The organism is Streptomyces zhaozhouensis (assembly GCF_900230195.1).
Classification (GTDB): domain Bacteria; phylum Actinomycetota; class Actinomycetes; order Streptomycetales; family Streptomycetaceae; genus Streptomyces; species Streptomyces zhaozhouensis.
Genome location: NZ_OCNE01000003.1, coordinates 1 through 55,844, shown reverse-complemented (window position 1 = coordinate 55,844; position 55,844 = coordinate 1). Strand labels below are relative to the sequence as shown.

Genomic DNA, 55,844 nt, shown 5'->3' with positions numbered 1-55,844 from the left:
TGCTGCCCGGCCTCGACGTGGTGCTGGAGCGGAACGCGGAGCGCAGCGGCACCCGGCGGCTCTCCGACGAGGAGGTCGCCACGATCCACGGCCGGATGGCCGGTTGGTACGGCTCGGGGCTGCCCATCATCGACAACTCACGCCACGACGTGGCGACCACCGCCCGCATGTTGGACGAGGCGGTCACCCGCAGCCTGCACAGCCCGCCGCAGTGGTGAACGCGCGCCGCTGAGCCCGGGCGCGCGCCAGGCGCGACGCGACCCGCCGCGGTGGTGGACGCCGCGCCGGCGACCTTCCGGGGCGCCGCGGCGCGGTCGCCGCTCGTTAGGACCTCTCCAGGCGGCCGGCCGGCCGTCCGCTGCGTAGGCTCGACCCATGTCCGAGGTTCACGCGGCTCGACGATCCTGGCTGCGCGCCCGCTGTTCCCCGAGGAACGGCGCCGCCGTCGTCGCCGGGCCGGCCAACGTCCGTTATCTGGTCGGGCCCGCCCCTTCGGGCGCCGCGCTGCTGGTGCGCCGCTCCGGCGGCGACGTGCTGCTCGGCCACTGGGACCCGGCGGAGAGTCCTGGCGGCCCGCTGGGGGAGTTGGGCGGGCCGCGCGTGGTGGCGCTGGACGGCGAGGCCGATCCGGTGGAGGCCGCCGTCGCGCTGGCGGTCGAGGAGGGCGCGGGCGAGATCGCGGTCGAGGAGCACCAGCTGACGGTGGCCCGGCACCGCGCGGTGCTGGCCGGCGTCCCCGGGGCGCGGCTGACGGACCTGGGGCGCGCGGTCGAGGGGCGCCGGGTGGTCAAGGACGAGGACGAGATCGCCGCGCTGCGGGCGGCGGCCGAGATCACCGACCGCGCGCTGGGCGAGCTGCTGGAGTCGATCCTGGTGGGCCGCACCGAGCGGCATCTGGCGCTGGAGCTGGAGCGGCGGCTGGTCGACCACGGCGCGGACGGGCCGGCCTTCCCCACCTCGGTCGCCACCGGCAGCCACTCGGGGCTGGCGGGGCACCGGCCGACGGACCGCAGGGTCGAGGAGGGCGACTTCCTGACGGTCCGGCTGGGCGCGCGCTTCCGCGGCTACCGCTGCCGGATCGGGCGGACGTTCGTGATCGGCACCAGCCCGGCGGACTGGCAGATCGAGCTCTACGACGTGGTCTTCGCCGCCCAGCGGGCCGCGCGGGAGGCGCTGGCCCCGGACGTGGAGTACCGGGCGGTGGACCGCGCGGCCCGCGAGGTGCTGACCGCGGCGGGCCACGGCAAGGCCCTGGGGCCGGTCACCGGGCACGGGGTGGGGCTGGAAATGGGGGAGGACCCTCGGATGGGGCCGGCGGCCATGGGTAGACTGAGCGCTTGTGTTCCGGTCACCGTCGAGCCGGGGGTGCATCTCCCGGGCCGGGGCGGAGTCCGGATCGACGACACACTCGTCGTCCGTCCCCCGGCGGACGGCGGGCCCGAGCTACTCACCATCACGACCAAGGAACTCCTGGCACTGTGAAGCCCAGGCGGCAGCGGACCGGGAGTGACGGGTCGGTCCACTAGCGGCAGCCTCAGGAGAATCCACGACCGTGGCCACCACGAACGACCTCAAGAACGGCATGGTGCTCAAGCTCGACGGGGGCCAGCTCTGGTCCGTAGTCGAGTTCCAGCACGTCAAGCCCGGCAAGGGCGGCGCCTTCGTGCGCACCAAGCTCAAGCATGTGCTTTCCGGCAAGGTGGTGGACAAGACGTTCAACGCCGGTACCAAGGTCGAGACGGCCACGGTCGACCGCAGGTCGATGCAGTTCTCCTACAAGGACGGCGCCGACTACGTCTTCATGGACACCTCGACCTACGACCAGCTGCCGATCAACCCCGAGACGGTGGGCGACGCGGCGAACTACCTGCTGGAGGGCCAGGACTGCACCGTGGCCATCTACGAGGAGAACCCGCTCTTCGTGGAGATGCCGGCGGCGGTCGAGCTGGTCATCGAGTACACCGAGCCCGGTGTGCAGGGCGACCGCTCCACCGGTGGCACCAAGCCGGCCAAGCTGGAGACCGGCTACGAGATCGGCGTCCCGCTCTTCATCACCACCGGTGAGAAGATCAAGGTCGACACCCGCTCCGGCGAATACCTTGGCCGGGTGAACAGCTAACCGTGGCTGCCCGCAGCAAGGCGCGCAAACGAGCCCTTCAGATCCTCTTCGAGGCCGACCAGCGCGGCGCCAAGCCCACCGAGGTGCTCGCCGACTGGGCCAGGCTGGCGACCACGGACGAACGCCAGCCGCCGGTCAGCGAGTTCACCAGGCGGCTGGTGGAGGGCTACGTCGAGCGGGCGGAGCGCATCGACGAGCTGCTGGCCCAGTACACCGTGGGCTGGCCGCTGGACCGGATGCCGGTCGTCGACCGCAACATCCTGCGGCTGTGCGCCTTCGAGCTGATCTGGGAGGACGAGACGCCGGACGCCGTGGTGCTCGACGAGGCGGTCCAGCTGGCGCGGGAGTTCTCCACGGAGGAGTCCCCGACCTTCGTCAACGGACTGCTCGGACGGCTGAAGGACCTCAAGCCCACCCTGCGCCGCTGACGCGACGCACGGAAGCGAGCGGGGCGGGGCCGGATCTCCTCACGGGGAGCCGGCCCCGCCCCGCCGCGCGCTCAGCCCTCCTCGGCCTGCACGGCCCGCCGCGCGTCCGCGCCCAGCACGCCCCAGCTGATCAGCTGCTCGGTCAGGACCGAGGGCGACTGGTCGTAGATCACGGCGAGGGTGCGCAGGTCGTCCTGGCGGATCGAGAGCACCTTGCCGTTGTAGTCGCCGCGCTGGCTCTGGATGGTGGCGGTGTAGCGCTGGAGCGGACCGGCCTTGTCGCTCGGCACGTTGGCCAGGCGCTCCAGGTCCAGAACCAGCTTCGGCGGCGGCTCGGCGGCGCCACCGGGCGTCGAGCCCGGCAGCAGCTCCTGGACCGGCACGCCGTAGAACTCCGCCAGCTCCGCGAGGCGCTGCACGGTCACGGCCCGGTCGCCGCGCTCGTAGGAACCGACCACCACGGCCTTCCAACGGCCCTGGGACTTCTCCTCGACCCCGTGAAGCGACAGACCCTGCTGGGTGCGGATGGCCCGGAGCTTGGCTCCGAGCTGTTTGGCGTATTCGCTGGACATGTGTCTCCCCGGACGGCTTTTCGTAACTCACTGTGAGGTTACGCAGCGTGATATCTCTCGTCAAGCCGAGGCCAGAGAGTTTCCTCTGACCTGGGACGATGCGGAGCGTGTGGAACGCCCTGATAGGGTCGAGGCCGTTCCACCCGACATCCTTTAACGTCCGTCCCGTGAGGCGGCCAAGGAGGTCCGCACACCCATGAGTGGTGACCACGACACGAGCCCGGCCCGTTCCGTCCTGGAGGCGCCGGACATCGCGCGGGCGTTGACCCGCATCGCGCACGAGATCGTCGAGCGCGCCAAGGGCGCCGACGACGTGCTGCTTCTGGGCATCCCCACCAGGGGGGTCTGTCTAGCCCGCCGGTTGGGTGACCGGCTCCGCGAGATCACCGGGCACCCGGTCCCGCACGGCTCGCTCGACATCACGATGTACCGCGACGACCTGCGGCTGCGCCCGGCCCGCGCGCTGGGCCGCACCGAGATCCCCGAGTCCGGGGTGGACGGGCGGCTGGTCGTCCTGGTCGACGACGTGCTCTTCTCCGGGCGCACCATCAGGGCCGCGCTGGACGCGCTGGGCGACATCGGCCGCCCGCGCGCCGTCCAGCTGGCGGTCCTCGTCGACCGCGGCCACCGCGAGCTGCCGATCCGCGCCGACTACGTCGGGAAGAACATCCCGACCTCGCTGCGCGAGACCGTCAAGGTCCGGCTCACCGAGGAGGACGGCCACGACGGCGTGCTGCTCGGCACCCGCGCCCCCGAGACCGGCCGATAGCGCCCCACTCGCGCGCCACCCCGGGGCGATCCCCGGCGACTCCCACCCCGCACACCCGGCACCCTCCTGCCTCCAGGAAGGCACACCCACGATGAAGCACCACCTCATCTCGGCCGCCGACCTCACCCGCGACGACGCCGTGCTGATCCTCGACACCGCCGAGGAGCTGTCCCGCGTCGCCGGCCGGCCGATCAAGAAACTCCCCACGCTGCGCGGCCGCACGGTGGTCAACCTGTTCTTCGAGGACTCCACCAGGACCCGCATCTCCTTCGAGGCCGCGGCCAAGCGGCTCTCCGCCGACGTCATCAACTTCTCGGCCAAGGGCTCCTCGGTCTCCAAGGGCGAGTCCCTGAAGGACACGGCGCTCACCCTCCAGGCCATGGGCGCCGACGCCGTCGTCATCCGCCACCACGACTCCGGCGCCCCCCACCGCCTGGCCACCTCGGGCTGGATCGGCGGCCACGTGGTCAACGCGGGCGACGGCACCCACGAGCACCCGACGCAGGCGCTGCTGGACGCGTTCGCGCTGCGCCGCCGGCTGGCCGGCGGCGAGCCGGGCGCCGACCTCGCCGGCCGGCGCGTCACCATCGTCGGCGACATCCTGCACAGCCGGGTCGCGCGCTCCAACGTGCGGCTGCTGACCACGCTGGGCGCCGAGGTCACCGTCGTCGCCCCGCCGACGCTGGTGCCGGTCGGTGTCGAGCGGTGGCCGTGCGCCGTCTCCTACGACCTGGACGCGGTGCTGCCCGACTCCGACGCGGTGATGATGCTGCGCGTCCAGCGGGAGCGGATGAACGCGGCGTACTTCCCCACCGAGCGGGAGTACGCCCGCCGTTACGGCCTCGACGGGGAGCGGATGGCGCGGATGCCGGAGCACGCCGTCGTGATGCACCCCGGCCCGATGAACCGCGGCATGGAGATCACCGCGGAGGTCGCCGACTCCCCGCGCTGCACCGTCGTGGAGCAGGTCTCCGCCGGCGTCGACGTGCGGATGGCGGTCCTGTACCTGCTGCTGGGCGGCGCGGGCCCCGGCGACGAAGAACCGAAGGGCGCCACGCCGCGCGGCGCCGAAGCGACACAAGGGAAGCGAGCATGAGCGACACCCAGCGGACGCTGATCCGAGGCGCCAGGCTCCTCGGCGGGCCGGCACGGGACGTGCTGATCGACGGCGAGACCGTCGCCGAGGTGGGCGACGGCCTGACCGCCGAGGGCGCCACCGTGGTCGAGGCCGAGGGCCGCGTGCTGCTGCCCGGCCTCGTCGACCTCCACACGCATTTGCGGGAGCCGGGCCGGGAGGACTCCGAGACGGTGCTCACCGGCACCAGGGCGGCGGCCTCCGGCGGCTTCACGGCCGTGCACGCCATGGCCAACACCTTCCCCGTCGCCGACACCGCGGGCGTCGTCGAGCAGGTCTGGCGGCTCGGCCGCGCCTCCGGCTACTGCGACGTGCAGCCCGTCGGCGCCGTCACCGTCGGCCTCGGCGGCAAGCAACTGGCCGAGCTGGGCGCGATGCACGAGTCGGCCGCCGGCGTCGTCGTCTTCTCCGACGACGGCAAGTGCGTGGACGACGCGGTGATCATGCGGCGCGCGCTGGAGTACGTGAAGGCGTTCGACGGCGTGATCGCCCAGCACGCCCAGGAGCCACGGCTGACCGAGGGCGCCCAGATGAACGAGGGCGTCGTCTCCGCCGAGCTGGGGCTGGCCGGCTGGCCGGCCGTCGCCGAGGAGTCGATCATCGCCAGGGACGTGCTGCTCGCCGCGCACGTCGGCTCCCGGGTGCACGTCTGCCACCTCTCCACGGCCGGCTCCGTCGAGCTGGTGCGCTGGGCCAAGTCCAAGGGCTGGCGGGTCACCGCCGAGGTCACCCCGCACCACCTGCTGCTCACCGACGAGCTGGTGCGTTCCTACGACCCGGTCTACAAGGTCAACCCGCCGCTCCGCACCGAGCAGGACGTCCTCGCGCTGCGCGAGGCGCTCGCCGACGGCACCATCGACTGCGTCGCCACCGACCACGCCCCCCACCCGCACGAGGACAAGGACTGCGAGTGGGGCGCGGCCGCCATGGGGATGGTCGGCCTGGAGACCGCGCTGTCGGTGGTGCAGCACACCATGGTCGACACCGGGCTGCTCGACTGGTCGCAGGTGGCCGACCGGATGTCCACCCGCCCCGCCGCCATCGGCCGGCTGCCCGGGCACGGCCGTCCGGTCGCCGCCGGCGAGCCGGCGAACCTGACGCTCCTGGACCCGGCGCACCGCGCCCCCGTCGAGCCGGGGGCCTTCGCCTCCCGCAGCCGCAACAGCCCCTACCGTGGCCTGGAACTCCCCGGCCGGGTCACCGACACCTGGCTGCGCGGCCGGGCCACGCTGCGGAACGGAGCCCTGGTATGACCCCCGGAGCAACCCTGCTGGTCACGCTCGCCGCCGAGGACGGGGAGCGGCGCTCGCAGCCGGTCACCGACTGGGCCGAGCGCATCGGCTGGGTCATCGGCCTGCTGCTGCTGGTCGTCCTCGTCTACTGGCTGATGCGGCAGGGCTGGAAGTGGCGCGCCACCCTCCAGAGCGACCTGCCGGAGCCCGAGCCGCTGCCGGCCGAGCCGGGCGCGTCTCGGCTGTCGTTCACCGGCCGCTACCACGGCTCGACCGTCGCCGGCCAGTGGCTGGAGCGGATCGTCGCCCACGGACTCGGCGTGCGCAGCCGCGCCGAGGTCGCCCTGACCGAGCGGGGCGTCCGGGTCGCCAGGCCCGGTGCCGGCGACTTCCTGATCCCGGCCGAGGACGTGCTCGGCGCCCGCCTCGACAAGGGCATCGCGGGCAAGGTCCTCACCGAGGGCGGCCTGCTGGTGATCACCTGGCGGCTGGGCGAGCGGGTACTCGACTCTGGCTTCCGCTCCGACCGGGCGTCCGAGCACGCCGCCTGGGTCGAGGCCCTCGGCCACCACCACCCGAACCCGCCGGCCGACGTCGCCCGGCCCTCGCAGACGAACCAACCGGAGGGCGCACGATGAACGCCATCACCCGGCCCGGCGGAAGGACCCCCGCCGAGCTGGTCCTGGAGGACGGCCGGGTCTTCACCGGCCTGGCGTACGGCGCGGTGGGCGAGACCCACGGCGAGGCCGTCTTCTCCACCGGCATGACCGGCTACCAGGAGACCCTGACCGACCCGTCCTACCATCGCCAGATCGTCGTCATGACCGCCCCGCACGTCGGCAACACCGGCGTCAACGACGAGGACCCCGAGTCCCGCCGGATCTGGGTCGCCGGCTATGTGGTGCGCGACCCGGCCCGCGCGCCGTCCAACTGGCGTTCGCGCCGGGGCCTGGACGAGGAGCTGGCCACCCAGGGCATCGTCGGCATCCAGGGCGTCGACACCCGTGCCCTCACCCGCCACCTGCGGGAACGCGGCGCGATGCGGTGCGGGATCTTCTCCGGCGACGCGCTCGCCGAGGGGCCGGCGGCCCGGCTGGAGCGGGTCCGTTCCGCGCCCGCCATGGTCGGCGCGCCGCTCTTCGACGAGGTCGCCACCGAGGAGCCCTACGTCGTGGAGGCCGTCGGGCCCCGGCGGTTCACGGTGGCCGCCGTCGACCTCGGTATCAAGGGCATGACCCCCCGGCGGATGGCCGAGCGCGGCGTCGAGGTGCACGTGCTGCCCGCCACCGCCGACCTGGAGACGGTCTACGCGGCCCGGCCCGACGGGGTGTTCTTCTCCAACGGCCCCGGCGACCCGGGCACCGCCGACCACCCGGTCGAACTGATGCGCGGCGTGCTGGAGCGCGGCACCCCGCTCTTCGGGATCTGCCTGGGCAACCAGGTCTTCGGCCGCGCCCTCGGCTTCCCCACCTACAAGCTCAAGTACGGCCACCGGGGCATCAACCAGCCGGTCAAGGACCTGTCCACCGGCCGGGTCGAGGTCACCGCGCACAACCACGGCTTCGCCGTCGACGCACCGCTGGACGCGACGGCGAAGACCCCGTTCGGCCCCGCCGAGGTCTCCCATGTCTGCCTCAACGACAACGTGGTCGAGGGGCTGCGGCTGGTGGATCGGCCCGCCTTCAGCGTGCAGTACCACCCGGAGGCGGCCGCCGGGCCGCACGACGCCGCCTATCTCTTCGACCGCTTCGTCTCCCTGATGGAGGACCAGCGTGCCTAAGCGCACCGACATCGAGTCCGTCCTGGTCATCGGCTCCGGCCCGATCGTCATCGGCCAGGCGGCCGAGTTCGACTACTCGGGCACCCAGGCGTGCCGCGTGCTGCGGGCCGAGGGGCTGCGGGTCGTGCTGGTCAACTCCAACCCGGCGACGATCATGACCGACCCCGAGATCGCCGACGCGACCTACGTCGAGCCCATCACCCCCGAGTACGTCGAGAAGATCATCGCCAAGGAGCGCCCCGACGCGCTGCTGGCCACCCTCGGCGGCCAGACCGCGCTCAACACCGCCGTCGCGCTGCACCGCGACGGCATCCTGGAGCGCTACGGCGTGGAGCTGATCGGCGCCAACGTCGAGGCCATCCACAAGGGCGAGGACCGCGAGCGGTTCAAGGACGTGGTCGCCGCCGTGCGCGAGCGCACCGGGCACGGCGAGTCCGCCCGTTCGGTGATCTGCCACAGCATGGACGAGGTGCTGGCCGGGGTCGAGGGGCTCGGCGGCTACCCGGTGGTGGTCCGCCCGTCGTTCACCATGGGCGGCGCCGGCTCCGGGTTCGCCTACGACGAGGACGAGCTGCGGCGCATCGCCGGCCAGGGCCTCGCGCTCTCGCCGACCACCGAGGTGCTCCTGGAGGAGTCCATCCTCGGCTGGAAGGAGTACGAGCTGGAGCTGATGCGGGACCGCAACGACAACGTGGTGGTCGTCTGCTCCATCGAGAACCTGGACCCGATGGGCGTGCACACCGGCGACTCCATCACCGTCGCGCCCGCGATGACGCTGACCGACCGCGAGTACCAGGTGCTGCGGGACATCGGCATCGCCGTCATCCGCGAGGTCGGCGTCGACACCGGCGGCTGCAACATCCAGTTCGCGGTGAACCCGGACGACGGACGCGTCGTCGTCATCGAGATGAACCCCCGGGTCTCCCGCTCCTCCGCGCTGGCGTCCAAGGCGACCGGCTTCCCGATCGCGAAGATCGCCGCCCGGCTCGCCGTCGGCTACACCCTCGACGAGATCCCCAACGACATCACCCGGGAGACCCCCGCCTCCTTCGAGCCGACGCTCGACTACGTGGTGGTCAAGGTCCCCAGGTTCGCCTTCGAAAAGTTCCCCGCTGCCGACGCCACGCTGACGACCACCATGAAGTCCGTCGGCGAGGCCATGGCCATCGGCCGGAACTTCGCCGAGGCGCTCAACAAGGCGCTGCGCTCCGTGGAGAAGAAGGACGCGCCCTTCGACTTCACCGGCGCGCCCGCGCCCGACGAGGACCGGGAGCGGCTGCTGCGGCTGGCCGCCACCCCCACCGACGGGCGGCTCGGCACCGTGATGCGCGCCATCCGCGCCGGCGCCACCCCCGAGGAGGTCTTCGCGGCCACGCGCATCGACCCCTGGTTCGTCGACCAGCTCTTCCTCATCAGGGAGATCGCCGACGAGCTGCGCGACGCCGAGAGACTCGACCCGGCACTGCTCCTCCACGCCAAGCGGCACGGCTTCTCCGACGCCCAGATCGCCGGCATCAGGGGCCTGAGCGAGGACGTGGTGCGCGAGGTGCGGCACGCGCTGGGCGTGCGTCCGGTCTACAAGACCGTCGACACCTGCGCCGCCGAGTTCGCCGCCCGCACCCCCTACCTCTACTCCTCCTACGACGAGGAGAGCGAGGTCGCCCCGCGCGAACGCCCCGCCGTGATCATCCTGGGCTCCGGGCCCAACCGCATCGGCCAGGGCATCGAGTTCGACTACTCCTGCGTCCACGCCTGCTTCGCGCTCAGCGACGCCGGCTACGAGACGGTCATGGTCAACTGCAACCCCGAGACCGTCTCCACCGACTACGACACCTCCGACCGGCTCTACTTCGAGCCGCTCACCCTGGAGGACGTCCTGGAGATCGTGCACGCCGAGACCCTGGCCGGCCCCGTCGCCGGCGTCCTGGTCCAGCTCGGCGGCCAGACCCCGCTCGGGCTGGCCCAGGCGCTCAAGGACAACGGCGTGCCGGTGGTCGGCACCTCGCCCGAGGCGATCAACCTGGCCGAGGAGCGCGGCCACTTCGGCCGGGTGCTGGCCGAGGCCGGGCTGCCCGCGCCCAAGTACGGGACGGCGTTCTCCTTCGAGGAGGCCAGCGCCATCGCCGCCGGCATCGGCTACCCGGTGATGGTCCGCCCCAGCTACGTGCTGGGCGGCCGGGGGATGCGGATCGTCTACGACGAGACCGCGCTGGAGGAGTACCTGCGCCACCACGCCGGGCTGATCTCCGAACACCCGGTGCTGATCGACCGGTTCCTCGACGACGCCATCGAGATCGACGTCGACGCCCTCTACGACGGCCGGGAACTGTACCTGGGCGGCGTGATGGAGCACATCGAGGAGGCCGGCATCCACTCCGGCGACTCGGCCTGCGCCCTCCCGCCGATCACCCTCGGCGGCCACGACATCAAGCGGCTGCGCGCCTCGACCGAGGCCATCGCCAGGGGAGTCGGGGTCCGCGGTCTGATCAACATCCAGTTCGCGCTCTCCGGCGACATCCTCTACGTGCTGGAGGCCAACCCCCGCGCCTCCCGCACCGTTCCGTTCACCTCCAAGGCCACGGCGGTGCCGCTGGCCAAGGCCGCCGCCCGGATCTCGCTCGGCGCGACCGTCGCCGAGCTGCGCGCCGAGGGGATGCTCCCGGCCGAGGGCGACGGGGGGACGCTGCCGCTGGACGCGCCGATCTCCGTCAAGGAGGCCGTGCTGCCCTGGGCCAGGTTCCGCGACGTGCACGGGCGCGGCGTGGACACCGTCCTCGGCCCCGAGATGCGGTCGACCGGCGAGGTGATGGGCGTGGACTCGGTCTTCGGCACCGCCTACGCCAAGTCCCAGGCCGGCGCCTACGGCGCGCTGCCGCTGCGCGGTCGCGCCTTCGTCTCGGTCGCCAACCGCGACAAGCGCGCCGTGGTCTTCCCCGCGCGCGCCCTGCTGGAGCACGGCTTCGAGCTGCTGGCCACCTCGGGCACCGCCGAGGTGCTGCGGCGCAACGGCATCGACTGCACCGTGGTCCGCAAGCAGGGCGAGGGCACCGGGCCCGAGGGCGAGCCGACCGTCGTCCAGCTGATCCACGACGGACAGGTCGACCTCATCGTCAACACCCCCTTCGGCACCGGCGGCCGGCTCGACGGCTACGACATCCGCACCGCGGCCGTCGCCCGCGGCGTGCCCTGCCTGACCACCGTGCAGGCGCTGGCCGCCGCGGTGCAGGGGATCGACGCGCTGCTGCGGGACGACGTGGGCGTCGCCTCGCTCCAGGAGCACGCCCAGAAGCTGATCGCGGCGCGCACCCGATGAGCGCCGCACGCGACCCGCGCGACCACCGTCTCTACCGGCTGGCCTACCGCACGGTGCTGCGTCGGATCGACGCGGAGCGCGCCCACCACGGCGCGTTCGCGTTGATCCGGCTCGCGGCGCGCGTCCCCGGGCTGCGCGCCGCCGTCGCCGCCCGCTTCGCGCCCCCGCACCCGGCCCTGGCCGTCGAGGCGCTGGGGATGCGGCTGCCGGGACCGTTCGGCCTGGCCGCCGGCTTCGACAAGAACGCGGTGGGCGTCCGCGGCCTGGCGCTGCTCGGCTTCGACTTCGTCGAGATCGGCACCGTCACCGGCCAGCCGCAGCCCGGCAACCCCACGCCGCGGCTCTTCCGGGTGCCCACCGACCGCGCGCTGGTCAACCGGATGGGCTTCAACAACGAGGGCTCGGCGGCCGTCGCCGCGCGTCTCGCCGCCCTCGGCTCCGACCGCCCCGCGCTCGGCGTCAACATCGGCAAGACCAAGGCCGTCCCCGAATCGGATGCCGTCCAGGACTACGTCACCAGCACCGAACGCCTGGCGCGCCATGCCGACTATCTGGTCGTCAATGTCTCCTCGCCCAACACCCCGGGACTGCGCGACCTCCAGGCCACCAGCCGGCTGCGTCCGCTGCTGACGGCGGTCCGCGAGGCGGCCGACCGCTCCGTTCCCGACCGGAGGGTGCCGCTGCTGGTGAAGATCGCGCCCGACCTCGCCGACGAGGACCTGGACCAGGTCGCCGACCTGGCCGTCGCGTTGGGCCTGGACGGGATCATCGCCACCAACACCACCGTCTCCCGCGAGGGCCTGCGTGCCCGCCCCGAGGCGGTCGCCGCCCTCGGCGCCGGCGGCCTCTCGGGCGCCCCGCTGCGGGAGCGTTCGCTCGCCGTGCTCCGCCGGCTCTACGCCCGGGTCGGCGACCGCGTCACCCTGATCGGCGTCGGCGGTGTGGAGAACGCCGACGACGTGTGGGAGCGCGTGCTCGCCGGCGCCACCCTGGTCCAGGGCTACAGCGGCTTCGTCTACGCGGGACCCGGCTGGACCAGCGCTCTCCACCGGGGCCTGGCCCGGCGGTTGGCGGCCAGCCCGCACACCACACTCGCCGACGCCGTCGGCGCGGACGTGAGGAGTTCCCACCCGTGACCGACGCCGCGCCGAACGCCCCCGTCCCGCCGCCGGCCCCGTTCGGCGCCCGGCTGCGCCACGCCATGGACCGGCGCGGCCCGCTCTGCGTCGGCATCGACCCGCACCCCGAGCTGCTGGCGGCCTGGGGGCTGGACGACGACGCCTCGGGGCTCGCCCGTTTCACCGACACCGTGGTGGCGGCACTCGCCGACCGGGTCGCGGTGCTGAAGCCGCAGTCCGCCTTCTACGAACGCCACGGCGCGCGCGGGGCCGCCGTGCTGGAACGCGCCGTCGCCGACGCCAGGTCGGCCGGGGCGCTGGTGTTGCTGGACGTCAAGCGCGGCGACATCGGCTCGACCGTCACGGCGTACGCCGGCGCGTACTTCGGCGCGGGCGCCCCGCTGCGCTGCGACGCGGTGACCCTCGCGCCCTATCTGGGCTACGAGTCGCTGCGCCCCGCGCTGGAGCGCGCCCGCGCGGACGGCGCCGGGGCGTTCGTGCTGGCCCGCACCTCCAACCCGGAGGGCGCCGAGCCGCAGACCGCCCGCACCGCGTCGGGCGTGCCGCTGGCCCAGTCGGTGCTGGACCGGCTCGCGCGGGAGAACGCGGGCGCCGAGCCCTGGGGCTCCTTCGGCGCGGTGGTCGGCGCGACGAACCGGGACTCATCCCTCGAACTGACCATCAACGGCCCCCTCCTGGCGCCCGGCCTCGGCGCGCAGGGCGCTACCGCCGACGACCTGCCCCGGGTCTTCGGCGCCGCGCTCGGCCAGGTGCTGCCCTCGGCGAGCCGCTCGGTGCTGCGCGAGGGCCCCTCGGAGGCCGGCCTGCGCGCGGCGGCCGAGCGCGAGGCGGCGGCGGTGGCCCGGGTCCTCGGTTGACCCGGGCCCGCCCGGCGGGGCGCGAACGGGACGGAACGGGCAGGCCGGAGCCGCGCCACCGGTCGTCGGCGGTGCTCCGAGGTCAACGAGCAAGCCGCCGAAACGTTCCTGAGAGCGTCAACTCCACCGAGAACCGTGGGCATATGTCCGACATGTCGCCGAAGCTCCATAGCTGACCTGGACTTTTTGTCGATTCTCCCTGACTTATTGCCGTCCCGGCCGCTAGTCTCCGTCGAGAGCGGAGCAGCCGAGCGCGTTGCTCGTTGCTCCGCTGGTGAAGGGCCACTAGGTTCCTCACCGTTCCGTATCCGACCAGTTCGACACCCGAGGTGACGTAGGCGTGGCTCTTCCGCCCCTTACCCCTGAACAGCGCGCAGCCGCGCTTGAGAAGGCCGCCGCGGCTCGCCGGGAGCGCGCCGAGGTCAAGAATCGGCTCAAGCACTCCGGCGCCTCCCTGCAAGAGGTCATCAAGCAGGGCCAGGAGAACGACGTGATCGGCAAGATGAAGGTGAGCGCCCTTCTTGAGTCGATGCCCGGCGTCGGCAAGGTCCGCGCCCGCCAGATCATGGAGCGGCTCGGCATCTCCGAGAGCCGCCGGGTCCGCGGGCTCGGCTCCAACCAGATCGCGTCCCTGGAGCGCGAGTTCGGCAGCGCGTAGGTCGCGCGTCCTCCGGTTCCTCGTGGTTCCCCCGGACGTCGTCCGGGGGGCCCTCCGCCCCGGTACCGCGCCCGGGGCCGCGATCCGGTTCCTCCGGGCCCGGCGGGTTCGGGGACGCACCGTGTCGTCGCGGGGGGCCGCCCGGCCGTGTGGCCGGTGAGGTCGCGCGCCGACCCACGAGGATCCCGACGACGCGCCCGGTCCTCCCGCCCCCGCGGATCGCTCCGCGCCCGGTGACGGGATTTTCCTCAGCGGCGCGGGAAGCGGGATAATCGTCGGTATGACCGATCGTTCGCGACTGACCGTGCTCTCCGGCCCCTCGGGGGTCGGCAAGAGCACGGTCGTCGCTCACATGCGCAAGGCTCACCCGGAGGTGTGGCTGTCCGTCTCCGCCACCACCCGCCATCCGCGGCCCGGGGAGCGGCACGGCACCCACTACTACTTCGTCGGCGACGAGGAGTTCGACAAGCTGGTCGCCAACGGCGAGCTGCTGGAGTGGGCCGAGTTCGCGGGGAACCGCTACGGCACGCCGCGCCTCCCCGTCGTCGAGCGGCTGGAGGCCGGGGAGCCGGTGCTCCTGGAGATCGACCTCCAGGGCGCCAGACTCGTCAGGGAGTCCATGCCGGACGCCCGGCTGGTCTTCCTCGCCCCGCCCAGCTGGGAGGAGCTGGTCCGCCGGCTCACCGGCCGGGGCACCGAGGCGCCCGAGGTCGTCGAGCGCCGGCTGGCCGTCGCCAGGACCGAGCTGGCGGCCGAGACGGAGTTCGACGTGACGCTTGTCAACACCTCCGTCGAGGAGGTCTCCGCCGAGCTGCTAGCCTTGATTCGCTGATCCCGGGGGCCGCGCCGTCCAGCGGCCGAGGTCCCCCGAAACCCACCGGAAGGCAGAGCGTGTCCTCTTCCATCACCACGCCCGAGGGCATCATCAACCCGCCGATCGACGAGCTGCTTGAGGCGACCGACTCCAAGTACAGCCTGGTGATCTACGCGGCCAAGCGCGCCCGCCAGATCAACGCGTACTACTCACAGCTGGGCGAGGGCCTGCTGGAGTACGTCGGTCCGCTGGTGGACACCCACGTCCACGAGAAGCCGCTGTCCATCTCGCTCCGCGAGATCAACGCCGGTCTGCTCACCTCCGAGGCCATCGAGGGCGCCACCGACTAGGCCCTGTCCGGGCGATCTTCTTCGGGTCCGCCCACGCGTGACGCGCACGGATCCCCGCGCCCCCGGAGCTCCGGGGGCGCGGGGATCCGTGCGCGTGGCCCGCCCGTGCGCAGGCGCGGGCTTGCCGGGGCTCTCCGGGACACTCAGGAAAGGGGACAGGCCATGGGTCGGCCCGAGGTCGTACTGGGCGTGGGCGGCGGCATCGCCGCGTACAAGGCGTGTGAGCTGCTGCGCCTGTTCACCGAGTCGGGACACGCGGTCCGGGTGGTGCCCACCGCCTCCGCGCTGCGTTTCGTCGGCGCCCCCACCTGGGCGGCGCTCTCCGGGCGTCCCGTCCACACCGAGGTCTGGGACGACGTGGCCGAGGTGCCGCACGTGCGGATCGGCCGCGAGGCCGATCTCGTGGTGATCGCGCCCGCCACCGCCGACCTGCTGGCCAGGGCGGCCACCGGGCGCGCCGACGACCTGCTGACCAACGTGCTGCTGACCACCCGCGCCCCCGTCGTGTTCGCCCCCGCCATGCACACCGAGATGTGGGAGCACCCGGCGACCGTCGACAACGTCGCCACCCTGCGGGAGCGCGGCGCCCTGGTCGTCGAGCCGGCCGTCGGCCGGCTGACCGGCGCCGACACCGGCAAGGGCCGGCTGCCCGACCCGGCCGCGCTCTTCGAGGTGGCCCGCCGGGTGCTGGCGCGGGGGACCGCCGCCGGGGCCCCCGACCTGGCCGGCCGTCGCGTGGTGATCAGCGCCGGCGGCACCAGGGAGCCGCTGGACCCGGTGCGGTATCTGGGCAACCACTCCTCGGGCAAGCAGGGCTACGCCCTGGCCCGCACCGCACAGGCCAGGGGCGCCGAGGTCACCCTGGTCGCCGCGAACACCGCGCTGCCGGAGCCCGCGGGCGTCCGGGTGGAACGCGTGGGCAGCGCCGGGGAGTTGCGCGCCGCGATGCGCCGGGAGGCCGCCGAGGCCGACGTGCTGGTGATGGCCGCCGCCGTCGCGGACTTCCGGCCGGCCAGGACCGTCGAGCAGAAGATCAAGAAGCGCGACGGCGTCGAGCCGGACCCGATCGCGCTGGTGCGCAACCCCGACATCCTGGCCGAGCTGTCCGCCGAGCGCCGCCCCGGGCAGGTGGTCGTCGGCTTCGCCGCCGAGACGGAGAACGTGCTGGCCGGCGGGCGCGCCAAGCTCGCCCGCAAGGGCTGCGACCTGCTGGTGGTCAACGAGGTCGGCGGCGGGCTCGCCTTCGGCACCGACGAGAACGAGGCGGTCATCCTGGACGCGGACGGCGGCGAGACCCCCGTTCCGCTCGGGCCCAAGGAAGCCCTCGCCGATCTGCTCTGGGACGCCGTGCTGCGCCGCCTGGCGACGCGCTGAACGCCGGCCGGGGGCGTGCCCCCCGGCGCCCGCCGGCGTGTCCGCCGGCGGGCACGCCCGGGATGCGCGCCGGAATCCCTTCGTGGATCACTCTGCCCGGAGGGCCCTCTGCGGATACACTGTGCGATGCCGATCCCGGTCCCACCGGGCTCGGAAGCATAGTCAGCAGCCGCTGCAACCCCAGGGAGCGTTGTGTCCCGTCGTCTGTTCACCTCAGAGTCCGTGACCGAGGGCCACCCGGACAAGATCGCCGACCAGATCAGCGACACCATTCTGGACGCCCTTCTCACCGAGGACCCGGCCTCCCGGGTCGCCGTCGAGACCATGATCACCACCGGACTGGTCCATGTCGCGGGCGAGGTCACCACCAAGGCCTACGCCGACATCGCCACCCTGGTGCGGAACAAGATCCTGGAGATCGGCTACGACTCGTCGAAGAAGGGCTTCGACGGTGCCTCCTGCGGTGTCTCGGTGTCCATCGGCGCCCAGTCACCCGACATCGCGCAGGGCGTCGACGACGCCTACGAGTCGCGCGTCGGCGGCACCGAGGACGACCTGGAGAAGCAGGGCGCCGGTGACCAGGGCCTGATGTTCGGGTACGCCTGCGACGAGACCCCCGAGCTGATGCCGCTCCCGATCCGGCTGGCGCACCGCCTCTCCGGCCGCCTCTCGGAGGTCCGCAGGAACGGCACCATTCCCTACCTGCGCCCCGACGGGAAGACCCAGGTCACCATCGAGTACGACGGTGACAAGGCGGTCCGGCTGGACACCGTGGTCGTCTCCAGCCAGCACGCCTCCGACATCGACCTCGACTCGCTGCTGGCGCCCGACATCCAGGAGTTCGTGGTCGAGCCCGAGCTCAAGGCGCTGCTGACCGACGGCATCAAGCTCGACACGGAGAACTACCGGCTGCTGGTCAACCCGACCGGCCGGTTCGAGATCGGCGGCCCGATGGGCGACGCCGGGCTGACCGGACGCAAGATCATCATCGACACCTACGGCGGCATGGCCCGCCACGGCGGCGGCGCCTTCTCCGGCAAGGACCCGTCGAAGGTGGACCGTTCCGCCGCCTACGCCATGCGCTGGGTCGCCAAGAACGTGGTCGCCGCCGGTCTGGCCACCCGCTGCGAGGTGCAGGTCGCCTACGCCATCGGCAAGGCGGAGCCGGTCGGCCTGTTCGTCGAGACCTTCGGCACGGCCTCCGTCCCGGCTGAGCGGATCGAGCAGGCCATCACGGAGGTCTTCGACCTGCGTCCGGCCGCGATCATCCGCGACCTGGACCTGATGCGGCCGATCTACGCCCAGACCGCCGCCTACGGCCACTTCGGCCGTGAACTGGCCGACTTCACCTGGGAGCGCACCGACCGCGTGGACGCGCTGCGCGCCGCCGCCGGGCTCTGAGCGAGGGGCCTGCGGGCCGTTCGCCCGCGAAGCGCCGGTCTCCCTGTCCGAGCCGTCTGATGTACTGGCCGGATGAGTGAGGCCGGCGCTTCGTCGCGTCCGGAGGACGGTCCGGAGAAGTCGCACCCCGAGGAGGGGCCCGAGCAGCTCGCGTTGATCAGGGCCGCCGTCCGGGAGCGCGCGCTGCCCCGCGCCAGGCCCAGGACCTGGCGGAACGCGCCGCTCGCCGAGCGGCTGCCGGTCGCCCGCGTCCTGGTCGACAAGGGGCTGATCCACCTCGACCGCTGCTTCGACTACGCGGTGCCCGCCGCGCTGGACGCCGACGCGCGGCCGGGGGTCAGGGTCCGCGTCCGGTTCGGCGCGGGGCAGCGCGAGGGCCGACGCGAGGGCGGCGGTCTGGTCAACGGGTATGTGGTGGAGCGCCGTGCCGACAGCGACTTCACGGGGGTGCTGGCCCCGTTGGCGCAGGTGCTCTCGCCGGAACCGGTGCTCACCCCCGAGCTGTTGGCGCTCTGCCGCGCCGTCGCCGACCGCTGCGCCGGGGCGTTGGCCGACGTGGTGCGGCTGGCGATCCCGCCCCGGATGGCCAGGGCCGAACGCGCCGCGACGCCCGACCCGCCCCCGCCGCCCGCGGTGCCCGCGCCCGGCGGATGGGCGCGTTACCCGCATGGCGCGGCCTTTCTGACGGCGCTCGCCGAGGGGCGCGCGCCCCGCGCCGTGTGGAGCGCGCTGCCGGGCCCCGGGTGGCCGGCGGAGCTGGCGACGGCGCTGGCCGCCGCGCTCGCCTCCGGGCGCGGGGCGCTGGCGGTGCTGCCGGACGGCCGGGCCGCCGCCCGGGTCGACGCGGCGCTCACCGCGCTGCTCGGCCCCGGGCACCATGTGCTGCTGACCGCCGACTCCGGTCCCGAGGCGCGGTACCGGCGCTGGCTCACCCTCCACCGGGGGGCGGTGCGCTGCGTCGTCGGCACCCGGGCCGCGATGTTCGCGCCCGTCCGCTCGTTGGGGCTCGTCGCCCTCTGGGACGACGGCGACCCGGCGCACCGCGATGTCCACGCGCCCCAACCGCACGCCCGCGACGTGTTGTTGCTGCGCGCCGCACAGCAGGAGGCGGGGATGCTGCTGGGCGGCCACGCGCACTCGGCCGAGGCGGCGCGGCTGGTGCGGGGCGGCTGGGCGAGGCCGTTGGCTCCCGCGCGGGAGACCCTCCGGGCGGCGGCTCCCCTGCTGCGCACCGTCGCGGAGGAGGACGAGGAGCGGGACGAGGGCGCGCGCGTCGCCCGGCTGCCGACGCTGGCCTGGCGGGTGCTGCGGGACGGGCTGGCCGGCGGGCCGGTGCTGGTCCAGGTGCCGCGTCGCGGGTACGCGCCCCGGCTGGCCTGCGCCCGCTGCCGCGAGCCGGCGCGCTGCGCGGGCTGCCGGGGGCCGTTGGTGTCGGTCGGCCGGGGGGAGGAGCTGCGCTGCGGCTGGTGCGGCACGGTTCACGCGGAGTGGAGCTGCGCGGAGTGCGGCGGGCGGCGGCTGCGGGCCGTGGTGATCGGCGCCCGGCGCACCGCGGAGGAGCTGGGCCGCGCCTTCCCCGGCGTCCCGGTGCGCACCTCGGGCCGGGACCATGTGCTGGCCACCGTCCCGGACGAGCCGGCGTTGGTCGTCAGCACCCCGGGCGCCGAGCCGGTCGCGGAGGGTCCGGGATACGCGGCCGTGCTGCTGCTCGACGGCTGGGCGCTGCTGGGCCGTCCGGACCTGCGGGCCGGCGAGGAGGCGCTGCGCCGCTGGCTCAACGCGGCGGCGCTGGCCAGGGGGCGGGAGGCCGGCGGCGTCGCGGTGGCCCTGGCGGAGCCGACGCTGCGGCCCGTGCAGTCGCTGGTCCGCTGGGACCCGGCGGGGCACGCGCTGCGTGAGCTGGCCGACCGGGAGGCGCTCGGCTTCCCGCCGGTCTCCCGGATGGCGGCGGTCACGGGGCCGCCCGACGCGGTGGCCGGGCTGCTGTCCGTGGCCGAACTGCCGCCCGCGGCTGAGGTGTTGGGGCCGGTGCCCCTGCCGGTTCCTCCGGCCGGGCGTCCCCGCAGGGCGGGGGAGCCGCCGGCCGGCGAGCAGTGGGACCGGGTGCTGGTCCGCGTCCCCCCGGACGACGGGGGCGCGCTGGCCGCCGCGCTGAAGACCGCGCGGGCCCAGCGGCTCACCCACCGCGAGGGGCCCTCGGCATGGGTGCGGATGGACCCCGACGACATCGGCTGACCGCCCACCGGTCACGTGCCGGTGGGCGGTCAGCCGGGGGCGGCGGTGGACCGGGGCCGAGGGGGCGCTTCGCGGGGCCTCGCGGCTCCGCCCGCCCCCGGGGGAAGCGCCGCGGGCGGTCAGCCGCCGCGCTGGCCGGGAAGGCTGTGCGTCTCGGCCCCCGACGCCTGGGCGGCGGCCGTCGGCGTCGGCTGGGCGCGGCGCGCCGCCGGGACCGCCGGGGCGCTCACCGCGCCGACCGGTGCCTCCCGCCCCCCGGCCGGCGGCACCGGCCGCCGCGCGCCGTAACGCCGGTGCACCGCCTGCTTGGTGACCCCCAGCGCCGAGCCCACCGCGTCCCAGGAGAAGCCCAGCGAACGGTCGAAGTCGACCGCCGCCGTGACCAGCGCCTCCACGCTGTCACGCAGCTCCTGCGCCAGCCGCACGGTGGGTGCGGGCGCGCGGCCGTAGACCACGAAACCGGCCGAGGGGCCGGTGCGGCGTGGTCGGTAGACGTTGCCCAGCTGCGCGGTGAGCGTACGCAGGGCGTCCACCTGGCGGCGAACCCGCTCGATATCGCGTACCAGCAGATGCAGGCTGGCCCGCGCCTGAGCGTCAGGGGTGGCGTGGTCGGCCATGAACAAGCCTCTCGAACCGGCGGAAAGGAAGGGACAGGGCGTGGCGGCCCCGCCGACGGTCAACATCCATTGACCGACTCTCTTGCCCAACGCGTCACCGGGCGCCGGGGTCACGCCCTCGCCGCGCATCGTCAACACGGCGGAGCGCACGGCCACCGGCCCTGCGCCCCCCGGTGCCCCCGGACGCACCACCTCGTCGTGGAACGTAGACTCTGCGGGCGCTCACCCCGTTCGCCGGGGTCCCGTTGACGATCCCGCCGAGAGGTCACCCACGCACGATGAGGCTCGCACCACCGCTGAGGAGCGCAGAATGAGGCTGGTCTTCGCAGGCACCCCCGAGGTCGCCGTTCCCGCGCTGGACGCCCTGCTGGCGTCCGACCGGCACGAGGTCGTCGCCGTGGTCACCCGTCCCGACGCGCCCGCCGGCCGCGGCAGGCGGCTGGTCGCCAGCCCGATCGCCGACCGGGCTGCCGAGGCCGGGATCGAGATCCTGCGCCCCCGCCGTCCCAAGGAGCCCGCGTTCCTGGCCAGGCTGGCCGAGATCGCCCCCGACTGCTGCCCGGTGGTCGCCTACGGCGCCCTGCTGCCCAGGGCCGCGCTCGACGTGCCCGCCCGCGGCTGGGTCAACCTGCACTTCTCGCTGCTGCCCGCCTGGCGCGGCGCCGCGCCCGTGCAGCACGCGCTGCTCGCCGGCGACCAGATGACCGGCGCCAGCACCTTCCAGATCGAGGAGGGCCTGGACTCCGGGCCGGTCTACGGCGTGGTCACCGAGGAGGTCCGCCCCCTGGACACCAGCGGCGACCTGCTGACCCGGCTCGCGCTGGCCGGCTCGGGACTGCTGGCCGCCACCATGGACGGCATCGAGGACGGCACGCTCGTCCCCCGCCCGCAGCCCGCCGAGGGCGTCAGCCACGCGCCGAAGCTGACCGTCGCCGACGCCGAGGTCGACTGGGCGGCCCCCGCCGTCCGCGTCGACCGGGTGGTGCGCGCGTGCACCCCGGCGCCGGGGGCGTGGAGCACGTTCCGGGGCGAGCGGATCAAGCTGCGCCAGGTCAGCCAGCTGCCCGACCAACCCGCCCTGGAGCCGGGCGAGTTGCGCGCCGACAAGCGCACCGTGCGGGTCGGCACCGGGTCCCACCCCGTCGAGCTGGCCTGGGTCCAGCCGCAGGGCAAGCGGCCCATGCCGGCCGCCGACTGGGCGCGCGGGGTGCGCGTCGCCGAGGGCGAACGGCTCGGCGGCTGACCGGCCCGCGCCCCCGTACCCTGGACGAACGGCCGCCCGCCACCCGTGCGGACGGCCCCCGCAAGCCCGTTCCCCGCACACCGTCGGAGTCAACGTTCCGTGAGCAGTCGGCAGCGCCGCCCGTCCAAGCCCTATCGCCGCCCCCAGCGGGACCCCGCGCGCATCCTCGCCTTCGAGGCGCTGCGCGCGGTGGACGAGCGCGACGCCTACGCCAACCTGGCGCTCCCGCCGCTGCTCGCCCGCGCCAAGCGGGACGGCACCCTGGACGACCGGGACGCCGCCTTCGTCACCGAGCTGGTCTACGGCACCCTGCGCCACCAGGGCACCTATGACGCGGTCCTCGCCGAGTGCGTGGACCGGCCGCTGCGCGAGGTCGACCCCCCTGTCCTGGACGTGCTCTCGCTCGGCGCCCACCAGTTGCTGGCCACCCGCGTCCCCCCCCACGCCGCGGTGAGCGCGACGGTCGAGCTCGCCCGCTGCGTGGTGGGCGACGGCCGCGCCAAGTTCGTCAACGCCGTGCTGCGCCGCGTGACCGCCCGCGACCTGGACGGCTGGATCGCGCTGCTGGCGCCCCCCTACGCGCGCGACCCCGAGGGCCACCTCGGCCTGCGCCACGCCCATCCGCGCTGGGTGGTCGGCGCCCTGTGGGACGCGCTGGGCGGGGAGCGCGAGGAGGTCGAGCGCCTGCTGGTCGCGGACAACGAGCGCCCCCGCGTCACGCTCGCCGCGCGCCCCGGCCGCAGCACCCCGGGGGAGCTGCTGGAAGGCCAGGGCGCCGAGCCGGGACGCTGGTCGCCGCAGGCCGTGCTGCTGGCCGAGGGCGGCGAGCCGGGCGCCGTGCCCGCCGTCGTCGAGGGCCGCGCCGGAGTCCAGGACGAGGGCAGCCAACTGGTCGCCCTCGCCCTGGCCAACGCGCCGCTCGCCGAGGGACCCGACCGCCGTTGGCTCGACGGCTGCGCGGGCCCCGGCGGCAAGGCCGCCCTGCTGGCCGCGCTCGCCGCCGAACGCGGCGCCGCCCTGGTCGCCAGCGAGATCCAGCCGCACCGCGCCCGGCTGGTCTCCCGCGCCCTGGCCGGCAACCCGGGCCCGCACCAGGTGCTGGTCGCCGACGCCGCCCGCCCCGCCTGGCGGCCCGGCACGTTCGACCGCGTGCTGCTCGACGTGCCCTGCACGGGCCTGGGCGCCCTGCGCCGCCGCCCCGAGGCCCGCTGGCGCCGCCGCCCGGAGGACCTGGACCGGCTCACCGGCCAGCAGCGCGACCTGCTGCGCGCCGGGCTCGCCGCGCTGCGCCCCGGCGGCGTGCTCGGCTACGCCACCTGCTCCCCGCATCTCAGCGAGACCCGGCTGGTCGTCGCCGACGTGCTCAAGGGGCTGACCGACATCGCGGTCGAACGCGTCGACGCCCGTCCGCTGCTGCCCGGCGTCCCCGAGCTGGGCGACGGGCCCGACGTGCAGCTGTGGCCGCACCGCCACGGCACCGACGCGATGTATCTGGCGCTGCTGCGCAGGGTGGGGTGACGCGGCCCGGCACGGGCCGGCCGATGCTGAATACTGGGGGCATGGCCCAGATCAACCCCAGCATCCTGTCCGCCGACTTCGCCCGCCTCGCCGACGAGGCGAACGCCGTCGAGGGCGCGGACTGGCTCCATGTCGACGTGATGGACAACCACTTCGTGCCCAACCTGACGCTGGGCGTGCCCGTGGTCCAGTCGCTGCGGAAGGCGACCGGCATCCCGCTGGACTGCCACCTGATGATCGAGGACCCGGACCGCTGGGCGCCGGCCTTCGTCGACGCGGGCGCGGGGTCGGTCACCTTCCACGCCGAGGCCGCCGCGGCGCCCGTGCGGCTGGCCAGGGAGATCCGCGCGCTGGGCGCCCGTGCCTCGATGGCGCTCAAGCCGGCCACGCCGGTCGAGCCGTTCGAGGACCTGCTGCCCGAGCTGGACATGCTGCTGGTGATGACGGTCGAACCGGGCTTCGGCGGTCAGGCGTTCCTCGACATCATGCTGCCCAAGATCCGCCGCACCCGGGCGTTGATCGAGCGTCACGGGCTGCCGATGTGGCTCCAGGTGGACGGCGGGGTCTCGGCCGAGACCATCGAGCGCTGCGCCGAGGCCGGAGCCGACGTCTTCGTCGCCGGCTCCGCCGTCTACGGCGCGGACGACCCGGCCGCCGCCGTGCGCGGCCTGCGCGCCGCCGCCGAACGCGCGGCGGCCGGCCGGGACGGCGCCCAAGGCCGGTGAACGGGGCCGCTTTTCTTCTGCGAGGATGAACGCGGAACGTGACCGGGGACACAGGGTCCGACGAACAGTGAGGTGAGTGCGGTGCCGACCGGAAGGTCCGCCACGAGGATGGGGCCCGCCGAGCTGATGCAGGCGGCGGCGATGGCGCGGCGCTTCTACCTTGAGGGCAAGTCCAAGATCCAGATCGCGGACGAGTTCGGCGTCAGCCGGTTCAAGGTCGCCCGCGTGCTGGAGTCGGCCGTCGAGCAGGAGCTGGTCCGGATCGAGATCCGGGTGCCGTCCGAGCTGGACGCGGAGCGCTCCGACGCGCTGCGCGCCCACTTCGGGCTGCGGCACGTCGTGGTCGCCGAGTCGCCGACCGAGGCGCCGGACGACACTCCCGACCCGGAGCATCTGGGCGAGGTGGCAGCGGAGTTGCTGGAGGAGCTGGTCGCCGAGGGCGACGTGCTCGGCCTGGCGTGGGGACGCTCCACCATCCACATGGCGGCGGCGCTGCGCGAGCTGGCGCCGTGCACGGTCGTGCAGCTGACCGGCGTCTACGACGCGGGCGCCGAGCGCGGCTCGGTCGAGGCGGTCCGCAGGGCGGCCGACGTCTCCGGCGGCGAGGCGCACCCCATCTACGCCCCCATGCTGCTCTCGGACGCCGGCACCGCCGCGGCGCTGCGCGCCCAGCCGGGGATCGCCGCCGCCTTCGACTACTTCGACAAGGTCACCATCGCCGCCGTCTCCATCGGTACCTGGGAGGCCGGGATCTCCACCGTCCACGACATGCTGGGCAAGGAGGAGCGCGACCACTACGCCTCGCTGGGCGTCGCGGCCGAGATGTCGGCGCACCTCTTCTCGTCCGACGGCCGACGCATCGGCCGGGATCTGGGCGAGCGCTGCATCACCGTCGAGCCGGAGCGGCTGCGGAGGGTCCCCGAGGTGGTGGCGATCGCCGGCGGTCGCCGCAAGGCGGGCGCGATCGACGCCGTACTGCGCTCCGGTCTGGTGACCAGCCTGGTCACCGACGCGGCCGCCGCCGACCTGCTGCTCTCCACCCCGGCCCCGGCCTGCCCGGCCCTGGACCGCGCCGACCCCGACCGCTGAGGTCTCCGACGGGCGGTGGCTAACGCGCCGCCCCCGCCAGCACCGGCTCGATGATCTGCTCGGTGACCCAGTGCGCCACGTTCGGCGGGAAGGGCGCCGGGAGGCTCAGCACGAGGTGGGTGGCGCCGGTGGTCAGCAGGGCCTCGACGGTGGCGCGGGTGGCGGCCGGGTCCGTGTACGAGACGTGGGTCTGCACCGAGCGGGTGATCTCCCTGGGGTCGCGGCCGACTTCGGCGCAGGCGGCGTCGAGCTTGTCCGCGCGTTCCCTGATCCGCTCCACGTCGCTGTGCGGGGGGCCCGAGATGTTCCACAGGTCGGCGTGCTCGGCGGCGACCCGCAGCAGCCCGTCGCCCGCGCCGCCGATCAGCAGCGGCAGCCGCCGGGCCGGGCGGGGCGCGGCGCGGGCGCCGGCGAGGCGGTAGTGGCGGCCGGCGAAGTCGGTGGGGGAGGCGTTCTCCCAGAGCGCGCGGAGCACCTGGCAGCTCTCGGCGAGCCGGGCCAGGCCGACGCCGGGGCTCGGCGGCTCGATGCCGAGCGCGCGGTAGCCGGCGAGCGCCCGCGCCGCCGGGCCCGATGCGGGCGGGCGGCCGGCGGCGGGGGCCGTGGGGCCCATGCCGAGGCCGACGGTGAGCCGGCCGTCGGAGACGGCCTCCACCGTCGCCGCCATCTTGGCCAGCAGGGCCGGCGGGCGGAGCCGGTTGTTGGAGACCAGCAGCCCGAGGCCGATCCGCTCGGTGGCGGCGGCCAGCGCCGCGAGCGTCGTCCAGCCCTCCAGCGTGGGCCCGGCGGGCGGCCCGAAGAGCGGCGGCAGATGGTCCCACAGCCACGCGTGCTCGATCCGGTCGATCCGGTCGGCCTCCCGCCAGACGCGCAGCACCTCGGCGTAGTCCGTGTGCGCCGGCGTCGTCTTGATGCCGAAGCTGATCCGGCGTCCCAGCCTCGTTCCTCCGGCCATCCGGCCCCCTGCCCTCGCCCCGCGCCGCCCTCGGCGGCCCTGCCGACGCCATCGTGGCAGCCGTATCCGGGCCCCGGGCGGGCGAGCGGAGGAGATCACCCGGCGGAAGAACGCACGCCGGGTGGTGTCCGGCGCGTCGCGCGCTCCCCTCGGGGGCGCGTCCCTCGTGCGTGGGGGCGCGTGAAGTGAGAACGATTGGGTGATAATGACACAGGAGCCGCAGCCTCCCACCCGACAAACGATTCCCAGCAGGTGAGAGCGCGCGCATGAAGTTCCTCAACGACGCCCGACCGTCGCATGATCTGACCTACGACGACGTGTTCATGGTCCCCAACCGTTCCTCGGTGGGCTCCCGGATGGCCGTCGACCTCTCCTCGCCGGACGGCTCGGGGACGACCATCCCCCTGGTCGTGGCGAACATGACGGCGGTGGCCGGCCGCCGGATGGCCGAGACCGTCGCGCGGCGCGGGGGGCTGGTCGTGATCCCGCAGGACATCCCGCTGGACGTGGTCACCGACGTGATCGCCTGGGTGAAGAAGCGCCACCTGGTGCTGGACACCCCGATCACGCTCGCCCCGACCCAGACCGTGGCGGACGCCCTGGCGCTGCTGCCCAAGCGGGCGCACAACGCGGGCGTGGTGGTCTCGAACGAGCGTCCGGTGGGCATCGTCACCGAGGCCGACCTGACCGGCGTGGACCGTTTCTCGCAGGTCGGCGAGGTGATGTCGCGCGACCTGCTGGTGCTGGCCGCCGACCTCGACCCGCAGGAGGCGTTCACCACCCTGGACAACGCGCACCGCAAGATCGCGCCCGCCGTCGGCCCCGACGGGCGGCTGGTCGGCATCCTCAGCCGCAAGGGCGCGCTGCGCGCCACCCTCTACCAGCCGGCCGTCGACGCCGGGGGCCGGCTGCGGATCGCCGCCGCCGTGGGGATCAACGGCGACGTGGCGGCCCGCGCCGAGGCGCTGCTGGCGGCCGGGGTCGACACGCTGGTCGTGGACACCGCCCACGGCCACCAGGAGTCCATGATCGCGGCGCTGCGCGCCGTGCGGGCGCTGAACCCCTCGGTGCCCGTGGTCGCGGGGAACGTGGTCTCCGCCGAGGGCACCCGCGACCTGCTCCAGGCGGGCGCCGACATCGTCAAGGTGGGCGTCGGCCCCGGCGCGATGTGCACCACGCGGATGATGACCGGGGTGGGCCGCCCGCAGTTCTCCGCCGTGCTGGAGTGCGCCACCGAGGCGGCGCGCCTGGGCGGGCACGTGTGGGCCGACGGCGGGGTGCGCCACCCCAGGGACGTGGCGATGGCGCTGGCCGCCGGGGCGTCCAACGTGATGGTCGGCTCCTGGTTCGCCGGCACCCACGAGTCGCCGGGCGACCTCCAGCAGTCCGCCGACGGCCGTCTGTACAAGGAGAGCTTCGGCATGGCGTCGGCGCGCGCGGTGCGCAGCAGGACCGCGGAGCAGTCGGCGTTCGACCGGGCGCGCAAGGCGCTCTTCGAGGAGGGGATCTCCACCTCGCGGATGTTCCTCGACCCGGCCAGGCCGGGCGTGGAGGACCTGATCGACTCGATCGTGGCCGGCGTGCGGTCCTCGTTCACCTACGCGGGCGCGGGCGATCTCGCGGAGTTCGGCGAACGGGCCGTGGTCGGGGTGCAGAGCGCCGCCGGATACGCGGAGGGCAAGCCGCTGCACGCCAGTTGGCAGTGAGGGCGCGGGTCGTGGAGAAACCGCCGGCCGGATCGTCCCACCGGTCGGCGTCCGGGCCGGGGTCGGCGGGCGGGAAGCGTCCGCGGACGACCCGGCCCTGGTAGGTCTCGGAAGAACGACGCCGAGCAACCGCGGCTCGGCTCGGGGAGGTTCGCCGCTGACGGGGACACGGAACCCCCCGCTGAGTTCACCGCCGGCTCCCGGCCCGGGACGACCGATGAGGGTCGGTGCGCACATGCGCGCGTACTCCCTGCAGGCCGAACAGGATGAGCAGCTCGACCACGCCGCCGTCGGCGCTGCCCAGCCAGTGCGGCAGGGACGTGTCGAACTCGGCCGCCTCACCGGGCGGCAGTGTCAGGTCGCGTTCGCCGGTCACGAGCCGCAGGCGTCCGCTGAGCACGTAGAGCCATTCGAAGCCCTCGTGGGTCTGCGGGGTCGGTTCGAGCGGTGCCGGCTGGGCGGGGATGATCATCTTGAACGCGTGCACACCGCCCGGTCGCCGGGACAGGGGCACGAACGTCATCCCGAACCGCCTGATCGGCTTGAGGTGGACCCGGGGGTCGCCACTGCGCGGGGCACCGACGAGATCGTCCAACGGAACGTCATAGATGCGGGCCAGCGGCAGCAACAGTTCCAGGCTCGCCCGGCGCTGCCCGCTCTCCAGCCGGGACAGGGTGCTCTCCGACACGCCGGTCGTCGCCGCGAGGTCGGCGAGGGTGATGCCGCGGTCACGGCGCAACGCGCGCAGCCGCGGCCCCACCGCGTCGAGCACGTCCTCGTCCGTCCTGGGGTCCATGGGGCCATCTTGCCATTACCGCAAGATCGCGTGCCGGTTCGCGCCGCTCCAGGCGAGACTGAGCGCGTTCCGACACGAGGAGCCCCGATGAGCACCACCGATAGGAGCACCGCCGATGCGGTCGCCTTCTGGGACGGCGTCCACGCGGCCCGACCGGCGGCCGGCGACCCGCAGCCGAACGCTCGCCTCGCCGAGACGGTGACGGGCCCGCCGCCCGGTGACGCGTTGGATCTCGGATGCGGCGACGGCGGCGACACGCTGTGGCTCGCCGGCCAGGGGTGGCAGGTCACCGACCACGTCCTCCTCGTCCGCCGCACCGCCTGACACGGCGGCGGGCCCCCGACGAAGGAAGGCGACCACCGTTGCCCAGCACCACACGCCGCACCGCACGCCGCGACGGCCGTGGCGACACCCCGCCGCCCCGGACCGGAAGCAGCGAGATCGAGGTCCTGCGCGGCTTTCTCGACTACCTCAGGGCCTCGATCGCCGCGAAGGTCGACGGCGCCCCCGAGCCGCGGGTGCGCACAGCCGCGGTGCCGTCGGGCACGAACCTGCTCGGCCTGCTCAACCACCTGACATACGTCGAGCGGTCGACGTTCCTCGGGGAGGAGGTCACCGACTGGCGGGCGACGTTCCGTCCCGCGCCGGGGGACAGCGTGGCCGATGTCGTCGCCTGTTACCGAGAGGCGGTCAGGCGCGCGAACGACGTTCTCGACGGGTGCGCCGATCCCGGCGCGCCGGTTCCGCGAACCCGGCCGGGCCGCCCCGCTCCCAGCCTCCGCTGGGCACTCACCCACCTGATAGAGGAGACCGGCCGGCACGCGGGCCACGCCGACATCCTCCGCGAGCTGATCGACGGCACGACCGGCCGCTGACCCACCCTCTCCAGGACGGGAACACGTGATCACAGAACCACGGCCGTTGCCACGCCGCTCCCTCCGCCTCGCGCGCACGGCGGCGACCGTGATGCTCACCCTCCTGCTCGCCGTCGCCACCGCGGCCTGTTCCACGCCCGCCTCCCCGTCCACGCCGGCGGCCGGCGGCGATGTCCCCGCCCACGCCGCCGCCACCCGGGACGATCCCCGGTTCCGGGACACCTTCCGACACGAGTGCGCCGACGTCGACGGCGTCCGTATGCGCGACGCCCGTGTCGTCGGGCACGACCTCGGCGCCGCGGTGGCGTTCCAGTACGCCAGCCAGTTCCCCGACGACACCGCACCACTCGGCTACCTCGACCTCCGCGACACAGTGGCGGCGGCACCGGTGGGTGTGCCGACCCTGCTCATGGCCGCCCAGGGGCAACTCGAAGCGATCCGGGGCACGGTCGCCCCGCGCGTGACCAACATCGTGCGGGCGGTGGACGTGCCGAACGCCGGGCACTGGCTCGTCCAGGAGACCCCTCAGTTCGTCACCGCCGAACTCCTGCGTTTCCTCGACGGATGACCACGCCACCAGGACGGCGTCGCGACGGGCACCGACATCCCCTCCCCGCGGAACCGCGCGGCCGAACCGGTTTCGAGCAGAAGCCCGGCGGACCGGACGGAACCGCGGGAGTGAGTACCCGATCCACCGTGGCGGCGCCGGAAGCGCGGGGCGGCTCGGGCCCGTTCCCGGCGCGGGGCGTCGGATGGCGGAAAGGGTCTCGCTGACCGCACGGACCGTGATCTGATGATGGCATGAGTGGACGCACCCGTGAGGGATACAGCGGAACGGGTCCGGGGCCCATCACCCCGGACGGCTGCGCGGTGGAGCGGTGGCTGCGGCTGCCGGTGGGGCGCGAGCCCAACATCATCGAGCGCGCCGTTCCCGCCGGCGCGAGCATTCTCGAACTGGGCTGCGGTGTCGGCCGGGTGACCCACGCGCTGGTCGAGCGCGGCTTCGCGGTGACGGCCGTGGACGAGTCCCCCGAGATGCTGGAGCACGTGCGGGGGGCGCGCACGGTGTGCGGGGCCATCGAGGAACTGGAGCTGGGCGAGGAGCGGTTCGACGTCGTGCTGCTCGCCTCGTTCCTGATCCACAACGGCGACCCGGAGGTGCGCGCGGGGATGCTGCGCACCTGCCGGAGGTATGTCGCCGACGGCGGCGCGGTGTTGATCCAGCGGGAGGGCGAGAACTGGCACACCCGGGTGCCGAGGGAGGCGAGGACCGGCGACGACGGGCTGATCCGGGTCGCCGCCGCCACCCGGATCAGCGACGAACTCACCGAGTTCCGGGTGGAGTACGAGTTCCCGGACGCGGAGTGGAGTCACACCTTCCCCTCCTACCGGTGGAGCAAGGACGGCTTCGAGGCGGCCCTGAGCGGGGCCGGTCTGCCGATAGAGCGCTATCTCACCCTGGACCGCACCTGGGTGCTGGCGCGGCCCGCCTGAGCCTCCCGCGCGCTCCCGGGGCGCGGCCGCGTCACGACGGGTTGACCCGCCGTTGGTCAACCCGTCAATTCCCCGCGCGTAGATAGGGGTTGAGCATTCCTGTCGGGGTGCATAGGTTCTGCTCCCGAAGTGCCGGTCCGCCCAACGAGGGGCGGGCCGCGTGTTACTGGGAGGAATGCGCCCATGCGCCTGCGTCACCGGATCACCACCCTGTTCTCCGCCCTCGCCCTCAGCCTGGGCGCGGTCGCGGTCGCGGCCTCGCCGGCCGCCGCCGCCCCGGCCGACAAGCCGCAGGTGCTGAGCAGCTGGACGCAGACCAGCGCCAGCAGCTACAACGCCTGGCTGTCGGCCCGCAACAACCAGGGCTCCTGGGCCTCCTACGGCTTCGACTGGAGCACCGACCTGTGTTCCTCCTCGCCCGACAACCCCTTCGGCTTCCCCTTCAGCTTGTCATGTGCGCGGCATGACTTCGGCTACCGCAACTACAAGGCGGCGGGCACCTTCGACGCCAACAAGGCGCGCCTGGACAACGCCTTCTACCAGGACCTGCTGCGGGTCTGCGACCGGTACTCCGGCGCCCAGCACACCGCGTGCGACGGCACCGCCTGGACCTACTACCAGGCCGTGAAGCTGCTCGGCTGAGCCGGGGAACGCACCCCGAGGGGCGAGGGGTTCACTCCCGCCGGCCCTCGGGGCGCGGCGCCGGCAGCGCCGCCGGGTCGACGCCCGGCGCCGAGGCCACCGGCGCGTGCGAGCGCCCGCCGCGCCCCAGCACGCCCGCGCCGGCCACCAGCAGCGCGGTGGCGACCGTGACCACCCCGAACGAGGCGCGCAGCGACAGCAGCTCGCCGACCGCGCCGATCAGCGTCGGCGCGATCAGGCTCGCCGTGTAGGTGATGGTGGCGACGCCGGCGATGGCCCGGCTGGGGTTCGGGCCGCTGTGCCCCGCCGCGGCGAACGCCAGCGGCACCACCACCGCGATCCCCACCCCGATCAGCGCGAACCCCGCCACGCCCTGCGCGGGAACGGTCGCCGTCACCACCAGCACCCCGCCCAGCGTGGCGATCCCCCCGCCGCAGCGCACCGTGCGCACCGGTCCCATCCGGCGCACCACCGCGTCCCCCAGCAGCCTGGCGAACGCCATCGTCGCGGAGAACGCCGTGTAGCTGGCGGCGGCCACCGTCTCCGAGGCGCCGGTCAGATCCCGCAGATAGACGCCCGACCAGTCCATGCTGCCGCCCTCGGCCAGCACCGCGCAGATGCCGACCGCGCCGATCAGCAGCGCGGAGCGCGGCGGCAGCGCGAACCGGGGCGGCGCGGCCTCGTCGCCGCTCGGCCGCACGTCGATCACCCACCGGCAGGCCGGCACCACGGCCAGCAGCAACAGGCCGGAGGCCAGCGGCAGATGGATCCGCGCGTCCAGGTCGAGCGCGACCGCGCCCACGCCCAGCGCCGAGCCGCTGAGCGTGCCGACGCTCCACAGCCCGTGCAGACCGGACATGATGGAGCGGCCGTAACGTTCCTCCACCTCCACGCCCTGGGCGTTCATCGCCACGTCCGCCATGCCGGAGGTCGCGCCGAAGAGGAAGAGCAGCGCGCACAGGGTCGGCAGGTTCGGCGCCATCACCGGCAGCATCGAGGCCAGCACCCACAGCCCCAGCAGCCCGCGCACCGCCGCGCGGGCGCCGTGGCGGTGGATCACCCGGCTGGCCAGCGGCATCGCCACCGAGGCGCCGAGCGCGGGGAACGCCAGGGCCAGGCCCAGCGTGGCGGTGCTGAGGTCGAGCCGGTCCTGGAGCCAGGGGATGCGGGTGACGAAGCCGCCGGCCGCCGCGCCGTGCAGCAGGAAGACGACGCCGACGGCGATCCTGGCCCGGCGCACGCGGGTGGCGTCGACGTTCAACGGCACGTCGGGGGAGGGAGGTTGAGGCATGTGAGTGACACTTCCCTGGGGGGCCGCGAGCGGAGGGGGCGTGGTGCGGGGAGTGGGGGCGTGGGTGCCGGCGCACCGCCCAGAAAGTATCAGGAAGGTTGCCTAATAGAAAGTGAATACAATCCCGACCATGAGCAACGTGCGCACCGCCACCCCCCAGACGGCCCGGGCGATCAACGACCGGATCGCGCTCGAACTCCTCACCGAGCACGGGCCGTTGACCGCCGCCCGGCTGCGCGAGCTGACCGGGCTCTCCCGCCCCAGCGTCGCCGAGCTGCTCGGCCGCCTCGGACGTGGCGGGCTGGTCGACGTCGTGGGGGAGACCGGCGCCGAGCGACGGGGGCCCAACGCGCGCGTCTACGGCCTGGTCGCCGGCCGCGCCCATGTCGCGGCGCTCGACGTGCGGGTGGAGGGCGTGAGCCTGGCGCTGGCCGACCTCGCCGGCTCGACCGTCGCCAGCCGTTCCGTGCCGCTGGTGGCCGCGACCGGGCGCCGGGAGGGGCAGCACCCCATGGTCGCCGCCGTGCTGGCCACCCTGCGGGCGGCCGGCGCCGAGGCCGGCGTCGCCGAACTGCACACCGTGGCCCTCGGCGCGCCCGGCCTCGCCGACCCGGCCACCGGCGCCCTGCGCGTCTCCGACGCGCTGCCCGCCTGGCACCGGGAGCTGGTGACGGCGCTGCGTGAGACCGTCGGCGCCCCGGTGCTGCTGGAGAACGAGGTCAACCTGGCGGGCATCGCGGAGCACCGCCTCGGCTCCGTCCGCGACCGGGACACCTTCGTGCTGCTGTGGCTCGGCGTCGGCGTCGGGGCCGCCGTGGTGCTGGACGGCGCGTTGCGCCGGGGCGCCTCCGGGGGAGCGGGGGAGCTGGGGTTCCTGCCGGTGCCCGGTACCGGGCGGCTGCCCTCGGCCGTGGACTGCGACGGCGGACTGCACAGCCTGGTCTCGGGCGCGGCCGTGCGCGCGCTGGCCGCGCGCCACGGGCTGCACGGGTCGGGCGACGAGGACGCGGCGGGGGCGACCGCCGAGCGGCTGGTCGCCGGGGCGGCGGCCCGGCCGGACGGGTCGGCCGGCGCCTTCCTGGACGAGCTGGCCGGCCGCGTCGCGCTGGGCGCGGCCTCGGCGACGGCGGTCCTCGACCCGGGTTGCGTGGTGCTCGGCGGCGAGGTGGGCCGTGCCGGCGGCCGGGTGCTGGCCGCGCGGGTGGGCACCCGGCTGCGCGAGCTGTCGCCGCTCGACACCGAGGTGCGGGCCACCGCGGTCGATGGCAACCCGGTGCTGGGCGGTGCCCTGGTCACCGCCCTGGACGCGGCCCGCGCCGAGCTCTTCGCCACCGACCGCTGAGCGCCACCGACCGCTGAGCGCCACCGCCCGCGGAGGGCCCGCGCCCGATGACCGGCCTCGCCCGCCGGGGCGCCGTGCGGGGCTCGCGTGTGAGGCGGGCCACAGCGCCGCGTGGCCGGCGGAACGGCGTGGCAGACTGGTCAGGAGTACCAGTGACGTAGCGCACTCCGGGGTCGGTGAAAGTCCGAACCGGCGGTTATAGTCCGCGACCCGTCCGCAGCCAGCGGCCGGTTGACCAGGTGGGATTCCTGGACCGACGGTGAAAGTCCGGATGGGAGGCAGTGCGCGGCGGACACGGCGGAAGCGCCGTCCCGCCTCGTCGTCGGGTCGCCCTCGCGGGTGGCCCGCGCGTGCGGGTGTGCGGTGGCGTGTTCACGTCGTTCCGACGGTCCTGAGCTTCCTCAGGACGCCCCGGAGTCGTGCCCGACGAGGCAGGAGACCCGGTGGCCCTCTCATCCGCGCCCCCTCGGCGCCCCAGCCGTGCCGTTCCGAGCTCCGTCCGGCGACCCCGGAACGGCGCGGAATCAGCGTTCTCCTCCCGGTGTTGCCCCTGCCGGCGGTCCTCGTCCCCGGCGCGGGGGAGTGGCCGCGCCGCGCCGCACGCCGTCCGTCGCAGCACCGAGGAGTCGTAGATGTTCACCGGAATCGTCGAAGAGCTGGGCGAGGTCGTCGCCGTCGAGCGGCTGGGCGACTCGGCGCGGCTGCGGCTGCGCGCCACCACGGTCGTCGAGGACGCCGCGCACGGCTCCTCGATCGCGGTCAACGGCGTCTGCCTGACCGTGGTGGAGCTGGACGACGCGGGATTCACCGCCGACGTGATGGCGGAGACGCTGGACCGCTCCAACCTCGCCGCGCTCGCCCCGGGCGACGTGGTCAACCTGGAGCGCCCGATGGCGCTCGGCGGCCGGCTGGGCGGCCATCTCGTGCAGGGGCACGTGGACGGCACCGCCGAGGTGCTGACCAGGGAGCCGGGCGAACGCTGGGAGGCCGTCACCTTCACGCTGCCCCCCCGCCTGGCGCGCTACGTGGTGGAGAAGGGCTCGATCACCGTCGACGGTGTCAGTCTCACGGTCGTGGAGGCGGGCCCCGACCGGTTCGCCGTCGGGCTGATCCCCACCACCCTCGACCTGACCACGTTGGGCCGCCGCCGCCCGGGTGATCTGGTCAACCTGGAGGTCGACCTGCTGGCCAAGCACGTGGAAAGGCTGCTTGCCCACGGTGGTCAGGTCGCTGCGGGTCAGGTGGTCGGTGGTCAAGTGGCTGGTGGTCAGGCTGTCACTGGTCAAGTGGTCGGTGGTCAGGCTGTCACTGGTCAGGTCTCCACCGGTCAGGACGACGCGGCCGTGCCCCGGGGAGTGGACGTCCGGTGAGCGTTGACCAGTTGAATGCCACCGCGTTCGAGGTCTTCGGCCAGCAGGTGATGTGGTCGGACATGGTCGGCAACCTGGCCGGGCTGGCCGCGCTGGCCCTCGGCTGGCGGCGTTCCCTTCTCACCTGGCCCGTCCAACTTCTCTCCGGGCTGATCCTGGTCGCCGCCTACGGCGCGGCCGACCTCGGCGGCGGCGTCGGCAAGCAGCTGCTGGTGATCACCGTCGCGGTGTGGGGCTGGCGTCAGTGGTCCGTCGGCCGGCAGGGCAGCGGCGACGGCCAGATCGAGGTCCGCTTCGCCAGCTGGCGCGAGCGCGCCGCGCTGGCGGCCGGCGCGGTCGTCGGCACCCTGCTGGTCGGCTCGCTCTTCACCGCGTTCCCCGCCCTCTCCTGGAACCCGTGGCCCGACGCCTACATCTTCGTCGGCACCCTGGTCGCGATGGTCGCCCAGGCCAGGGGGCTGGTGGAGTTCTGGATCGCCTGGCTGCTGGTCGACCTCGTCGGCGTCCCCCTCGCGTTCAGCAGCGGGCTGCCGTTCTCCGGCCTTGTCTACGTCGTCTACCTGTTCCTCGTGCTGTGGGGGATGCGGGACTGGTGGCTGCGCTCCGCCGCGCGCCGCGCGTCCGCGTCCTCGGCGGAACGTCTGGAAGGAGCCCCGGCATGACCGTCACCCAGCCGGCCGAGCCCGTCCTCGGCCCCCACGACGACACCGCCCCCCTCGACCCGGTCGAGCGCGCCGTCGCCGACATGGCGCTCGGCCGCCCGGTGGTCGTCGTCGACGACGCCGACCGGGAGAACGAGGGCGACCTGGTGATGGCCGCCGAGCTGGTCACCCCCGAGGTGATCGCGTTCATGATGAACGAGTGCCGGGGACTGATCTGCGTGCCGATGGTCGCCGACGAGCTGGACCGGCTCGAACTGCCGCAGATGGTGGAGAAGAACACCGAGTCCATGGCGACCGCGTTCGCCGTCTCGGTCGACGCCGGCCCCGAGCACGGGGTCACCACCGGCATCTCCGCCGCCGACCGGGCCGCCACCATCCGACTGCTCGCCGACCCCCGGGCGGCCGCCGCCGACTTCGCCAGGCCGGGCCACGTCTTCCCGCTGCGCGCCCGCGAGGGCGGGGTGCTGGTCCGCCCCGGCCACACCGAGGCCGGCGTCGACCTCGCCGTCCTGGCCGGGCTGCGGCCGGCCGCCGTGGTGGTCGAGATCGCCGGCGAGGACGGCACCATGCTGCGGCTGCCGCAGCTGCGGTCCTTCGCCCGCCGGCACGGGCTGTCCCTGATCTCCATCGCCGACCTGGTCGCCCACCGGGCGCGGAGGGAGGCGGAGGGCGGGCAGCCGCCGCACGCCCCCGAGGTGCGCCGCGAGGCGGTCACCTCGCTGCCCACCGCGCACGGCGCCTTCCGCGCCCACGGCTACCGCGCGGCGGCCGACGGCGTGGAGCACCTCGCGCTGGTCGCCGGCGACCTCGGCGACGGCGAGGACGTCCTGGTGCGCGTCCATTCGGAGTGCCTCACCGGCGACATCTTCGGATCCCAACGCTGCGACTGCGGGCCGCAGCTCACCGCCTCGATGGAGCGCCTCACGGAGGAGGGGCGCGGCGTGCTGCTCTACCTGCGCGGCCACGAGGGACGCGGCATCGGACTGCTCTCCAAGCTGCGCGCCTACGAGTTGCAGGAGCACGGCAGGGACACCCTCGACGCCAACCTGGAGCTGGGGCTGCCGGCCGACGCGCGCGACTACGCGGTGGGCGCCCGCATCCTCGCCGACCTCGGGGTGCGCTCGCTGCGTCTGATGACCAACAACCCCGACAAGGCCGAGGCGTTGACCCGCCACGGCCTGCGGGTGAAGGCCAGGCTGCCGCTGCCCGTCTCGCCGGGGGAGCACAACCTGCGGTACCTGCGTACCAAGCGAGACCGGATGGGGCACGACCTGCCCTGGCTCGACCCGGCGCCGGTCTCGGCCTGCGCCACCCAGTAGCGGGGGCCCGCCCGGCCGGCCCGGCGACGGCGCTTTCGCGCGCCGGGGAGGTCCGAGTCGACCGGCGGCCGGCGGGGGAGCGCGTGGTCCCGAGGGACGTCCCGGTTGTGCGGCGGCATATGGCCGTATGTGGCGGTGCGTGGCGGTACACGGCGCTTCATGGTGGTTGTCGAAGCGTTCCCGTGGGCCCGCCGCGTTCCGCGAGGCAAGTGAGCAGCATCAGCGACACGAGCGAGAAGAACAGCAAGAGGAGTGAGTCGTGAGCGGTACTGGCGCCCCCGAGGTGACCATCTCCGACGCCACCGACCTGCGGGTCGCGGTGGTAGCCGCCCAGTGGCACCGGACGGTGATGGAAGGACTGCTGGCCGGCGCCGAGCGCGCCCTGGCGGAGTTCGGGGTGGCGGCCCCGACCGTGGTCCGGGTCCCCGGCAGTTTCGAACTTCCCGTCGCTGCCGGCGTGTTGGCACGTCAGGGAGCGGACGCCGTCGTCGCGCTCGGGGTGGTCATCCGGGGCGGCACCCCGCACTTCGACTACGTCTGCCAGGGGGTGACCCAGGGGCTGACCCGGGTCAGCGTGGACACCGGGGTCCCCGTCGGCTTCGGGGTGCTCACCTGTGACACCGAGGCCCAGGCCCTGGACCGCGCCGGCCTTGAGGGCTCGTCGGAGGACAAGGGCCACGAGGCGGTCTCCGCCGCCGTCGCCACGGCGGCCGTGCTCCGGGCCGCCGCGGAACCCGGACGCTGGCCGGTGCCGCCGACGCCGTAGGCTGAGGGTCACCATGGCCAACAAGACTTTCGACGAGCTCTTCGCTGAGCTTCAGCAGAAGGCCGCCACCGGCGACCCGACCAGTTCCCGCACCGCCGAGCTGGTCGGGGCCGGGGTCCATACCATCGGCAAGAAGGTCGTCGAGGAGGCGGCCGAGGTGTGGATGGCCGCCGAGCACGAGAGCGCCGAGCGCACCGCCGAGGAGATCTCGCAGCTCCTCTACCACCTCCAGGTGATGATGCTGGCCCGGGGCCTCAGCCTCTCGGACGTCTACGCCCATCTGTGACCGACCGCTCCGCGACCGACCGCCGCACCCGTTCCCTCCGCCGCACGACGCCTCGTCCCGTTCCGTCCCGCTCCCCCTCGTTCCCTCGCCCCGTGAAGGAAAGCTCACCCATGCTGCGCATCGCCGTTCCCAACAAGGGTTCCCTCGCCGAGCCTGCGGCGGCCATGCTCCATGAGGCCGGCTACCGCCAGCGCAAGGACCGCAAGGAGCTGGTGCTGCTCGACGCGGAGAACCAGGTCGAGTTCTTCTATCTGCGTCCCCGCGACATCGCCGTCTACGTCGGCCTCGGGCGGCTCGACCTCGGGATCACCGGCCGTGACCTGCTGCTCGACTCGCGGGCCCAGGCCGAGGAGATCATGCGGCTGGGCTTCGCCTCCTCCACCCTCCGCTACGCCACCACCCCCGGCACGGTCGCCGACGTCCGGGAGTTCGAGGGGCTGACCGTGGCCACCTCGTTCGCCGGGGTGGTCAGCGCGCACCTCGCCGAGCACGGCGTCGACGCGTCCGTGGTGCACCTGGACGGGGCGGTGGAGACCGCCATCCAGCTGGGCGTCGCCGAGGTGATCGCCGATGTCGTCGAGACCGGCACCACGCTGCGCAACGCCGGGCTGGCCATCATCGGCGACCCCATCCTGGAGTCCGAGTCGGTGGTCATCCGCCGCCGGGGCGACACCGAGGAGGAGGCCAGGGTCCAGCAGTTCCTGCGCCGGCTCCAGGGCGTGCTGGTCGCCCGCCGCTACGTGATGATGGACTACGACATCCGCGCCGAGCTGGTCGAGAAGGCGGTGGCCCTGACTCCGGGGCTCGAATCCCCGACCGTCTCGCCGTTGCACGACCGGGGCTGGGCCGCCGTCCGTTCCATGGTGCCGGTGCAGGACGCGCAGCGGGTGATGGACGAGCTGTACGAGCTGGGCGCCCGCGCCATCCTCACCACCGGCATCCACGCGGCCCGGCTGTGACCGTGTCGCACGCCCCTCCGGAGGACACCGTGCACCCCGACCAGCCGGCGCGGGCCGAGGGCCCGACGCTGCCGATGACCATCCGGCCGAACCTCACCCGTGCGGTGCTGCTCGGCTCGGGGGCGGTGGTCGTCGGGGTGCTCGCCCTGATCGCCGTGCTGCTGCCGGCCGGCGGCGCGATCAGCTGGGGAACGGGCGACCGGCTGGCCATCGTCGCCAGCGGCCTGCTGGTCCTCGGCGTGCTGGTGCTGCTCGCCAGGCCCCGGGTGACCGCCGAGGAGGACGCCGTCACGGTGGTCAACCTGACCACCGTGCGCCGGCTCGCCTGGCCCGAGATCGTGCGCGTCACGCTGCGCCCCGGCGATCCCTGGGTGACGCTCGACCTGGCGGACGGCACGGTGCTGCCCGTGATGGCCATCCAGCCCGGCGTCTCCAGGGAACGGTCCCTCGCCGACGCGCGGACGTTGCGCGCGCTGGTCGAGTCCCGGGGGTCGGCGGCGGGCACCGACGGCCGGGCGGCGGGCTGATCCGATCCTGCCGGGCCCGTGGCCGTTGTCGCCGCCCGGGGTGGAGGAACCGCCGTCGGCCGGGTCCGGTCGGCTCAGGTCGCGGCGCACGGTGCGTCGGACCGTGACGGCGCCGGGTCGGCCGGTCCGCCGGTGATCCGGCGGGCGGACCACCCGTGCTCACACCGCCGGCACCTCCCGTGGGATCACCGAGCGTCAGCCCGACACGGGCCGCGCCGCCGGCAAACCGGAGTTCGGAGGCGCGGGCCCGTCGTTCGCGCGCGGGCCGCGTGAGGCGCGCGCCCCTCGGGGACACGCGTGCGGCGCGCGTTCCCCGGTGTCGGCGCGGGGCGGCGTGCCCGGGGTTGCATGTTCCGTAGCGGCATGTGGTCGGGTGGACCCGTGCCCCGATGTCTTCAGGAAGGCCCCCGCTCATGCACGCGCTCCCCGTGCCGCCCCGTCAGGTCATGATCGGGGACGCGGCGGCCTTCGTCGGCACCACGCCGCGGGCGATTCGCCACTACCACGAGATGGGTCTGCTCCCCGAGCCCGAGCGGGGCGGCGACGGCCGCCGCCGTTACGGGTACGAGGACATGATCCGCCTGCTGTGGATCCGCAGGATGGCCGACGCCGGGGTCGCTCTGGAGGACATCCGCGACGCCTTCCTGACCGGCGCGGATTCCGGGGGTGCGGACAGCGGGGACGGAGTCGCGGGCACCTTGGAGCGGTTGGAGGGGGTCCTCGCCGCGCGGGAGGCGGAGTCGCGGCGGCAACGGGACGCCGTGCGGCGGATGCGCGCCGAGGGCAGCCGGCTCGGCCTGCTCTCCGATTTCGTCGCCGCACGCCTCAAGGGCCTGCCCGAGGGTTCCCTGCGCCAGGCGGACCTGGACAGTCTGCTGGTCACCGAGCGGATCTTCGGCCCGCTCGGCGCGGCCGTCCAGGCCAGCCGCTTCCTCGTCCTGGCCACGCGTCCCGCGCTCCGGGCGGAGTCCGACCGAGTCGACGCCGCCGAGGAGGCGCTCGACGACGGTGTCGCCGTCGACGACCCGCGCGTGGCGCGGGTGGCCGCCGAGCGGCACGCCTTCGAAAGCGCCCTGCACGCCGCCATCGAGGAGTCCGGGCTGGGGGAGGAGGACGACGCCCTCTTCGACGCCTGGGAGGCGCGGCACCCCGCTGCCGACGACGACGGGGGCGAGGCCGGCCTCGGCTCCGGCGGGCGGGAGGCCGGCTCCATGAGCGCGTGCGAGGCCGTCGGCACGATGCCCCACGACTTCTCCCCGGCCCGCCTGCGCTGCATGGAACTGGCGGCAGAACTCGCCGCCCGGGACGCACCCGCCCTCTGAGCCGCCTGAGCCCGCCCTCTGAGCCCGCCGCCCGCACGGACCGGCGTCGCCTAGACCACGTGCATCCCGCCGTCGACCGGCAGGACGGTGCCGGTCACGTAGGAGGCGCGGTCGCTCAGCAGCCACGCGGCGGCCTGGGCGATCTCCTCGGGGTCGGCGGCGCGGCCCAGTGGGGTGCGGGAGTTGAGGTGGTCGATCACGCCGGGCGCGCGGTCGTCCCAGGTGCGCATCATCTCGGTCAACGTCGTGCCGGGGGCGACCGCGTTGACCCGGATTCCCTCGGGGCCGTAGGTGGCCGCCGCCGACTCGGTCAGGCTGTTGACGGCGCGCTTGGTCGCGCCGTACGCCGGCAGTGTGGGGTTGGCGCGCAGCCCGCCGACGGAGGTGTTGTTGACGATGGCGCCGGTGCCGGAGGTGGCGCGGATCGCGGCGACCTCGGCGACCATGGCCGCCCAGGCGCCCCTGAGGTTCACCGCGTACACATGGTCGAACTCGGCCTCGTCGACGCCGTCCATCGGCCCCGGCGTGACGTCGGTCGCGCCGTTGTTGAACGCGACGTCGAGACGCCCGTGCAGCGTGACGGCGTGGTCGACGGCGGCGCGCACGTCGGCGGGGTCGGACAGGTCGCAGCGCACATGGTCGGCGGTGCCGCCGGCCGCCCTGATCTCCTTGACGACGGCGACGAGTTGGTCCTCGGACCGGGCCGCGAGCAGCACCAGGGCGCCCTCCCTGGCGAAGAGCCGCGCGGCGGCGGCGCCGATGCCGCGGCCGGCACCGGTGACAAAGGCGACCTTGCCGGCCAGCAGTCCGGACGCGGGGGTGGTGGGGTCGTTCCTCCGAGTGGTGTCCATGCCGACCAGCGTGCGACGGGCGCCCGGACACATCCAGGCACCGCCGGTACCTGGATCGCCACCTGGCGTGGTCGCCCGCCCCCGCGCACACTGAGAACCATGGACAGACGAGAGCTGGCCGACTTCCTCCGCGGCAGGCGCGAGCGCATCGCGCCCGCGGACATCGGGCTTCCCGCCGGACCGCGCCGCCGCACCCCGGGCCTGCGCCGGGAAGAGGTGGCCCAGTTGGCGTTCATCTCCACCGAGTACTACACCCGGCTGGAACAGGCGCGCGGCCCCCGCCCCTCGCGCGAGGTGCTGGCCAACCTGGCCCGCGCGCTGCGGCTGACCGGCGCCGAACGCGACCACCTCCACCATCTCGCCGGCGCCCCGCCCGGCCCGCCCGCCGGGCCCTCCCGGGAAGTGCGGCCCAGCATCCTGGAGTTGCTGCGCCGTCTGCCCAACGCCGCCGCGATCGTGCTCTCCGCCAGCTACGAGGTGATCGCCTGGAACGACCTGGCCGCCGCACTGCTGGAGGACTTCTCCGCCCTGTCCCGGCGCGACCGCAACCTGGTGCGCCGCGTCTTCCTCGGGCCGCACCCGGCGGGCCGGCCGCTGTACTGCCTCACCGACGCCGACGCGTTCGCGCGCACCACCACCCGCCAGTTGCGGGCCACCGCCGCCCGTTACCCCGACGACCGGGAGCTGGCCGCACTGGTCGACGAACTCCTGTCCGACAGCCCCGAGTTCGCCCGGCTGTGGGCCGCACACGAGGTGCACCCCGAGACGGTGCTCCGCAAGACGTTCGACCATCCGCTGATCGGGCCGATCACCGTCAACTGCGACGTGCTCGACGTGGCCGACCGCGACCAGCGCGTCGTGATCTACACCGCGGACCCCGGCTCCCCCTCCGAGGAGGCGCTGCGGCTGCTCTCCGTCATCGGTACCCAGCGCATGGACGTCCCCGGCTGAGGTCCCCGGCTGAGGTCCCCGGCCGCCGGGCGGTCAGCCAGCCCGACCAGGCACAGGTCGCCAGGTCATGGGGTTGACCAGCTCGGGTCATCAGGTCCTCGGGGCCGCCGTCTCAGGTCAGCGGCGGGAGTTCGTCGTCCGTGGGCAGTGAACGGCCCCGCCCGGCCAGCACCTCGCCGTAGGCCAGCATCAGGTCGGACAGCCGCAGCGTCGACAGCTCCTGTCGCGTCGGCGAGCTGACCGACTCCGAGAGCCGCACGTCGCGGAACGCGCAGCTCGACTCGTAGAGGGTCCGCAAGAACCGTCCGTTGCCCAGGTCGTCGATCCACCCCTCGGCCACCACGTGCTCGCTGATGCTGCGCAGCTCCTCCAGCGCCTCCGCGTCCCAGGCGTCGCCGTGCTCGGCGGCCAACAGCTCGCCGATCGCGGTGAGTTCGGCCGGGCGGTAGCTGGGGAACTCGATCCGGGCGGCGAACCGTGAGCCGAGCCCCGGGTTGGCCGCCAGCAGCCGGTCCATCCCCTCGGGGTAGCCGGCCAGGATCACCACCAGGTGCTCCCTGCTGTCCTCCGCCCGCTTCAACAGCACCTGGAGCGCCTCGTCGCCGTAGGCGTCGCCCTTGCTGTAGCCCGAGTGCACCAGGCTGTACGCCTCGTCGACGAAGAGCACCCCGCCCAGCGCCGAGTCGATCAGCCGGTTCGCCTTCACCGCGGTCTGCCCCAGGAACTCCCCGACCAGATCCGCGCGTTGCGCCTCGACCAGCCGGTCGTTCGCCAGCACGCCCAGCGCGTGGAAGACCCGTCCCAGGATGCGGGCCACCGTGGTCTTGCCGGTGCCCGAGGGGCCGGAGAAGACGAAGTGCCGCTTCGGCGGCTGCACCGGCAGCCCCTGCCCGGAACGCAGCCGCGCCATCCGCAGCTGCGCCGACATCGCGCGCACCTGCTCCTTGACCGGTTCGAGCCCCACCATCCGGTCCAGTTCCGCCAGCGTCGTGGCCAGCAGCGCCTGGTCGGCGACCGGCGGCACCCCCCGCGCGCCGCTCCCCCCGGCCCCGGGGGAGGCGCCACCCTGTTCGCCCGGCCGTTCCCCCTCGGCGGGGGTGGCGGGCGAGGGCACCCGCAGGTCCGGGTAGGGCGGCCCGGCCGGCGGGACGGTCGACGGACCGTCGTCGTCCACGCCGTCCTCGAACCCGCCCAGCAGCAGGCCCTCCGACTCGTCCGTGGTCAGCGCGGTCAGCCGCACCGCCGTGTCCATGAACTCCGGGTCCGCGTGCTGCACCGCCCGGTAGAGCGGGATCGCCGCCGCACTGCGCCCGCTGCCCTCGCGGGCGCGCGCCAGCCAGTAGCGCAGCTCCTTGCGCTGCGGATGTTCGCTGCGACATCGCATCAGCGCCGCCGTCAGCAGCGGCTCCGCCTGGTCGAACATCTCCAGCCGCACTCGGGCCATCCCGGCGAACAGGCCGGCCTCCACGCCGAGTTGGGGATCGTCAGTGAGGGTCGAGGTGTAACGGAACAGCCCCTCCCAGTCCTTGGAGAGATAGCACCGGCAGGCATGCAGAAAACGCGCGTAGGGATCGGACTCGGGCGCGGGGCACTCCGCCAACGCGCGGTCCAGCTCGGTCATCCGCCGCCCGTCGAGCAGCTGCGAGGCGTGGGCCAGTATCAGGTCGCGCTCGGTCTCCAGCACCGGCTGCACCCACCAGCCCAGCCAGTACCAGGAGCTCAACGGGCGCCCGTGGCGCTCCCGTTGCTCACCGAACCGGGACCGGTTGCGGTGCATCTGGCGTAACGCCGTCGGCACGTCCGTCCGCAGCGCGTGCAGCCCGAGCCAGGCATCCGCCATGCCCGGGTCCTCCCGCACCGCCGCGCGAAACTCCTCCTCCGCCTCCGGGTAGGCCGCCGCGGTGTAGGCGTCGACCCCCCTCAGCCAGGCGAGATCCGCCATGGGTGAGGGGCCGGGGGAGGGGGAAGCGGGATCGCCAGCGCTCATGAACCCCTCACCACGCGGGTGCCCTCGCCCGCCCTTGCCATCCGGTGGACCTCATTCGCAGGCATGGTGACTGTCTCCCCCCGAAGTCATCAGGATATCCGCAAAGGGTCTTGACGGGTCATCGGCGAAATGGTGCGACTCCGCCCGTTTCCACGCGTCCCAGAACGTCGCCTGCCCCGGGCCGTCCCGCAACCGACCACGCCGCCATGCCACTTGGGGCTCCACCTCCATCCAGATCAACAGCGCGAGATGGGGGCGCACGGCTCTCCGTCCCGCTCCCACCCCCTCCACCAGCACCACGGGCGCGGGCGGGAGCGTCGCGCTCCCGGTGAACGCGCGCCGGTGCCAGTCGTAGACCGGATGGCGCGCCGGCCGCCCGCGCGCGAACGGCGCCACGACCTCGCGCAGAAGGGTGTCCGTCCAGCCGAAGAACGCGTCGTGGCTGGCCAGGTCGTCCAGGGCGAGCACCGGGGTGCCGGGCAGCGCGGCGGCCAGCCGGCGCGCCAGCGTGGACTTGCCCGAGCCGGCGTGCCCGTCGACGCCCACCAGCCGCACCGGGCCGACGGACGGGGTGAGCAGGGGCAGCCGCGCCGCCAGCGCCTCGGGGGCGCCGGGCGCGCCACCGTCGTCGATCATGGCCTTCAGGGTAGCGTCCCGGCGGGAATCGCCACAGGTCAGACCAATCTTGGTGACCTCCGTTCGGGCCGCGTGACTGGCCGTCAACGGGTCCAGTCGGGATAGTGGTGAGGGTTCGCGTGTCCCAGCGCCCGGCCGCGGCCCGGACGTACCGCCTCGCCAGCGGGCGAGGCGTTCCTCGACACCCTCGGGAGACCCACAAGTGGCCCTCACATCTCGACGCACCGTACTGGCCGCGGCCGCCGTCGCGGCCGCCGGCACCGTCACCGCGCTCACCGCGCCCGGCGCCCTGGCGGCCGGCGGCGGGGGCGGCGGAGCCACCGGGCGGGGCGGACGGAACCGCGCCGCCTCCACCATCGAGTACCGCGGCTGGACCTCGGCCGACGACTGGGCGGCCGGCAGCGCCGACGGTGTCACCGTGGTCGCCGGAGCCCGTCCGGGGGTCGCCCTGGCCACCCCGGCCGGCACCGTCGACTACGCCGACCCGCACCTCGGCACGACCGTCAGCTACGACTACGCCACCTGGGTCTCGCCCGCCCACACCCCGGCCGCCCCCGGGAGCGAGCTGATCGCCTCCTGGAACGCGGACACCCCGGCCGGTACCTTCGTGAAGGTCGAGGCACGGGCCGACTACGCCGACGGCACCCGCTCGCCCTGGTACACCATGGGCATCTGGGCCTCAGGCGACGAGGACATCCACCGCACCTCGGTCGACGGCCAGGAGGACGGCAAGAGCACCGTCTGGACCGACACCCTCTCCATCGACGACACCGAGAACGGCACCCGGATCGCCTCCTACCGGCTGCGGCTGACCCTCCACCGGGCCGCGGGCGGCGACGCGACCCCCACGGTCTGGCGCGTCGGGGCCATGACCTCCGACGTGCCGGCCCGCTTCGAGGTCCCGGCCAGCGAGCCCGGCGCCGCCCGCGGCATCGAGCTGACCGCGCCCACGTACTCGCAGAACATCCACGTCGGCCGCTACCCCGAGTACGACAACGGCGGTGAGGCCTGGTGCAGCCCGACCTCCTCGCAGATGATCATCGAGTCCTGGGGCCGCACCGCCGACCCGGACGACCTCGCCTGGGTGAACCCCGACTACGACGACCCCCAGGTCTGCCACGCGGCGCGCTTCACCTTCGACTACCAGTACGGCGGCTGCGGCAACTGGCCGTTCAACGCCGCCTACGCCGCGACCTACCCCGACATGGAGGGGCTGGTCACCCGCGTCGCCTCGCTGGACGAGGCGGAGGAACTCATCGCCGCCGGCATCCCGTTGATCACCTCGGTCTCCTTCTACGAGGCCGAACTCGACGGCTCCGGCTACGGCACCTCGGGCCATCTGATGACCGTCGTCGGCTTCACCGAGGACGGCGACGTCATCGCCAACGACCCGGCCGGCGACAACAACGCGGAGGTCCGACGGGTCTACCCGCGCCGTCAGTTCGAGAACATCTGGCTGCGGACGCAGCGCTACGACCAGAACGGTGACGTCAAGAGCGGTACGGGCGGGGTGTGTTACCTGTACTTCCCGGTGGGCGCCAGCCCGCGGCAGCGCAGGCTGCTGCGGCGGCTGGGGCTGTGCTGACGGCGGGTCCCGTGCAGGGGGCGCCGCCGGATTCCCCGACCTCGCGGCGGCGGTGGTGACCGTTCCCGCGTCGGATGCCGGCGGCGGTCGACCGTGACCTTGGTCGAGTGGTGTCGCAACCACCGAGAGACCTCGTGGAGGGAGACCCCTCCGGCCGGGGTCACGGTCACGGTCGACCGCCGGTGCCGCGGGGCGACGTGACGGGAGTCGCGTTTCGCCGCACACCGGCGACGCCGAGCCCCGGCGCCCTGGCCGGGGACGACTTGAGCGCCCACGAAGCCGCCGGACCGCGGGAGTTCGCCGCGTCACGCGACGGACCGGCCGTCAGACCCGGGACTCCGCCTCGGCCTCACGAGGGCGACCGCGGCAGGAGGATGCGTCCGGCCTACCGTGGTCCCTGACCCGGTGCAGGAGGGAAACGATGACGGCCATCGACAAGATCGCGTGGATCCTGCTGGAAGACGGCAGGATCCTCAGCACGCGGTCACGCGGCAAGGACGTGTACTACATTCCCGGCGGCAAACGCGAGCCAGGCGAAACCGACCTCCAGACCCTCGCCCGGGAGATCGACGAAGAACTCGCCGTCACCATCGCGCCCGCCACCGCGGCTCCTGCCGGCACCTTCGAAGCCCAGGCGCACGGTCACGCCACCGGCGTCACGGTGCGCATGACCTGCTACACCGCCGACTACCGGGGCACGCTCACCCCCAGCGGCGAGATCGCGGAGCTCGTCTGGTTGACCTTCGCCGATCGCGACCGCGTATCCCCTGTCGACCGGCTCATCTTCGACCACCTGCACCGGACCGGAGCGCTCACCTGAGAACCAGCTCCTCGCCGTGTGCCCCCGTCTCCTGACAGCGGCTTCGGGAGGGACGACATCGCCCTGGGACTACCGGGTCGTGCCGGCTTCGGCGGGTGCTTCGCCGGCGCGGAGTGTCGCGGTGTCCTCCCGCTTCGGCGATGTGCGCAGCGTTGCCGTCGCGGCGACGAGGAGGGCGAGGAGCAGCGAGATCGCCAGGAAGACCTGCCCGTGGAGACCGAGGACGAAGAGGGTCTCGTCGGCGAACTCCGCGTCGTGGGTGGCGGTCGCGGGGAACAGGAGAGCGCCGATCATGCCGAGCCAGGGGATGGCGAGGACGGCGGTGGCGCAGAGCAGTCCGCCGCGCGTGTCCCCGGTCCGCCGGAGGGTGAGGGCGAGGCCGGTGAGGCCGAGGAGCACGGTCATCACCATGTACTGGGCGTCGTGGAACTTGGCGTGCGGCGGCCATGCCGGGTTGAAGGCGTGCTGTGCCGCCAGGTCGGGGATGACCAGGTCGGCGAGGACGGCACTGACCGTGGTGATCACTCCGACCACGATGATCAGGACACGCGACAGGGGCATCGGGCGAGCCTCTCGGGTTTCAGGGCGTCCAGGTGTACGCGGGGGTGATCGAGCGTTCGAAGAACGCGCTGGGCAGGCGGGGGAGCGCCGCGTCGCGCAGGGCGGTCAGTGGCGGCCAGGCCCAGTGCGCGGGCGCGCCGACCTGGCGGGAGCGGTGGGCGATCAGCTGGGTGCGCGGTCGGCGAGTGCGGTCGTACTCCGCGAGCCCCGCACCGACACCGAGGGCGTCCACCGTGGCGGCGAGGGTGACGGCGTCTTCGAGGGCCTGGCAGGCGCCCTGTCCGAGGTTGGGGGTCATGGCGTGGGCGGCGTCCCCGAGAAGTGCGACCTTGCCGGCGAAGTAGGCGCGCAGCTTGGGCAGTTCGTAGGTGTCGTGTTGCAGCACGGCGTCCGGGCGCGCGGAGTCCAGCAGGGCGGGGATGGGGCCGTGCCAGCCCGCGAAGCGTGTGCGTAGCTGCTCCAGGCCGGTGCGCGAGTTGAGGGGGGCGTTGGCCATCAGATAGCAGTAGACGCTTCCCTCGGGCATGGGCACGTGCCCGAACCGTTGCCCTCTGCCCCAGGTCTCCACGCTTCCTTCGACGGGGTGCGGGGGCACGATGAGCCGCCAGGTCGTGTACCCGACGTAGCGCGGCCCGGGGACGTCGGGCCAGAGGGACCGCCGCGTCACGCTGTGCACGCCGTCCGCTCCCACCACCAGGTCCGCGGCGGTGGTGCCGCCGCTGTGGTGGACCGTGCCGTCGGGGCGCACGTCACGCACCTGCGAGCCGGGCCGCAGCGCCTCCTCGGGCAGGGCCGTGCGCAGCAGGTCGACGAGAGCGGCGCGGTGCACGGTCACCCACTGGCCGAATCGACGCTTCAGGTCGTCGACGTCGTTGCGGATCAACCAGCTCCCGTTCGCGCGGCGGATGCCCGCGAGCGGGTCGGCCAGCCCGCCGGAGCGCAGCGCGTCGCCCAAGCCGAGCTGGTCCAGCGCGCGCAGGCCGTTGGGCTGGATGGACAGGCCGGCGCCGATCTCGGTGAACGCGGGCGCGCGTTCCAGGACCTCCACCCGCCAGCCGCGTTGGTGGAAGGCGACCGCGGCTGCCAGCCCGCCGATCCCGCCGCCCACGATGATCACCTTCATCGCCGACCCCCGCGCGTGCGCCGCAGGTGCGCGTTCCTGGAGAACCGCCACCACACGGCCGTGACCAGCAGCATGACCGCGGGCACGACCCACCACCAGCGTTCCATCTCGTTGCTCCTTAATGCCTCTAAGGTTATCTAGAGCCATTAAGGAAGCATAGATGGTCTAGGATGTCAACGGAGCGACGAGGAAGCGGGAACGACGCGGAGGGAGTGACGATGGCCGCGAGCACGGGCGGTAGGCGGGCGAGGCTGCGCCAGGCCACGCTGGCGGAGATCCACGGGGCCGTGCGCACCCTGCTGGTCGAACAGGGGTCCGCGGCGGTGACCATCAACGCGGTCGCGCGCCACGTGGGTATGAGCGGCCCGGCGCTGTACCACTACTACGCGAGCCACGACGAGCTGGTCGGCGCGGTGACCGCCGACTTCTTCCGCGAACTGACCGCCGCCATGGAAGAGGCCCGCGACGCCCACGCCGACGCCCCGGCCGGCGCGCGCATCCTGGCGGCCTGTCGGGCCATGCGGGCCTGGGCGATCGCCCACCCGGCCGAGTTCGGCTGGATCTTCGCCAGTCCGATCAGCCCGTCCGACCGGCGGTCGGACTCGCCTCGCCAGCAGGCGGGGCAGCGCTTCGAGCAGGTCCTGCTCGACCTGACGGTCGAGCTGTGGCAGACCCGACCGTTCCCGGTGCCCGACCCGGCCGACCTGCCCGCCCCGCTGCGCGAGCAACTGACCGCCTACTCCGCGAACATCGAGGGACGGCTGCCGCCCGAGGCCGCACACGTCTTCCTGACCTGCTGGATCCGGCTGTACGGCCTGCTGTGCATGGAGGTCCTGCACCAACTCGACTTCGCCTACACGGACGTGGAACCCGTATTCGAGGAGTGTCTCAGCGACCTCGCCCAGGTCCTCGCCCTGGACGGCGCCGACCAGCCGACCGTGTGACCTCGCCCGGGCCCCCGTCGACGCGGCCCGCGGCGGCGGCGCGAAGCCGCTCCCCGGCCGGGCGCCGACGGGGCCGTCGTCAGCGCACGATGCCGGCCGCGCGGCCGGCCGCGAGCCAGTCGGGGAACTCGGCCATCAGCCGGTCGTAGAGCGCGCGGTCGGAGAACGCCCGGGGGTCGACACCGGCCGGGAAGAAGCCGGCGTTGTCCACGGCGCGCCTGGCCGGGACCGGCAGCTCGTCCAACTTCCGCAGGAACGCGAACTGTCGGTCGTCCGGATCGCCGAAGCCCACGAACTGCCAGAAGATCGGCAGCCGGGACGCCTCGCAGAGCAGCTGTTCGGCGGCGCGGCGCGAGGAGGGGCCGCCGTCCGTCTGGAAGACGACGAACGCCGGGTCCGTGCCGCCCGAGGCGGCGTGGTGGTCGATCACGGCACGCATCGCCAGGTGGTAGTTGGTGCGCCCCATGTGGCCCAGGGAGTCGTGCAGCGCGGCGATCCGGCCCCGGTAGGCGTCGAGCGACAGGTCGGCGACGCCGTCGACATCGGTGGAGAAGAAGACCACCGGCACCACCCCGTCGTCGTCCAGGTGCGCCGACAACGCGAGCGTCTGCTCGGCGAGATGCTGGACCGTGCCGTCCCGGTAGTAGCGGCGCATCGATCCCGAACGGTCCAACACCAGGTAGACGGCGGCCCGTTGGCCGCCGAGCCCGAGCTTCTCCAACGAGACCCGCGCCGACTCGTAGGCGCCGGTCAACGCCTCGCCCGCCGTGGCCCGCACCTTCTCCAGACTGATCGCCGGAGTCCCCGCCATGCCCCCACCCCTCTCGCCTTTCGCGGACGCTACCACCGGGCGGCCGTCGTCATGGCAGGATCGGAGGCACGCGGGCGAGAGCCCGATGTCGAGTTCCGTGGGGGACACGGGGGGATCGCGGTGCGGGAGTTGACGCCGGGCGACCCGGCGGTGGTGGGCGACTACCGGCTGCTGGCCCGGCTGGGCGCGGGCGGCATGGGGCGGGTCTTCCTGGGACGGTCCGCCGGCGGCCGGCTGGTGGCGGTGAAGCTGGTCCACCCGGGGCTGGCCGAGGAACCGGACTTCCGTCGCAGGTTCGCACGCGAGGTGGCCGCGGCCCAACGGGTCGGCGGCCGCTGGACGGCGCCGGTGCTCGACGCGGACACCGCGTCGCCGCGGCCATGGGTCGCGACCGGCTTCGTGCCGGGGCCGACCCTGCGCGAGGTGGTGGACGCGCTGCACGGCCCGCTGCCGCCGCGCACCCTCTGGCCGTTGGTCTGGGGGCTGAGCGAGGCGTTGCGCGGCATCCACGCCTCGGGGGTGATCCACCGGGACCTGAAGCCGTCGAACGTGATGGTGACGCTCGACGGGCCGAAGGTGATCGACTTCGGCGTCGCCAAGGCAGCCGACGCCTCGGTGGCCACGCGCACCGGCGCGGTGGTCGGCTCTCCCGGGTTCATGGCGCCCGAGCAGGCGCGGGCGGGCGAACTGACCCCGGCCGCCGACCTGTTCGGCCTCGGCGCGGTGCTGGTGCACGCGGCGACCGGGACCGCGCCGTTCTCGGGCGGCGAGGTGCCCGCGCACGTGGTGCTCTACCGCGTCCTGCACGAGGAGCCCGAACTCGGCGCGATGGAAGGCCCCCTGCGGGAGCTGGCGGCGCGCTGCCTGGCCAGGGACCCGGCCGCAAGGCCCACGGTGGACGAGGTCAGCCGGCTGGCGGCGGCGCACACCGACACCGCTCCCGCGTCGGGCAGTTGGCTGCCGGGCGGGCTGGCCGCCCGGCTGGGGCGGGAGGCGGCGCGGCTGCTCGAACTGGGGAGCCGGGTCCCCGCCGCCCGGCCGACGCCCCCGCCCTTCCCGCCCGGGCCGCCGCCCTCGCCGACCTCGCCTCCGCCGGCGGCACCGGTGCCGCCGGCGGCCCGCCGCGGGCGCCGGGCCGCCCTGGTGGCGACGGCCGTCGTGGTGGCGGCCGGGCTCGCGGCGGTCGCGGTGACGCTGCGCACCGGCGACGGAGACGAGCCGTCGGCCGGCGGCTCCTCCGCGTCGTCACCGGGACTGCCGGACGAGGGCGGCGACGCCGCCGGCGGGGAGCTGTCGCTGCACGACCGGCTCCCGGCCGACATCCGCGAGGCCGGGCGGATCGATGTGGCCACCTCGGGCGCCCGCCCGCCGCTCTCCTACCCCCAGGACGAGACCAACGGGGTGGATCGTGAACTGGCGGCCGAGCTGGGCGAGTTGCTCGGCGTCGAACTGGCCTTCCAGTACGTGGACTTCCAGCAGATCGCCTCGGCGGTGAAATCCGGACAGGTGGATCTCGCCTTCGACCAGGCGGACACCGAGGTGACCCGGTCCTACGGCGTCGACGTGGTGGGCTACTACCAGGCCGGCAACGTGCTCCTGGTGAACGACTCCTCAGCGAACACCGCGGGGCTGCCGGGAATGTGCGGCGGCACCGTGACGACCTGGCCCGTGGACGTACTGATCGAGTCGATCGAGAACGCCGTCGACGACTGCGGGACGGGCATCCGGGTCGAGCCCGTCCCCGACGAGGCGGCCATGATCGAGGCGGTGAGGAACGGGGACGCCGACGGCGCGCTGCTCAACCAGGTCTCCGCCGTCCATGTCACCAGCGAGGGCGAGTCGGCCGAGGACCTGCGGGCGGTCGGGGAGCCGGTCGACGTCCTCCCCTACGGCGTCGCCGTGGACAGCGACGAGAGGGAACTGCGGGACATCGTCCAGGAGGCTCTGCAGACCCTGATGGACGAGGGCCGCTACGGTGAGATCCTGGAGCGGCACGGACTGTCCGAGTGCGCCCTGGGCGAGGCGACGGTCAACGTCGCGGGGTGAGCCGGCGGGCGCGGCCGTGGCCTGGCCGCCGGCGACCTCCGACCCGGCGCGCGCCGCGCGCGTGCGCGCGTTCAGGAGCCGGGGGCAGGGCCCTCCGGCAGCCCGTAGCAGGCGATGCCGAAGTCGATCAGCCCGTTGAGCCAGGCGTCCCGGTCGCCCTCCTGGGCCACGGCCAGCAGTGCGGCGGCGGCCTCCCGGAACTCCGCGTCGTCCGCCTCCCGCGCCCGGGCGTCGATCCGCTCGGCGTGGACGTCCCGGTCGTCGGTGGCCTCGGCGAGCTCCTGCATCCGGTCCGCGTAGTAGTCGCACGCCTCCCGCTTCGGGTCCGCGTCCTCGCGGACCGCCAGGACCAGCACCGCGACCACGGCCGCCGCGAGGGCGCAGCACAACGCGACCCACGGCCAACGGCCGCCGCGCGCCGAGCCGTTGGCGGACCCACCGGGGGGAACCGGGCCACCGGGGGGAACGGGCGGAACGGGCGGAACGGGTGGGGTGGGCGGAGTCGGCCGGGACACCGGCCCATTGTCCTTCCTCCGGGTGGCAGCGGCAACGAGCCGGGAGGGGGGATGAATTCGAGCCCCGGTCGGTCGGACGGCGAACCTTTCGGCCCGTTCCGGTGTCCTTCCCCCCGTGACTGTCACCGCACGCGAGGAGAGCTGGGTCGTGAACGACGAGGACACGGAGCGGAGCGCCGAGCCGGAGCGCGGATACGAGCCCGCCCGATGGGCACGCCGGGCGGCCTGGGGCTCTGTCGCGCTGGTCGTCCTCGCCGGGCTGGTGGGGGCGTGGGGCTTCCTCGACCTGGAGGACGAAGTGCCCGTCGCCCTGCTGACCCCCCTCTCCGCCAAGTCGCTCGCCATCGTGCTGGTGTGCGTGGGAGGCGCCCTGATGGGGTTCGCCAAGGGGCAGGCGACGGCCCCGGACGACACGGACGACACCGACGACGGGAAGGAGTCCTGACGGCGGTGGCGGCCGTTCAGTCCCGGGAGGCCCGGGACCTGGCGGCCGACCAGACCACGAGCGCGCCGCCGGCGCCGTACACCAGGAGCAGCGTGCCGTCGACCGCGTCGCGCTGCCGCTCCCCGGACTGGACGCGCCGCTGCTGCTCGTAGCTCCGGGTCCCCACGGTCGTCGACCCGTTCAACACGGAGCACTCGGTGTCCCCGGGGCGCATGGGGCCGGGATGCTCCTCGCCCCCGCGCACGTTCTCCCCGGGGCACACCACCTCGTCGGACGCCGTCAGCGCGTCCCCGATGCGCACCACGCCGAAGAACGCCGGCACGAGGAAGAGCGCGAGCAGCAGAGCGCGGTGGCGCACGGGACCTCCGGGGGTCGGACCGGACCCCGGGGGGCGTCGGCCCGCCCGGATGGCCGGCTCACCCTACCCCCGGCCGCTCCGGCGCCGGCGTCGACTCCCCTTCCGCCGCGCCCGGTTGGGGCTCCGCCGAACCCGCTCCCCGCAGCCCGGTGAGGCGGCCCCGTGGGACAGGACGCTGACCATGCCGGCGGGCGACACGTAAACGGGGCCATGCTCCTCGCGTACCTTCTGGTGCGTGGGATAAGGGTCGCGGTGGACAGCCGGGTTCGAGGCGGGTGGTCCCTGCCCGTGGTCCCCGGCGCGGCGCGGCACGGCCTCACCGTCCCCGTGCGCACCCGCTCCGCGCCGGGCCCCCGCCTGTCACGGGTCCTGCCTGTCACGGGTCCCGCCTGCTACGGGGGCCCGCCGCCGTCGGGGGTCCCGTGCCGCGCCCGGCTCTGGTCGACGGTGACGAAGCGGAGTTCGGCGGTGTAGTGGTGGTGTTGGTCGTCGGTGAGCCAGGTGTGTTCGGGGGTGGGGAGCATTTCGGTG

At 74.1% G+C, this 55,844-nt stretch carries 54 protein-coding genes, 2 pseudogenes and 1 riboswitch (1 of these 57 running past the window's edge); of the genes and pseudogenes, 43 read left to right on the top strand and 13 right to left on the bottom strand.

Annotated features, from left to right (window positions below; translation table 11 throughout):
* From CRP51_RS06075 to nusB, 4 genes are all read left to right on the top strand, one after another.
* Nucleotides 1-218, top strand: the final stretch of a protein-coding gene (locus CRP51_RS06075; RefSeq protein ID WP_425472758.1) for an AAA family ATPase. 520 nt of this gene lie to the left of the window's left edge; only the last 218 of its 738 coding nucleotides appear in the window; its start codon lies off the left edge, out of view; its stop codon occupies nt 216-218.
* A gap of 157 nt (nt 219-375) precedes the next feature.
* Nucleotides 376-1,482, top strand: coding sequence for a M24 family metallopeptidase (locus CRP51_RS06070; RefSeq protein WP_097229978.1), 1,107 nt, complete (start codon nt 376-378; stop codon nt 1,480-1,482).
* 70 nt (nt 1,483-1,552) lie between these two features.
* Nucleotides 1,553-2,119 carry an elongation factor P gene (gene efp / locus CRP51_RS06065; protein WP_097229977.1) on the top strand — a complete coding sequence of 189 codons (567 nt, stop codon included), beginning with the start codon at nt 1,553-1,555 and terminating at the stop codon, nt 2,117-2,119.
* 2 nt (nt 2,120-2,121) lie between these two features.
* Complete coding sequence (gene nusB / locus CRP51_RS06060; RefSeq protein WP_097229976.1) at nt 2,122-2,547, top strand: transcription antitermination factor NusB; 426 nt, start codon at nt 2,122-2,124, stop codon at nt 2,545-2,547.
* A 71-nt stretch (nt 2,548-2,618) separates the two neighbouring features.
* On the opposite strand, the gene bldD is transcribed toward nusB, so the two are convergent.
* Nucleotides 2,619-3,119, bottom strand: coding sequence for a transcriptional regulator BldD (gene bldD, locus CRP51_RS06055; protein ID WP_062215586.1), 501 nt, complete (start codon nt 3,117-3,119; stop codon nt 2,619-2,621).
* A gap of 196 nt (nt 3,120-3,315) precedes the next feature.
* On the opposite strand from bldD, the gene pyrR reads away from it, so the two are divergent.
* From pyrR to CRP51_RS05985, 14 genes are all read left to right on the top strand, one after another.
* Complete coding sequence (gene pyrR, locus CRP51_RS06050; protein WP_097229975.1) at nt 3,316-3,888, top strand: bifunctional pyr operon transcriptional regulator/uracil phosphoribosyltransferase PyrR; 573 nt, start codon at nt 3,316-3,318, stop codon at nt 3,886-3,888.
* Between the two features lie 91 nt (nt 3,889-3,979).
* Entirely contained in the window at nt 3,980-4,984 is a 1,005-nt protein-coding gene (locus CRP51_RS06045; protein WP_097229974.1) for an aspartate carbamoyltransferase catalytic subunit, read from the top strand.
* Nucleotides 4,981-6,276 (top strand): dihydroorotase, encoded by a 1,296-nt coding sequence (locus tag CRP51_RS06040; protein ID WP_097229973.1) that lies wholly within the window; start codon nt 4,981-4,983, stop codon nt 6,274-6,276. The genes CRP51_RS06045 and CRP51_RS06040 overlap by 4 nt, the downstream gene beginning before the upstream one ends.
* Nucleotides 6,273-6,893 carry a PH-like domain-containing protein gene (locus CRP51_RS06035; protein ID WP_097229972.1) on the top strand — a complete coding sequence of 207 codons (621 nt, stop codon included), beginning with the start codon at nt 6,273-6,275 and terminating at the stop codon, nt 6,891-6,893. Before CRP51_RS06040 ends, CRP51_RS06035 begins: the two co-directional genes overlap by 4 nt.
* Nucleotides 6,890-8,035 (top strand): glutamine-hydrolyzing carbamoyl-phosphate synthase small subunit, encoded by a 1,146-nt coding sequence (gene carA, locus CRP51_RS06030; protein WP_097229971.1) that lies wholly within the window; start codon nt 6,890-6,892, stop codon nt 8,033-8,035. The genes CRP51_RS06035 and carA overlap by 4 nt, the downstream gene beginning before the upstream one ends.
* A complete protein-coding gene (gene carB, locus CRP51_RS06025) occupies nt 8,028-11,348 on the top strand; it encodes a carbamoyl-phosphate synthase large subunit (protein ID WP_097229970.1) in 3,321 nt (1,106 codons plus the stop codon). The genes carA and carB overlap by 8 nt, the downstream gene beginning before the upstream one ends.
* Complete coding sequence (locus CRP51_RS06020; protein ID WP_097229969.1) at nt 11,345-12,484, top strand: quinone-dependent dihydroorotate dehydrogenase; 1,140 nt, start codon at nt 11,345-11,347, stop codon at nt 12,482-12,484. Before carB ends, CRP51_RS06020 begins: the two co-directional genes overlap by 4 nt.
* A complete protein-coding gene (gene pyrF, locus CRP51_RS06015) occupies nt 12,481-13,344 on the top strand; it encodes an orotidine-5'-phosphate decarboxylase (RefSeq protein WP_281259635.1) in 864 nt (287 codons plus the stop codon). The genes CRP51_RS06020 and pyrF overlap by 4 nt, the downstream gene beginning before the upstream one ends.
* A 340-nt stretch (nt 13,345-13,684) precedes the next feature.
* Nucleotides 13,685-14,002, top strand: a complete 318-nt coding sequence (locus tag CRP51_RS06010) for an integration host factor (protein ID WP_097229968.1) — start codon at nt 13,685-13,687, stop codon at nt 14,000-14,002.
* Between the two features lie 280 nt (nt 14,003-14,282).
* Entirely contained in the window at nt 14,283-14,834 is a 552-nt protein-coding gene (gmk, locus tag CRP51_RS06005) for a guanylate kinase (protein WP_097229967.1), read from the top strand.
* 59 nt (nt 14,835-14,893) lie between these two features.
* Nucleotides 14,894-15,166 (top strand): DNA-directed RNA polymerase subunit omega, encoded by a 273-nt coding sequence (rpoZ, locus tag CRP51_RS06000; RefSeq protein ID WP_097229966.1) that lies wholly within the window; start codon nt 14,894-14,896, stop codon nt 15,164-15,166.
* A gap of 162 nt (nt 15,167-15,328) precedes the next feature.
* Complete coding sequence (coaBC, locus tag CRP51_RS05995; RefSeq protein ID WP_097229965.1) at nt 15,329-16,540, top strand: bifunctional phosphopantothenoylcysteine decarboxylase/phosphopantothenate--cysteine ligase CoaBC; 1,212 nt, start codon at nt 15,329-15,331, stop codon at nt 16,538-16,540.
* A 192-nt stretch (nt 16,541-16,732) separates the two neighbouring features.
* Nucleotides 16,733-17,941: a methionine adenosyltransferase gene (metK, locus tag CRP51_RS05990; RefSeq protein ID WP_097229964.1), complete on the top strand. Its 1,209-nt coding sequence runs from the start codon at nt 16,733-16,735 to the stop codon at nt 17,939-17,941.
* Between the two features lie 72 nt (nt 17,942-18,013).
* Nucleotides 18,014-20,176: a primosomal protein N' gene (locus CRP51_RS05985; protein WP_097229963.1), complete on the top strand. Its 2,163-nt coding sequence runs from the start codon at nt 18,014-18,016 to the stop codon at nt 20,174-20,176.
* A gap of 119 nt (nt 20,177-20,295) precedes the next feature.
* Here CRP51_RS05985 and CRP51_RS05980 read toward each other — a convergent pair whose 3' ends face one another.
* Nucleotides 20,296-20,793 (bottom strand): hypothetical protein, encoded by a 498-nt coding sequence (locus tag CRP51_RS05980; protein ID WP_097229962.1) that lies wholly within the window; start codon nt 20,791-20,793, stop codon nt 20,296-20,298.
* Between the two features lie 310 nt (nt 20,794-21,103).
* Here CRP51_RS05980 and fmt point away from each other — a divergent pair, with 310 nt between their 5' ends.
* From fmt to CRP51_RS05960, 4 genes are all read left to right on the top strand, one after another.
* Nucleotides 21,104-22,036 (top strand): methionyl-tRNA formyltransferase, encoded by a 933-nt coding sequence (gene fmt / locus CRP51_RS05975; RefSeq protein WP_097229961.1) that lies wholly within the window; start codon nt 21,104-21,106, stop codon nt 22,034-22,036.
* Between the two features lie 99 nt (nt 22,037-22,135).
* Nucleotides 22,136-23,554: an RsmB/NOP family class I SAM-dependent RNA methyltransferase gene (locus CRP51_RS05970; RefSeq protein ID WP_097229960.1), complete on the top strand. Its 1,419-nt coding sequence runs from the start codon at nt 22,136-22,138 to the stop codon at nt 23,552-23,554.
* A 41-nt stretch (nt 23,555-23,595) separates the two neighbouring features.
* Entirely contained in the window at nt 23,596-24,279 is a 684-nt protein-coding gene (gene rpe, locus CRP51_RS05965) for a ribulose-phosphate 3-epimerase (RefSeq protein WP_097229959.1), read from the top strand.
* Nucleotides 24,280-24,387: 108 nt separating this feature from the next.
* A complete protein-coding gene (locus tag CRP51_RS05960; RefSeq protein WP_097229958.1) occupies nt 24,388-25,368 on the top strand; it encodes a sugar-binding transcriptional regulator in 981 nt (326 codons plus the stop codon).
* A gap of 19 nt (nt 25,369-25,387) precedes the next feature.
* Here CRP51_RS05960 and CRP51_RS05955 read toward each other — a convergent pair whose 3' ends face one another.
* Nucleotides 25,388-26,323 carry an LLM class flavin-dependent oxidoreductase gene (locus CRP51_RS05955; protein WP_097229957.1) on the bottom strand — a complete coding sequence of 312 codons (936 nt, stop codon included), beginning with the start codon at nt 26,321-26,323 and terminating at the stop codon, nt 25,388-25,390.
* Nucleotides 26,324-26,589: 266 nt separating this feature from the next.
* On the opposite strand from CRP51_RS05955, the gene CRP51_RS05950 reads away from it, so the two are divergent.
* A complete protein-coding gene (locus CRP51_RS05950) occupies nt 26,590-28,029 on the top strand; it encodes a GuaB1 family IMP dehydrogenase-related protein (protein WP_097229956.1) in 1,440 nt (479 codons plus the stop codon).
* A 187-nt stretch (nt 28,030-28,216) separates the two neighbouring features.
* Here CRP51_RS05950 and CRP51_RS05945 read toward each other — a convergent pair whose 3' ends face one another.
* On the bottom strand, nt 28,217-28,825 hold the full coding sequence (locus CRP51_RS05945) for a helix-turn-helix domain-containing protein (protein ID WP_097229955.1): 609 nt from the start codon (nt 28,823-28,825) through the stop codon (nt 28,217-28,219).
* An 87-nt stretch (nt 28,826-28,912) separates the two neighbouring features.
* On the opposite strand from CRP51_RS05945, the pseudogene CRP51_RS05940 reads away from it, so the two are divergent.
* The 5 genes and pseudogenes from CRP51_RS05940 to CRP51_RS05920 all read left to right on the top strand — a co-directional run.
* Nucleotides 28,913-29,116, top strand: a pseudogene (locus tag CRP51_RS05940) (SAM-dependent methyltransferase); the annotation flags it as partial.
* 71 nt (nt 29,117-29,187) lie between these two features.
* Nucleotides 29,188-29,700, top strand: coding sequence for a DinB family protein (locus CRP51_RS05935; protein WP_245880401.1), 513 nt, complete (start codon nt 29,188-29,190; stop codon nt 29,698-29,700).
* Nucleotides 29,701-29,725: 25 nt separating this feature from the next.
* Nucleotides 29,726-30,268 carry an alpha/beta fold hydrolase gene (locus CRP51_RS05930; RefSeq protein WP_097229953.1) on the top strand — a complete coding sequence of 181 codons (543 nt, stop codon included), beginning with the start codon at nt 29,726-29,728 and terminating at the stop codon, nt 30,266-30,268.
* A 233-nt stretch (nt 30,269-30,501) separates the two neighbouring features.
* Nucleotides 30,502-31,194, top strand: a complete 693-nt coding sequence (locus CRP51_RS05925; RefSeq protein ID WP_097229952.1) for a class I SAM-dependent methyltransferase — start codon at nt 30,502-30,504, stop codon at nt 31,192-31,194.
* A gap of 183 nt (nt 31,195-31,377) precedes the next feature.
* Nucleotides 31,378-31,836, top strand: a complete 459-nt coding sequence (locus CRP51_RS05920) for a phospholipase (protein WP_170970447.1) — start codon at nt 31,378-31,380, stop codon at nt 31,834-31,836.
* 31 nt (nt 31,837-31,867) lie between these two features.
* Here the strand turns inward: CRP51_RS05920 and CRP51_RS05915 are convergent, their stop codons facing one another.
* Complete coding sequence (locus tag CRP51_RS05915; RefSeq protein ID WP_097229951.1) at nt 31,868-33,127, bottom strand: MFS transporter; 1,260 nt, start codon at nt 33,125-33,127, stop codon at nt 31,868-31,870.
* Between the two features lie 130 nt (nt 33,128-33,257).
* Here CRP51_RS05915 and CRP51_RS05910 point away from each other — a divergent pair, with 130 nt between their 5' ends.
* The 9 genes and pseudogenes from CRP51_RS05910 (at nt 33,258) to CRP51_RS05870 (ending at nt 41,680) form a co-directional block, all read left to right on the top strand.
* A complete protein-coding gene (locus CRP51_RS05910; RefSeq protein WP_097229950.1) occupies nt 33,258-34,469 on the top strand; it encodes an ROK family protein in 1,212 nt (403 codons plus the stop codon).
* Between the two features lie 158 nt (nt 34,470-34,627).
* Nucleotides 34,628-34,758, top strand: a riboswitch (FMN riboswitch).
* A gap of 343 nt (nt 34,759-35,101) precedes the next feature.
* Nucleotides 35,102-35,707, top strand: a pseudogene (locus CRP51_RS05905) (riboflavin synthase); the annotation flags it as partial.
* A gap of 182 nt (nt 35,708-35,889) precedes the next feature.
* A complete protein-coding gene (locus CRP51_RS05900) occupies nt 35,890-36,501 on the top strand; it encodes a nicotinamide mononucleotide transporter family protein (protein WP_097230303.1) in 612 nt (203 codons plus the stop codon).
* Nucleotides 36,498-37,820 (top strand): bifunctional 3,4-dihydroxy-2-butanone-4-phosphate synthase/GTP cyclohydrolase II, encoded by a 1,323-nt coding sequence (locus CRP51_RS05895; protein WP_097229948.1) that lies wholly within the window; start codon nt 36,498-36,500, stop codon nt 37,818-37,820. Before CRP51_RS05900 ends, CRP51_RS05895 begins: the two co-directional genes overlap by 4 nt.
* Nucleotides 37,821-38,079: 259 nt before the next feature.
* Complete coding sequence (ribH, locus tag CRP51_RS05890; RefSeq protein ID WP_097229947.1) at nt 38,080-38,586, top strand: 6,7-dimethyl-8-ribityllumazine synthase; 507 nt, start codon at nt 38,080-38,082, stop codon at nt 38,584-38,586.
* A 13-nt stretch (nt 38,587-38,599) separates the two neighbouring features.
* The gene (locus CRP51_RS05885) at nt 38,600-38,872 is read left to right on the top strand and encodes a phosphoribosyl-ATP diphosphatase (RefSeq protein ID WP_097229946.1); all 273 of its coding nucleotides are present in this window, start codon (nt 38,600-38,602) and stop codon (nt 38,870-38,872) included.
* Nucleotides 38,873-38,982: 110 nt separating this feature from the next.
* A complete protein-coding gene (hisG, locus tag CRP51_RS05880; RefSeq protein ID WP_097229945.1) occupies nt 38,983-39,831 on the top strand; it encodes an ATP phosphoribosyltransferase in 849 nt (282 codons plus the stop codon).
* Nucleotides 39,832-39,833: 2 nt separating this feature from the next.
* Complete coding sequence (locus CRP51_RS05875; RefSeq protein ID WP_342749012.1) at nt 39,834-40,358, top strand: PH domain-containing protein; 525 nt, start codon at nt 39,834-39,836, stop codon at nt 40,356-40,358.
* A 413-nt stretch (nt 40,359-40,771) separates the two neighbouring features.
* A complete protein-coding gene (locus CRP51_RS05870) occupies nt 40,772-41,680 on the top strand; it encodes a MerR family transcriptional regulator (protein WP_097229944.1) in 909 nt (302 codons plus the stop codon).
* A gap of 50 nt (nt 41,681-41,730) precedes the next feature.
* On the opposite strand, the gene CRP51_RS05865 is transcribed toward CRP51_RS05870, so the two are convergent.
* On the bottom strand, nt 41,731-42,531 hold the full coding sequence (locus CRP51_RS05865) for an SDR family NAD(P)-dependent oxidoreductase (RefSeq protein ID WP_097229943.1): 801 nt from the start codon (nt 42,529-42,531) through the stop codon (nt 41,731-41,733).
* Nucleotides 42,532-42,630: 99 nt separating this feature from the next.
* On the opposite strand from CRP51_RS05865, the gene CRP51_RS05860 reads away from it, so the two are divergent.
* Entirely contained in the window at nt 42,631-43,482 is an 852-nt protein-coding gene (locus CRP51_RS05860; protein ID WP_097229942.1) for a helix-turn-helix transcriptional regulator, read from the top strand.
* 112 nt (nt 43,483-43,594) lie between these two features.
* On the opposite strand, the gene CRP51_RS05855 is transcribed toward CRP51_RS05860, so the two are convergent.
* Together CRP51_RS05855 and CRP51_RS05850 are read right to left on the bottom strand one after the other, a co-directional pair.
* Complete coding sequence (locus CRP51_RS05855; RefSeq protein WP_170970445.1) at nt 43,595-45,469, bottom strand: AAA family ATPase; 1,875 nt, start codon at nt 45,467-45,469, stop codon at nt 43,595-43,597.
* Between the two features lie 51 nt (nt 45,470-45,520).
* Nucleotides 45,521-46,105 (bottom strand): uridine kinase family protein, encoded by a 585-nt coding sequence (locus CRP51_RS05850; RefSeq protein WP_097229940.1) that lies wholly within the window; start codon nt 46,103-46,105, stop codon nt 45,521-45,523.
* Between the two features lie 202 nt (nt 46,106-46,307).
* On the opposite strand from CRP51_RS05850, the gene CRP51_RS05845 reads away from it, so the two are divergent.
* Nucleotides 46,308-47,690, top strand: a complete 1,383-nt coding sequence (locus CRP51_RS05845) for a C39 family peptidase (protein WP_097229939.1) — start codon at nt 46,308-46,310, stop codon at nt 47,688-47,690.
* A gap of 421 nt (nt 47,691-48,111) precedes the next feature.
* On the top strand, nt 48,112-48,510 hold the full coding sequence (locus tag CRP51_RS05840; protein WP_097229938.1) for an NUDIX hydrolase: 399 nt from the start codon (nt 48,112-48,114) through the stop codon (nt 48,508-48,510).
* 69 nt (nt 48,511-48,579) lie between these two features.
* On the opposite strand, the gene CRP51_RS05835 is transcribed toward CRP51_RS05840, so the two are convergent.
* Nucleotides 48,580-49,071: a DUF6640 family protein gene (locus CRP51_RS05835; RefSeq protein ID WP_212615844.1), complete on the bottom strand. Its 492-nt coding sequence runs from the start codon at nt 49,069-49,071 to the stop codon at nt 48,580-48,582.
* Between the two features lie 19 nt (nt 49,072-49,090).
* Nucleotides 49,091-50,194, bottom strand: a complete 1,104-nt coding sequence (locus CRP51_RS05830; RefSeq protein ID WP_097229937.1) for an FAD-dependent monooxygenase — start codon at nt 50,192-50,194, stop codon at nt 49,091-49,093.
* Between the two features lie 218 nt (nt 50,195-50,412).
* Here CRP51_RS05830 and CRP51_RS05825 point away from each other — a divergent pair, with 218 nt between their 5' ends.
* On the top strand, nt 50,413-51,138 hold the full coding sequence (locus tag CRP51_RS05825) for a TetR/AcrR family transcriptional regulator (protein ID WP_097229936.1): 726 nt from the start codon (nt 50,413-50,415) through the stop codon (nt 51,136-51,138).
* Between the two features lie 79 nt (nt 51,139-51,217).
* Here the strand turns inward: CRP51_RS05825 and CRP51_RS05820 are convergent, their stop codons facing one another.
* Nucleotides 51,218-51,949 carry a vWA domain-containing protein gene (locus CRP51_RS05820; protein ID WP_097229935.1) on the bottom strand — a complete coding sequence of 244 codons (732 nt, stop codon included), beginning with the start codon at nt 51,947-51,949 and terminating at the stop codon, nt 51,218-51,220.
* 51 nt (nt 51,950-52,000) lie between these two features.
* Between CRP51_RS05820 and CRP51_RS05815 the strand changes: the two genes are divergently transcribed.
* Entirely contained in the window at nt 52,001-53,995 is a 1,995-nt protein-coding gene (locus CRP51_RS05815) for a protein kinase domain-containing protein (protein WP_141514552.1), read from the top strand.
* A gap of 71 nt (nt 53,996-54,066) precedes the next feature.
* Here CRP51_RS05815 and CRP51_RS05810 read toward each other — a convergent pair whose 3' ends face one another.
* Nucleotides 54,067-54,510: a hypothetical protein gene (locus CRP51_RS05810; protein ID WP_170970444.1), complete on the bottom strand. Its 444-nt coding sequence runs from the start codon at nt 54,508-54,510 to the stop codon at nt 54,067-54,069.
* A 115-nt stretch (nt 54,511-54,625) separates the two neighbouring features.
* Between CRP51_RS05810 and CRP51_RS05805 the strand changes: the two genes are divergently transcribed.
* Entirely contained in the window at nt 54,626-54,955 is a 330-nt protein-coding gene (locus CRP51_RS05805; RefSeq protein ID WP_141514551.1) for a hypothetical protein, read from the top strand.
* Between the two features lie 16 nt (nt 54,956-54,971).
* Here CRP51_RS05805 and CRP51_RS05800 read toward each other — a convergent pair whose 3' ends face one another.
* Nucleotides 54,972-55,313, bottom strand: a complete 342-nt coding sequence (locus CRP51_RS05800; RefSeq protein ID WP_097229931.1) for a hypothetical protein — start codon at nt 55,311-55,313, stop codon at nt 54,972-54,974.
* Nucleotides 55,314-55,844: the final 531 nt, after the last annotated feature.

What these genes read in the sequence shown, in the direction of transcription:
- CRP51_RS06035 (WP_097229972.1), top strand. Translation starts at nt 6,273, where the DNA reads ATGACCCCCGGAGCAACCCTGCTGGTCACGCTCGCCGCCGAGGACGGG.
- CRP51_RS05915 (WP_097229951.1), bottom strand. Translation starts at nt 33,127, where the DNA reads ATGCCTCAACCTCCCTCCCCCGACGTGCCGTTGAACGTCGACGCCACC.
- hisG (WP_097229945.1), top strand. Translation starts at nt 38,983, where the DNA reads ATGCTGCGCATCGCCGTTCCCAACAAGGGTTCCCTCGCCGAGCCTGCG.
- bldD (WP_062215586.1), bottom strand. Translation starts at nt 3,119, where the DNA reads ATGTCCAGCGAATACGCCAAACAGCTCGGAGCCAAGCTCCGGGCCATC.
- CRP51_RS05855 (WP_170970445.1), bottom strand. Translation starts at nt 45,469, where the DNA reads ATGAGCGCTGGCGATCCCGCTTCCCCCTCCCCCGGCCCCTCACCCATG.
- pyrR (WP_097229975.1), top strand. Translation starts at nt 3,316, where the DNA reads ATGAGTGGTGACCACGACACGAGCCCGGCCCGTTCCGTCCTGGAGGCG.
- CRP51_RS05920 (WP_170970447.1), top strand. Translation starts at nt 31,378, where the DNA reads ATGCGCCTGCGTCACCGGATCACCACCCTGTTCTCCGCCCTCGCCCTC.
- CRP51_RS05870 (WP_097229944.1), top strand. Translation starts at nt 40,772, where the DNA reads ATGCACGCGCTCCCCGTGCCGCCCCGTCAGGTCATGATCGGGGACGCG.
- fmt (WP_097229961.1), top strand. Translation starts at nt 21,104, where the DNA reads ATGAGGCTGGTCTTCGCAGGCACCCCCGAGGTCGCCGTTCCCGCGCTG.
- rpe (WP_097229959.1), top strand. Translation starts at nt 23,596, where the DNA reads ATGGCCCAGATCAACCCCAGCATCCTGTCCGCCGACTTCGCCCGCCTC.
- CRP51_RS05830 (WP_097229937.1), bottom strand. Translation starts at nt 50,194, where the DNA reads ATGAAGGTGATCATCGTGGGCGGCGGGATCGGCGGGCTGGCAGCCGCG.
- CRP51_RS05885 (WP_097229946.1), top strand. Translation starts at nt 38,600, where the DNA reads ATGGCCAACAAGACTTTCGACGAGCTCTTCGCTGAGCTTCAGCAGAAG.
- CRP51_RS05815 (WP_141514552.1), top strand. Translation starts at nt 52,001, where the DNA reads ATGGCAGGATCGGAGGCACGCGGGCGAGAGCCCGATGTCGAGTTCCGT.
- CRP51_RS05860 (WP_097229942.1), top strand. Translation starts at nt 42,631, where the DNA reads ATGGACAGACGAGAGCTGGCCGACTTCCTCCGCGGCAGGCGCGAGCGC.
- CRP51_RS05950 (WP_097229956.1), top strand. Translation starts at nt 26,590, where the DNA reads ATGAAGTTCCTCAACGACGCCCGACCGTCGCATGATCTGACCTACGAC.
- gmk (WP_097229967.1), top strand. Translation starts at nt 14,283, where the DNA reads ATGACCGATCGTTCGCGACTGACCGTGCTCTCCGGCCCCTCGGGGGTC.
- CRP51_RS06040 (WP_097229973.1), top strand. Translation starts at nt 4,981, where the DNA reads ATGAGCGACACCCAGCGGACGCTGATCCGAGGCGCCAGGCTCCTCGGC.
- CRP51_RS05985 (WP_097229963.1), top strand. Translation starts at nt 18,014, where the DNA reads ATGAGTGAGGCCGGCGCTTCGTCGCGTCCGGAGGACGGTCCGGAGAAG.
- CRP51_RS05900 (WP_097230303.1), top strand. Translation starts at nt 35,890, where the DNA reads ATGTGGTCGGACATGGTCGGCAACCTGGCCGGGCTGGCCGCGCTGGCC.
- CRP51_RS05840 (WP_097229938.1), top strand. Translation starts at nt 48,112, where the DNA reads ATGACGGCCATCGACAAGATCGCGTGGATCCTGCTGGAAGACGGCAGG.
- CRP51_RS05865 (WP_097229943.1), bottom strand. Translation starts at nt 42,531, where the DNA reads ATGGACACCACTCGGAGGAACGACCCCACCACCCCCGCGTCCGGACTG.
- CRP51_RS05980 (WP_097229962.1), bottom strand. Translation starts at nt 20,793, where the DNA reads ATGGCCGACCACGCCACCCCTGACGCTCAGGCGCGGGCCAGCCTGCAT.
- carA (WP_097229971.1), top strand. Translation starts at nt 6,890, where the DNA reads ATGAACGCCATCACCCGGCCCGGCGGAAGGACCCCCGCCGAGCTGGTC.
- CRP51_RS05955 (WP_097229957.1), bottom strand. Translation starts at nt 26,323, where the DNA reads ATGGCCGGAGGAACGAGGCTGGGACGCCGGATCAGCTTCGGCATCAAG.
- CRP51_RS05925 (WP_097229952.1), top strand. Translation starts at nt 30,502, where the DNA reads ATGAGTGGACGCACCCGTGAGGGATACAGCGGAACGGGTCCGGGGCCC.
- CRP51_RS06020 (WP_097229969.1), top strand. Translation starts at nt 11,345, where the DNA reads ATGAGCGCCGCACGCGACCCGCGCGACCACCGTCTCTACCGGCTGGCC.
- CRP51_RS05895 (WP_097229948.1), top strand. Translation starts at nt 36,498, where the DNA reads ATGACCGTCACCCAGCCGGCCGAGCCCGTCCTCGGCCCCCACGACGAC.
- CRP51_RS05945 (WP_097229955.1), bottom strand. Translation starts at nt 28,825, where the DNA reads ATGGACCCCAGGACGGACGAGGACGTGCTCGACGCGGTGGGGCCGCGG.
- coaBC (WP_097229965.1), top strand. Translation starts at nt 15,329, where the DNA reads ATGGGTCGGCCCGAGGTCGTACTGGGCGTGGGCGGCGGCATCGCCGCG.
- CRP51_RS05820 (WP_097229935.1), bottom strand. Translation starts at nt 51,949, where the DNA reads ATGGCGGGGACTCCGGCGATCAGTCTGGAGAAGGTGCGGGCCACGGCG.
- CRP51_RS05960 (WP_097229958.1), top strand. Translation starts at nt 24,388, where the DNA reads ATGGGGCCCGCCGAGCTGATGCAGGCGGCGGCGATGGCGCGGCGCTTC.
- CRP51_RS05910 (WP_097229950.1), top strand. Translation starts at nt 33,258, where the DNA reads ATGAGCAACGTGCGCACCGCCACCCCCCAGACGGCCCGGGCGATCAAC.
- CRP51_RS06045 (WP_097229974.1), top strand. Translation starts at nt 3,980, where the DNA reads ATGAAGCACCACCTCATCTCGGCCGCCGACCTCACCCGCGACGACGCC.
- CRP51_RS05850 (WP_097229940.1), bottom strand. Translation starts at nt 46,105, where the DNA reads ATGATCGACGACGGTGGCGCGCCCGGCGCCCCCGAGGCGCTGGCGGCG.
- CRP51_RS06070 (WP_097229978.1), top strand. Translation starts at nt 376, where the DNA reads ATGTCCGAGGTTCACGCGGCTCGACGATCCTGGCTGCGCGCCCGCTGT.
- CRP51_RS05835 (WP_212615844.1), bottom strand. Translation starts at nt 49,071, where the DNA reads ATGCCCCTGTCGCGTGTCCTGATCATCGTGGTCGGAGTGATCACCACG.
- CRP51_RS05825 (WP_097229936.1), top strand. Translation starts at nt 50,413, where the DNA reads ATGGCCGCGAGCACGGGCGGTAGGCGGGCGAGGCTGCGCCAGGCCACG.